This is a genomic window from Psychrobacter cryohalolentis K5, assembly GCF_000013905.1.
GTDB classification, from domain to species: domain Bacteria; phylum Pseudomonadota; class Gammaproteobacteria; order Pseudomonadales; family Moraxellaceae; genus Psychrobacter; species Psychrobacter cryohalolentis.
The window spans coordinates 2,537,539-2,595,209 of the sequence record NC_007969.1 but is presented as its reverse complement, the minus strand read 5'-3'; the positions used below and the strand labels follow the sequence as shown (position 1 = coordinate 2,595,209).

General features: G+C 41.9%; 51 protein-coding genes and 1 pseudogene (2 of these 52 only partly in view). 25 read left to right on the top strand and 27 right to left on the bottom strand.

Annotation, left to right across the window (positions count from 1 at the left end; all coding sequences use genetic code 11):
* On the bottom strand, positions 1–1,323 hold the 5' portion of the coding sequence (locus tag PCRYO_RS10835) for an acyl-CoA dehydrogenase (protein WP_011514435.1). The gene continues 1,617 nt to the left of window position 1, outside the view; 1,323 of the gene's 2,940 nt are visible here — the first part of the coding sequence; it begins with the start codon at positions 1,321–1,323; its stop codon lies beyond the left edge, outside the window.
* A gap of 320 nt (positions 1,324–1,643) precedes the next feature.
* Positions 1,644–2,327: a RadC family protein gene (gene radC, locus PCRYO_RS10830; RefSeq protein ID WP_011514434.1), complete on the bottom strand. Its 684-nt coding sequence runs from the start codon at positions 2,325–2,327 to the stop codon at positions 1,644–1,646.
* A gap of 118 nt (positions 2,328–2,445) precedes the next feature.
* Here radC and coaBC point away from each other — a divergent pair, with 118 nt between their 5' ends.
* Both coaBC and PCRYO_RS10820 read left to right on the top strand, forming a co-directional pair.
* Positions 2,446–3,837: a bifunctional phosphopantothenoylcysteine decarboxylase/phosphopantothenate--cysteine ligase CoaBC gene (coaBC, locus tag PCRYO_RS10825; RefSeq protein WP_011514433.1), complete on the top strand. Its 1,392-nt coding sequence runs from the start codon at positions 2,446–2,448 to the stop codon at positions 3,835–3,837.
* Between the two features lie 51 nt (positions 3,838–3,888).
* Positions 3,889–4,671 (top strand): sulfite exporter TauE/SafE family protein, encoded by a 783-nt coding sequence (locus PCRYO_RS10820; protein ID WP_011514432.1) that lies wholly within the window; start codon positions 3,889–3,891, stop codon positions 4,669–4,671.
* A 48-nt stretch (positions 4,672–4,719) separates the two neighbouring features.
* On the opposite strand, the gene PCRYO_RS10815 is transcribed toward PCRYO_RS10820, so the two are convergent.
* The 3 genes from PCRYO_RS10815 to PCRYO_RS10805 all read right to left on the bottom strand — a co-directional run bounded on the left by PCRYO_RS10815 (position 4,720) and on the right by PCRYO_RS10805 (position 7,735).
* On the bottom strand, positions 4,720–5,637 hold the full coding sequence (locus tag PCRYO_RS10815) for a histone deacetylase family protein (RefSeq protein ID WP_011514431.1): 918 nt from the start codon (positions 5,635–5,637) through the stop codon (positions 4,720–4,722).
* A gap of 95 nt (positions 5,638–5,732) precedes the next feature.
* Positions 5,733–6,623, bottom strand: coding sequence for a hypothetical protein (locus PCRYO_RS10810; RefSeq protein ID WP_011514430.1), 891 nt, complete (start codon positions 6,621–6,623; stop codon positions 5,733–5,735).
* 74 nt (positions 6,624–6,697) lie between these two features.
* A complete protein-coding gene (locus tag PCRYO_RS10805) occupies positions 6,698–7,735 on the bottom strand; it encodes a hypothetical protein (protein WP_226939363.1) in 1,038 nt (345 codons plus the stop codon).
* 130 nt (positions 7,736–7,865) lie between these two features.
* On the opposite strand from PCRYO_RS10805, the gene ccmA reads away from it, so the two are divergent.
* From ccmA to ccmE, 5 genes are all read left to right on the top strand, one after another.
* Positions 7,866–8,495, top strand: a complete 630-nt coding sequence (gene ccmA, locus PCRYO_RS10800) for a heme ABC exporter ATP-binding protein CcmA (protein WP_041753242.1) — start codon at positions 7,866–7,868, stop codon at positions 8,493–8,495.
* 115 nt (positions 8,496–8,610) lie between these two features.
* The gene (locus tag PCRYO_RS10795; protein ID WP_192941336.1) at positions 8,611–9,267 is read left to right on the top strand and encodes a heme exporter protein CcmB; all 657 of its coding nucleotides are present in this window, start codon (positions 8,611–8,613) and stop codon (positions 9,265–9,267) included.
* A gap of 206 nt (positions 9,268–9,473) precedes the next feature.
* Complete coding sequence (ccmC, locus tag PCRYO_RS10790; protein WP_011514426.1) at positions 9,474–10,262, top strand: heme ABC transporter permease CcmC; 789 nt, start codon at positions 9,474–9,476, stop codon at positions 10,260–10,262.
* 44 nt (positions 10,263–10,306) lie between these two features.
* On the top strand, positions 10,307–10,528 hold the full coding sequence (gene ccmD / locus PCRYO_RS10785) for a heme exporter protein CcmD (RefSeq protein ID WP_011514425.1): 222 nt from the start codon (positions 10,307–10,309) through the stop codon (positions 10,526–10,528).
* 251 nt (positions 10,529–10,779) lie between these two features.
* Positions 10,780–11,280, top strand: a complete 501-nt coding sequence (gene ccmE / locus PCRYO_RS10780) for a cytochrome c maturation protein CcmE (protein WP_011514424.1) — start codon at positions 10,780–10,782, stop codon at positions 11,278–11,280.
* A gap of 121 nt (positions 11,281–11,401) precedes the next feature.
* Here ccmE and PCRYO_RS10775 read toward each other — a convergent pair whose 3' ends face one another.
* The 7 genes from PCRYO_RS10775 to PCRYO_RS10745 form a co-directional block, all read right to left on the bottom strand.
* The gene (locus tag PCRYO_RS10775; RefSeq protein WP_011514423.1) at positions 11,402–12,250 is read right to left on the bottom strand and encodes an aldo/keto reductase; all 849 of its coding nucleotides are present in this window, start codon (positions 12,248–12,250) and stop codon (positions 11,402–11,404) included.
* 344 nt (positions 12,251–12,594) lie between these two features.
* Entirely contained in the window at positions 12,595–13,545 is a 951-nt protein-coding gene (locus PCRYO_RS10770; protein ID WP_011514422.1) for a MetQ/NlpA family ABC transporter substrate-binding protein, read from the bottom strand.
* 265 nt (positions 13,546–13,810) lie between these two features.
* Positions 13,811–14,497 carry a methionine ABC transporter permease gene (locus PCRYO_RS10765; RefSeq protein WP_011514421.1) on the bottom strand — a complete coding sequence of 229 codons (687 nt, stop codon included), beginning with the start codon at positions 14,495–14,497 and terminating at the stop codon, positions 13,811–13,813.
* A gap of 19 nt (positions 14,498–14,516) precedes the next feature.
* Positions 14,517–15,287 (bottom strand): methionine ABC transporter ATP-binding protein, encoded by a 771-nt coding sequence (locus tag PCRYO_RS10760; RefSeq protein ID WP_011514420.1) that lies wholly within the window; start codon positions 15,285–15,287, stop codon positions 14,517–14,519.
* Positions 15,288–15,609: 322 nt separating this feature from the next.
* Entirely contained in the window at positions 15,610–17,712 is a 2,103-nt protein-coding gene (locus tag PCRYO_RS10755; protein WP_011514419.1) for a sensor histidine kinase, read from the bottom strand.
* Between the two features lie 137 nt (positions 17,713–17,849).
* Complete coding sequence (locus PCRYO_RS10750; RefSeq protein ID WP_011514418.1) at positions 17,850–18,572, bottom strand: response regulator transcription factor; 723 nt, start codon at positions 18,570–18,572, stop codon at positions 17,850–17,852.
* 282 nt (positions 18,573–18,854) lie between these two features.
* Complete coding sequence (locus PCRYO_RS10745; RefSeq protein ID WP_011514417.1) at positions 18,855–20,066, bottom strand: efflux RND transporter periplasmic adaptor subunit; 1,212 nt, start codon at positions 20,064–20,066, stop codon at positions 18,855–18,857.
* A 659-nt stretch (positions 20,067–20,725) separates the two neighbouring features.
* Between PCRYO_RS10745 and pilG the strand changes: the two genes are divergently transcribed.
* From pilG to PCRYO_RS10700, 9 genes and pseudogenes are all read left to right on the top strand, one after another.
* Entirely contained in the window at positions 20,726–21,103 is a 378-nt protein-coding gene (pilG, locus tag PCRYO_RS10740; protein ID WP_011514416.1) for a twitching motility response regulator PilG, read from the top strand.
* 165 nt (positions 21,104–21,268) lie between these two features.
* Positions 21,269–21,631, top strand: coding sequence for a response regulator (locus tag PCRYO_RS10735; protein ID WP_011514415.1), 363 nt, complete (start codon positions 21,269–21,271; stop codon positions 21,629–21,631).
* Positions 21,632–21,634: 3 nt separating this feature from the next.
* Positions 21,635–22,165, top strand: coding sequence for a chemotaxis protein CheW (locus PCRYO_RS10730; RefSeq protein ID WP_011514414.1), 531 nt, complete (start codon positions 21,635–21,637; stop codon positions 22,163–22,165).
* Between the two features lie 526 nt (positions 22,166–22,691).
* Positions 22,692–23,696, top strand: a pseudogene (locus PCRYO_RS10725) (methyl-accepting chemotaxis protein); the annotation flags it as partial.
* Positions 23,697–23,885: 189 nt separating this feature from the next.
* On the top strand, positions 23,886–24,860 hold the full coding sequence (locus PCRYO_RS10720; protein ID WP_011514412.1) for a CheR family methyltransferase: 975 nt from the start codon (positions 23,886–23,888) through the stop codon (positions 24,858–24,860).
* A gap of 30 nt (positions 24,861–24,890) precedes the next feature.
* Positions 24,891–31,796 carry an Hpt domain-containing protein gene (locus PCRYO_RS10715; RefSeq protein ID WP_011514411.1) on the top strand — a complete coding sequence of 2,302 codons (6,906 nt, stop codon included), beginning with the start codon at positions 24,891–24,893 and terminating at the stop codon, positions 31,794–31,796.
* Complete coding sequence (locus PCRYO_RS10710) at positions 31,789–32,799, top strand: chemotaxis protein CheB (protein ID WP_011514410.1); 1,011 nt, start codon at positions 31,789–31,791, stop codon at positions 32,797–32,799. The genes PCRYO_RS10715 and PCRYO_RS10710 overlap by 8 nt, the downstream gene beginning before the upstream one ends.
* Positions 32,796–33,299, top strand: a complete 504-nt coding sequence (locus tag PCRYO_RS10705) for a hypothetical protein (protein ID WP_011514409.1) — start codon at positions 32,796–32,798, stop codon at positions 33,297–33,299. The genes PCRYO_RS10710 and PCRYO_RS10705 overlap by 4 nt, the downstream gene beginning before the upstream one ends.
* A gap of 85 nt (positions 33,300–33,384) precedes the next feature.
* On the top strand, positions 33,385–33,912 hold the full coding sequence (locus PCRYO_RS10700) for a cytochrome b (protein ID WP_011514408.1): 528 nt from the start codon (positions 33,385–33,387) through the stop codon (positions 33,910–33,912).
* Positions 33,913–34,086: 174 nt separating this feature from the next.
* On the opposite strand, the gene minE is transcribed toward PCRYO_RS10700, so the two are convergent.
* The 5 genes from minE to PCRYO_RS10675 all read right to left on the bottom strand — a co-directional run bounded on the left by minE (position 34,087) and on the right by PCRYO_RS10675 (position 38,772).
* Entirely contained in the window at positions 34,087–34,374 is a 288-nt protein-coding gene (gene minE / locus PCRYO_RS10695; protein WP_011514407.1) for a cell division topological specificity factor MinE, read from the bottom strand.
* Positions 34,375–34,376: 2 nt separating this feature from the next.
* The gene (minD, locus tag PCRYO_RS10690; protein ID WP_011514406.1) at positions 34,377–35,189 is read right to left on the bottom strand and encodes a septum site-determining protein MinD; all 813 of its coding nucleotides are present in this window, start codon (positions 35,187–35,189) and stop codon (positions 34,377–34,379) included.
* Between the two features lie 359 nt (positions 35,190–35,548).
* Positions 35,549–36,421, bottom strand: a complete 873-nt coding sequence (minC, locus tag PCRYO_RS10685; RefSeq protein WP_011514405.1) for a septum site-determining protein MinC — start codon at positions 36,419–36,421, stop codon at positions 35,549–35,551.
* An 86-nt stretch (positions 36,422–36,507) separates the two neighbouring features.
* Positions 36,508–37,623 (bottom strand): hypothetical protein, encoded by a 1,116-nt coding sequence (locus PCRYO_RS10680; protein ID WP_011514404.1) that lies wholly within the window; start codon positions 37,621–37,623, stop codon positions 36,508–36,510.
* A 180-nt stretch (positions 37,624–37,803) separates the two neighbouring features.
* Positions 37,804–38,772, bottom strand: coding sequence for an acyltransferase (locus PCRYO_RS10675; RefSeq protein ID WP_011514403.1), 969 nt, complete (start codon positions 38,770–38,772; stop codon positions 37,804–37,806).
* 606 nt (positions 38,773–39,378) lie between these two features.
* Here PCRYO_RS10675 and PCRYO_RS13455 point away from each other — a divergent pair.
* From PCRYO_RS13455 to PCRYO_RS10640, 7 genes are all read left to right on the top strand, one after another.
* A complete protein-coding gene (locus tag PCRYO_RS13455; protein ID WP_011514402.1) occupies positions 39,379–40,032 on the top strand; it encodes an OmpA family protein in 654 nt (217 codons plus the stop codon).
* Between the two features lie 313 nt (positions 40,033–40,345).
* Positions 40,346–41,794 (top strand): imelysin family protein, encoded by a 1,449-nt coding sequence (locus PCRYO_RS10665; protein ID WP_011514401.1) that lies wholly within the window; start codon positions 40,346–40,348, stop codon positions 41,792–41,794.
* A gap of 279 nt (positions 41,795–42,073) precedes the next feature.
* The gene (locus PCRYO_RS10660; RefSeq protein WP_011514400.1) at positions 42,074–43,756 is read left to right on the top strand and encodes a di-heme oxidoredictase family protein; all 1,683 of its coding nucleotides are present in this window, start codon (positions 42,074–42,076) and stop codon (positions 43,754–43,756) included.
* Positions 43,757–43,877: 121 nt separating this feature from the next.
* Entirely contained in the window at positions 43,878–45,041 is a 1,164-nt protein-coding gene (locus tag PCRYO_RS10655; RefSeq protein ID WP_011514399.1) for an imelysin family protein, read from the top strand.
* A gap of 3 nt (positions 45,042–45,044) precedes the next feature.
* On the top strand, positions 45,045–46,622 hold the full coding sequence (locus tag PCRYO_RS10650; RefSeq protein WP_011514398.1) for a DUF1513 domain-containing protein: 1,578 nt from the start codon (positions 45,045–45,047) through the stop codon (positions 46,620–46,622).
* A 1-nt stretch (position 46,623) separates the two neighbouring features.
* Entirely contained in the window at positions 46,624–47,292 is a 669-nt protein-coding gene (locus PCRYO_RS10645) for a M48 family metallopeptidase (RefSeq protein ID WP_011514397.1), read from the top strand.
* Between the two features lie 106 nt (positions 47,293–47,398).
* Positions 47,399–48,004, top strand: coding sequence for a methyltransferase domain-containing protein (locus PCRYO_RS10640; RefSeq protein ID WP_011514396.1), 606 nt, complete (start codon positions 47,399–47,401; stop codon positions 48,002–48,004).
* On the opposite strand, the gene PCRYO_RS10635 is transcribed toward PCRYO_RS10640, so the two are convergent.
* Together PCRYO_RS10635 and PCRYO_RS10630 are read right to left on the bottom strand one after the other, a co-directional pair.
* The gene (locus PCRYO_RS10635) at positions 47,979–48,653 is read right to left on the bottom strand and encodes an HD domain-containing protein (protein ID WP_011514395.1); all 675 of its coding nucleotides are present in this window, start codon (positions 48,651–48,653) and stop codon (positions 47,979–47,981) included. The two genes, PCRYO_RS10640 and PCRYO_RS10635, sit on opposite strands and share 26 nt — an antisense overlap.
* Before the next feature lie 45 nt (positions 48,654–48,698).
* Positions 48,699–49,607, bottom strand: a complete 909-nt coding sequence (locus PCRYO_RS10630; protein WP_011514394.1) for a hydrogen peroxide-inducible genes activator — start codon at positions 49,605–49,607, stop codon at positions 48,699–48,701.
* Positions 49,608–49,885: 278 nt separating this feature from the next.
* On the opposite strand from PCRYO_RS10630, the gene ahpC reads away from it, so the two are divergent.
* Positions 49,886–50,452 carry an alkyl hydroperoxide reductase subunit C gene (gene ahpC / locus PCRYO_RS10625; protein WP_011514393.1) on the top strand — a complete coding sequence of 189 codons (567 nt, stop codon included), beginning with the start codon at positions 49,886–49,888 and terminating at the stop codon, positions 50,450–50,452.
* A gap of 113 nt (positions 50,453–50,565) precedes the next feature.
* On the opposite strand, the gene PCRYO_RS10620 is transcribed toward ahpC, so the two are convergent.
* The 3 genes from PCRYO_RS10620 to PCRYO_RS10610 all read right to left on the bottom strand — a co-directional run bounded on the left by PCRYO_RS10620 (position 50,566) and on the right by PCRYO_RS10610 (position 52,283).
* Complete coding sequence (locus PCRYO_RS10620; RefSeq protein WP_083759463.1) at positions 50,566–51,405, bottom strand: IS3 family transposase; 840 nt, start codon at positions 51,403–51,405, stop codon at positions 50,566–50,568.
* The gene (locus tag PCRYO_RS10615) at positions 51,393–51,911 is read right to left on the bottom strand and encodes a helix-turn-helix domain-containing protein (protein WP_011513068.1); all 519 of its coding nucleotides are present in this window, start codon (positions 51,909–51,911) and stop codon (positions 51,393–51,395) included. The genes PCRYO_RS10620 and PCRYO_RS10615 overlap by 13 nt, the downstream gene beginning before the upstream one ends.
* 123 nt (positions 51,912–52,034) lie before the next feature.
* Entirely contained in the window at positions 52,035–52,283 is a 249-nt protein-coding gene (locus PCRYO_RS10610; RefSeq protein WP_011514392.1) for a YdcH family protein, read from the bottom strand.
* A 524-nt stretch (positions 52,284–52,807) separates the two neighbouring features.
* On the opposite strand from PCRYO_RS10610, the gene ahpF reads away from it, so the two are divergent.
* Entirely contained in the window at positions 52,808–54,385 is a 1,578-nt protein-coding gene (ahpF, locus tag PCRYO_RS10605) for an alkyl hydroperoxide reductase subunit F (protein ID WP_011514391.1), read from the top strand.
* Between the two features lie 86 nt (positions 54,386–54,471).
* Here ahpF and PCRYO_RS10600 read toward each other — a convergent pair whose 3' ends face one another.
* The 5 genes from PCRYO_RS10600 to PCRYO_RS10580 all read right to left on the bottom strand — a co-directional run.
* Entirely contained in the window at positions 54,472–55,212 is a 741-nt protein-coding gene (locus PCRYO_RS10600; RefSeq protein ID WP_041753237.1) for a glutathione S-transferase family protein, read from the bottom strand.
* Positions 55,213–55,358: 146 nt separating this feature from the next.
* On the bottom strand, positions 55,359–56,216 hold the full coding sequence (locus tag PCRYO_RS10595) for a bile acid:sodium symporter family protein (RefSeq protein WP_011514389.1): 858 nt from the start codon (positions 56,214–56,216) through the stop codon (positions 55,359–55,361).
* A gap of 169 nt (positions 56,217–56,385) precedes the next feature.
* Entirely contained in the window at positions 56,386–56,718 is a 333-nt protein-coding gene (locus tag PCRYO_RS10590) for a TIGR01244 family sulfur transferase (protein WP_011514388.1), read from the bottom strand.
* A gap of 123 nt (positions 56,719–56,841) precedes the next feature.
* Positions 56,842–57,168, bottom strand: coding sequence for a beta-lactamase hydrolase domain-containing protein (locus PCRYO_RS10585; protein ID WP_011514387.1), 327 nt, complete (start codon positions 57,166–57,168; stop codon positions 56,842–56,844).
* 179 nt (positions 57,169–57,347) lie between these two features.
* Positions 57,348–57,671, bottom strand: partial view of a SulP family inorganic anion transporter gene (locus tag PCRYO_RS10580; RefSeq protein ID WP_011514386.1) — the final stretch only. It continues 1,389 nt past the right edge of the window; 324 of the gene's 1,713 nt are visible here — the last part of the coding sequence; the start codon falls outside the window, past its right edge — the gene reads right to left on this strand; it ends in the stop codon at positions 57,348–57,350.

Below are 57,671 nucleotides of genomic sequence, written 5' to 3'. Positions count from 1 at the left end.
AGTCACCAGATGCCTAAAAGCTTCTAACATATAAGTATTACTGGCAATGCGGCTGGTGGCATCTTGCACGCCTTCAAATTTTCCGACGGAGATTTTAAATTGCTCACGAACCTTTGCAAAGGCACCAACCGACAAATAGCTCATTTCACTGGCAGAAGTCGATAAGGCAGGCAATGAGATCCCGCGACCGACGCCCAAGCATTCCATCAGCATACGCCAGCCACGTCCTGCATTTTCCACTCCACCAATAATATAATCTAGCGGTATAAAGACATCTTGACCATCGACTGTGCCATTCATAAATGGCGAACCGATTGGATTGTGGCGTGGACCGATAATGACCCCTTGGTGGCTGGCAGGCACCAGCGCACAAGTAATACCGTAATCGGTTTTTTCAAGATCACCAAGTAAACCTTCAGGGTCATGCATTTTAAATGCCAAACCTACTACTGTGGCGATAGGGGCTAAAGTAATCCAACGCTTAGAGAAATTCATGCGCAGGCCCAGCACTTGCTCGCCTTCATGCATGCCATAACAAACCACGCCAGTATCCGGAATCGCACCGGCATCAGAGCCCGCTTCTGGACCTGTCAAGCCAAAGCACGGAACCTCTTCACCTTTCGCTAGACCCGGTAGCCAGCGCTGCTTTTGCTCATCGGTACCGTAATGCATCAACAGCTCACCAGGACCGAGTGAATTTGGTACCATACAGGTCACTGCAGCAGTCGGCGAGCGTGAGGCAATCTTACTCATCACGCGACTTTGGGCATATGAGCTAAAGTCTAATCCACCATATTCTTTGGGAATAATTAAACCCAAAAAGCCATTGGCTTTGATAAATCGCCATGCCTCTGGTGACAGCTCTTTATCTTCATGATGAATTTGCCACTCATCAAGCATTGCACAGAGCACTTCTACTTCATTATCTATAAAGCTTTGCTCTTCTTCTGACAATTCTGGATAGGGGTATTTTGCAAACGTATCCCAATCAGGCGCGCCCATAAACAGCTCTTTTTCCCACCAGCTAGTACCTGCATCAAGTGCCTCACGCTCTGTGTCACTCATACTTGGCATGGCACCGCCCAAGGCTTTATAGACAGGCTTGGTAAGCAGGCTTTGACGAATAGGGGTAATAAGCAGCACTAGGCAAAGTAGCGCAATGGGTAGACCTAGGATAAGCGACCATGGACTGATGAAAGCAGTAACGAGGACAGTGATTAAAGCAACGATGCTGCCTGTGACACGCGATAATGACAACAAAAAGATGGCCAAGACCATGGCTAATTGAATGATGACTGCCAAAATAAATAAGCCAATGGCCATAACTGCCTCCTTTGCAACGCTTAATAAAAAAGCGTCAAAATATAAGTGAATAAGAAAGTTTGAAATAACTATGATTGTTGTTTTATATTCCAAGCTTCCTTTTTTATAGTGAAAAATAGTTTTAGTTTTTTGACATTAGTGATTTCAAATAGAGCTGATATAAAATAAAAACTTCGCATCGGGAATAAAGACTCTCCCAAAAATGAAGTTAACTACCAATATGAAACAGTTGTTTATAACTATCAAGAGCGAAAACGCTACGCTGTGTCGATAATATGTATCAAGATTTGTGTATATAACCAAATGCGAGTCATTAAACATTAGTTAAAAGGCGGTAAACTGTTTTCAGCATAAGATAAAGTCTCATTGCGCCCAACGATGACATGGTCAATCAAAGACAAATCTATAAGGTCACAAGCTTTTTTGAGCTCATAGGTTAACAAGTTATCCGCCGTTGATGGCTTAGCATCGGTATGCGGATGGTTGTGAGCAATAATGAGCTGGCTTGCTGCATGGCTTAACGCATGACGTAGCACATGCTTGATACAGACGGAGCAAGAAGAGATGCCGCCTGTAAACAATATCTCAAAATTGATTAGATTCAAGGCATTGTCCAAACATAGCACAGCGAACACTTCTCGCGGCTCACCGCGCAACTGAGTGCTGATATAGTCTTTGACCATTTGCGAGCGTCCAAGTCCTTGACCCGTTTTAAGCTGACTGTCCAAATAGCGTCTGCCCATTTCAAGTGAGGCGAGTATCTGCGCGTATTTGGCAGGACCGATGCCGTGACAAGCAAGGACAGTTTCTTGCGGCGCTGCTAACAGCTCTGCAAGGCTACCAAATTGCTCGATCAGATGGCGAGCCAGCTCAATGGCTGACTGCGACTGTGTGCCCGTGCGCAGAAATATCGCCAATATCTCAGCGTCGGATAAGTGCGCGGCGCCAAATTTTAATAGCTTCTCACGCGGTCTATCATCCTCATGCCAGTCTTTGATTGCCATGCTTATTCCTTAAGATGCACTTGCGATGAGATAAATTTAGAAAACTTTCCCTAACTTATCGCATAATTGCTACTATAAGCGCAATTTTATCTTTCAATTTTTTGCTGATGCCACGCTTATGTCAAATATCCTGCTTGCTATCACTGGCGGTATTGCCGCTTATAAATCTGCTGTATTTGCCCGTCTATTAATCAAGGCAGGCTTTGAGGTGCGCGTCGTTATGACGTCAGGTGCACAGGCTTTTATCACTCCACTAACCCTACAAGCTTTGACGGGTAATGAGGTGCATATCTCGTTACTCGATGAAAAAGCGGAAGCGGGCATGGGTCATATTGAGCTTGCAAAATGGGCAGACCTTATGGTCATCGCGCCGGCATCTGCCAATACGTTAGCGCGGCTGGCAATGGGTATGGCAGATGATTTACTGACCACGGTCTGTCTTGCAACGACAGCGCCAGTCATTATCGCGCCTGCGATGAATCAACAGATGTGGGCGCATCCTGCCGTTCACTTAAATGTGCAAACCCTGCGTGATATGAATTATCAAATCATTGCGCCTGCTAGTGGTGAGCAAGCTTGTGGTGATGTGGGTGCAGGACGCTTACCTGAGCCTGAACAGTTATTAGAAGAAATTTTACTGTTTCAAGCAATGCAGACGACGCCTCAGTTATTGGCAGGTAAAAGAGTCGTGATTACCGCAGGACCGACCGTTGAAGCCATTGACCCGGTGCGTTATTTGTCTAATCATTCTACGGGGAAAATGGGTTTTGCTTTGGCGCGTGCCTGTGTTGCTGCTGGTGCAGACGTTATCTTGATTGCGGGTGGCAAAGTGGCACTGCCGACACCGCTCAATGTCACGCGCATTGATGTGTTGTCGGCTAAAGAGATGCTGATAGCAGCCCAGCAGTGCGTGGATGGTACGCACAGTGCGCTACAGTATGTGCCTGAAGATGAGCACGACCATTCTCACGATCACGATCATAGCCATCAACATGAACATCATGGCGAGTGTGATTGCGGCGATGGTCATAACCACAGCCATGAGATTGATGATAAGGAGCATGCTCATAGCGAGAATCAAAATGTAATGGCGGATATCTTTATTGCCACTGCGGCGGTTGCTGATTATCGTACTGAAGAAGCGGCCCCGCAAAAAATCAAAAAAACCCAAGATGCCATGACGATAAGCTTGGTCAAAAATCCTGACATTTTAGCGACGATTTCGCTTGCTCATCCTGAGTTATTTGTCGTTGGCTTTGCAGCAGAAACTCAAGATGTTGAACGTTATGCTCGTGGTAAGCTGCTTTCTAAAGATTTAGATTTGATTGCTTGTAATGATGTCTCGCGCGCAGATATTGGTTTTGCCAGTGATGATAATGCGATGCAGGTGTTTTTCTCTGATCGTTATAAGAGTGAAGCTGTGACACTTGAGAAGGCGAGCAAGGATAAAATAGCTGAGCAATTAGTGAGCATCATTGGCCAGACTTTGGTGCAACGTTTGAATGGCTAATTGTATAGTCATAAGTAGCCAGCCGCGTATGATACCTTCGACAGGGAAAATATGATGGACATGGTGGGTAGCGATAGTACCCAGACGTTTTTACTGATTGCAATTTTTGCTCTGGCATCCTTACTACACGGTATTAGTGGCCTAGGTATCACCTTGGTGACTACTACCGCGCTTGCCAGTATGTATCCTTTACCACATGCTATTGTATTAGTCATTTTTCCATCGTTATTACTCAATGCGATGACTTGGCTGGCAGGTGGTGGTCGCACGATTTGGCAAAATTTCATCTATTATGGCAGGCGCTATTGGTTACTGGCATTGACCAGCTTACTCGGTAGTATTTTAGGCGCGAAGCTCTTACTATGGGTCGATAGCGCATATATTTTATTGTTATTGGCAGCCGTTATTGGTTTTTACGTCGTAAGCAGCTTGCTTGGTAAGCAACTTCGTCTACCTGCTACCAAGCCTGTGTTAATCATCGTTGGCTTTAGTGCAGGCGTGATTGGCGGCGCGACCAATGCTATGTCGACCATATTGATGATGTATTTATTGTCTGCAAGCAACGATAAGCATACTATCGCCAAAGTCGGCAACATGTGCTATTTCTTAGGCAAAATTGCCCAAATCATTGTATTGCGTGAGCCTATCATGGCACTAAGCAGTGGTGAATGGCAGCTGATTACTTTGCTCAGTGTTTTATCTATTGCCGCGCTTTTAGTTGGTATCCGCTTACGTCGTTATTTACCACAAGCTCGCTTTCGTCAGCTTATTTTATTGATACTTACAGTGCTTGGTATTCGTGTCGGCTGGCAGGGGATTGTAGCGTTTTTATAAACTAGTTCGCGAGGCAGCTGGCTGTTAAAATGCTATTTTATGCGCGTGTTATTCTGTTATTTCATCAAAAAATATCTGTTGCGCCAAACGAAACGTATTGCAGTGCGCTTCAACCACATCTTCAATATCTTCTGAATAGCCGCCACCCATCACGATAGCGATAGGAATTTTAGCGGCTTTTGCTTGGCGTAACACATATTCATCACGCGCCTTACAACCTTCTATCGTCAGCCCAAGTTTTCCCAACTTATCGGTCGCCAGTACATCGACAGCAGACTGATAAAAGATCATATCTGGTGCAACGTCGCTAATTAAGCGCGGTAGCGTGTCTTCTAATATCTGTAAATATTGCTCATCACCAGTATCGTTATCTAGCTCAATATCTAAGTCTGATACTTGTTTACGAAACGGATAGTTCTTTGCGCCATGCATACTAAAGATAAAAACGCGTGGCTCATTCGCCATGATACTGGCATTGCCGTTGCCTTGATGCACATCCAAATCGACCACCAAAATCTTTTGCGCCTGTCCACGATTTAATAATAAATTACTCGCAATACAGACATCATTAAACACGCAAAAGCCCTCGCCATGATCAGAAAACGCATGGTGCGTACCGCCGGCAACATTCATCGCCACGCCATATTGCTGAGCATAAAGCGCACATTCATAAGTCGCATGGGCAATATAGCGCCCACGCTCTACTAACTCAGGCGTCATCTCAAAGCCGATCGCTCGCGCTTCTTTTCTTGGTAGCGTTTGGGTCTTAAGCTGATACCAATAATCAGCAGTATGCGTCGTTAAGATTTCATCTTCGCTTAAGCGTGTGGGCGCAAAAAAGTTATTCGCACTAATAGTCTTTTCCGCTAATAAGCGCTCAGGAATCATAGTGTATTTTTGCATCGGAAAACGATGTTTTTCGGGTACTGAATAACGAAAAATATCAGAGTAGGCAATTTTTAACATAGTATTTCTAATATCGTATTAAAGGCTTTCTGAGTAGAGGGTTGTCTAACATAGTAAGTTTGAGCTGATGGTTTCACTGGAAAAACAATCCAGTCTCACTGTACAAATTGAGTGGGCAAAAAGAAGGTTCTTGAATCGGATTGTTGACGTAGCTGCAAAAGTAGATCGGATAATTCTTCAGCAGGGTATTGGTTATTGACCAAATCACTAAATATCTCATGAGCAACCGTCGTCATGGCAATGATACTTTGCAGTAAATGCTCAAGGATATCGTCGTCAAGACTGACCGCTTCAACATTAATGGCGTTTTTATAGCGTATTTCACCATCATTGATATCCATCTCTAAATTGCCAATCATCATGTCATAGTTGATTTGAGTAATGAGTAGCATAGCGGCGCTTTGATGACTCTCTGGTATCAAAAATGGCAAAATACCATAGATTGCCAGCAGTTTATTTTTTTCTTGTATCCGAAACAGATAACCACAATCAAGCTGCTTATTGCGCATTCTTAAAGACAAATAATGAGATTTTTGGCTGTCTTTTGCTTTGGGCTGATAATGATTATAATGCCATCCTTTATCGTCGAAGTATTGCTTTAGATAATCGACAATGGATAAGTCGCTCTCACTTTTTTGCTCCGCACTATTTTCGAAATCTTTGCCAATATCTGTATCAATATCGATAGGTTTATTCGTAGTATCGATGTTATCGGTGACATTTGCGTCTGTACTAGGGGCATTTTTATCGCTGACAGTGCTGTCAACATTGTTAGAGTCAGTTTCTTTATGATTAGTATCAACATTATCCGTACTAACATTGTCAGTAGCTACTTGTGAAGCACTCACCTGACTATCAACCTCATCAAAGTCAGCGCTTGTCAAATCCTTCGACGATTTAATATGATCAATAACAGAGCGCACAGTGGATGTGGTTAGCAACTGCTTCATTTTTTGCCATAAGCTGAGTTTATTACGTTGACTCATAAATAGTGTGCTAACCAACAAATGAAATATAAAGATTAAGAAAAAATACACATAAAAAAGCAGGCAAAAATAAATTACTGGTTGCTGAAACTCAAACTGTCTTTGATATTGGGCTGGCTATAAAACGCTTGTAGCATTTCACGCAGATGCGCGGTCAACCATTCGCTCTCAAACGCATCATTGATGATAGGCATTAGGGTAGTGGACAGCTGCATCATTGCTGCCTCATTAATATGTAAGCTTTCTGCCACCTGTGCTATGGTATCGGACTGATGGTTGCGATACCAAGTATCAACGCTCGCTGCTACAAGGCTATGTAAATAAGGGGAGATGCGTAAGCGGTTGTAACTCTGCTGAATACTGGCTTCAATATGATCGATGCTGCTATTATTAGGCTCATCACGTAAATAGGTTTGGAGATGGTTAATCGGCTGCTCTTTAATGCGCGCCCAACCAGTGACCAATAATCGCGACACCTCTTCATTGGATAAATGTTCTTGAGCATTGGCTTCTGCGCGATGCGCCAAATCTTTAATATTACGATGCAGATACGTCTGCAATTTTTCATCAAGATTTCTGTTGGTTGCCTTTTCAAATGAGCTACGCCCAAGCTTCATCAGTTTGCCAACACCGCCCGCTTTTTCTAGCGTATTTTCCATAAAGTCGTTGATGGCGTGGTATAGCGTTTGGGTCAACAAATCTGCAAATGTATCGTTGCCAACCAAGGTATGAATCAAGATATTACGCTGCTGCTCATGGCTGCCGACATAGTTCGCTAGCGTTTCAACTTGTGTATCATCGATAAGCTCTGATAACGGCACATTGTCATTGGCTGGATGATAAATAATGCTATGCAAGATATCACGGATATCGGCACGCATCACCTCGCTTAAAGGATGGTCTAGTAGCCAATCATTAAGTAGGCGCTGTAAATCATCGCTACTGATATATTTGTCCAATGGCTGCGCACCAAACCACTGCCAAGCTTCCATGCTCAGCGGTTCAGCTTGCTTACGTAACCATTGCTGCATAAACGTGACTTGTGCATCAATTAAGCTGTTTATCGTTAGCATAGGCGTATTTGGGGTTTGAATATCTTTTGAAGTCTGCATAGGTTTTGAGGTCATAGTAATCGACAATTTGTTATACTGTATGGTTATGGGGCATAAAGTATTATGCCACGAACATCGTCTTGGTTTGTGATGAATATTGACTGCGGGTCAATAAATAATGAGAGGTTGTATGACGGCTCTGAATACCGCCTTACTTGCGCTTGATGAGCTGACCGTTCAGCGTGGTGAAATCCCTCTATGTGAAGGGGTGTCACTCAAGTTGTCTGCAGGCAGCATTTGCCATCTAATTGGTGCCAATGGTACCGGCAAGACCACGTTACTTATGCAACTGGCTGGATTATTGCCAGTGCTAACAGGTGAGACTTATTATCAAGGGGCAGTTAGCTTACCGATTCAGCCTTTGTATGTATCGCATCAATTGGGCATTCATCCCAATCTCACTGTTGCTCAAAATCTCACCTTTTTGCTGAATTTATATGGTATCACACCAAGCGCTGCTGATATTGATGACGCCCTCACTTGGGTAGGATTACAAGGGTTTGAAACCATAAGCTCAAGTCATTTATCCGCGGGTCAAACTCGAAGAATTACCCTTGCGCGGTTATACTTACTGACGCCTGAAGTGACGCCATTATGGTTGCTTGATGAGCCATTCACCGCACTCGATGTTGATATGGTAGCCCGCATGGAAGACCGATTACGCGATTTTGCTCATGAAGGCGGGGCGATATTAATGACCAGTCACCAGGCAGTCGACGTTGCCAATCAAGTGCTCGATTTGTCCGATTACATGGTATGAATACTATCAATATCAGTGCGATAAGCATCAGTGGAAGAGTGTATAAATGATAGAAACAGACAGTTCATTATCAATCATAAATGCTCATACAGCTGATGTGCGCAGTATCAGTTTTATGCAGCTGTGGCGCCGTGAGTGGCAAGTAAAGCAGCAGGGAGCGGTACAGTGGTTATATCCTTTGGTGCTATTTTTAGTAATCATTACCTTGTTTCCGCTAGCGGTTGGAAGCGAGCCTGCACTATTACAGCGCCTTGGGGTGTCGGCGGTGTGGATTGCTGCTTTATTGTCATTAGTGATGGGCGTTGATGGTTTGTTTAAGCCCGCGCTTGATAATGGCACATTGGCGCAATTGGTTGTCGCCAAAGCGTCGCTGCCGTTATGGGTGCTTATCCGTTTGGTGATTCATTGGATTTTTAGTAGCGGCATTGTGGCGGTATTAAGTCTGCTTGCTGTGCCTTTATTTCAGCTGAGTTGGTTTGAGGCATGGATATTGATGGCATCAATTGTTACAGGTAGTCCGATGCTGTTAATGCTGTCAGCGGTTGCTAGTAGTTTGACGTTATCATTGAAGAATGGTGCTGTGCTAGTGCCTTTAATCGCTTTGCCGATGCAGTTGCCGGTATTGATTTTTGCCACCGGTGCGGTTGATTTATTTGCTACGGGTCTTAACGGTCTGCCTATTTTGGCGTTGTTGCTGGCAGGCAGTATTATCTCGGTGCTAGTGATGCCATGGGCGATTGCTATGACGTTAAAAATGTCGTGGTTGAATTAAAAGTTTACACTGGCATATTGTTCATTCTCTTATTAAAGCCTTTTATATTAACAACATGATGAAAACAGGCAACTTTGCTATAATAGTCTATTAAACACACTCACGTGTAGATTCTATCCAGCGTTTAACGCCAGCAGGTTAGCGGATAATTGTATGAATCATGCGTTTAACTTGATAATCACTAGCTGCGTAATAGGTTTATTTCCATGCCCAACCTAAATAATGTCTCATCTCCTAGCCTGTGGCAACGCATTTGGCAAGTTTTCCTGACCACGGTGGGTACCAAGGAATTCTTTCGCATCTTTTCGCCTTGGGTCAAGTGGCTGGCGATACTAGCAAGTCTTTGCCTGCTCATCGGCAGTATCTGGGGGCTGGCTTTTGCGCCGCCTGATTACTTACAAGGCAATAGCTATCGTATTATCTTTATCCACGTACCGGCAGCAAGCCTTGCTATTTCAATTTATTTTTCCTTAGCTGTACTTGGAGTGATTTACTTAGTCTGGAAAATCAAGACCGCCAGCCTTGTGGCGCAGGCACTTGCTCCTCTGGGGTTTTTATTGTGTGTGATTAGTTTGCTGACGGGTTCTATTTGGGCAAAACCTACGTGGGGAACCTACTGGGTTTGGGATGCGCGGCTGACATCGATGCTGATCTTGGCATTTTTATATGCCGGTGTGATGGCATTGTTTGCCGCCTTTGAACATACGGCGAATCGCGGTAAAGCTGCCGCTATTTTGTCTATCGTTGGCGCAGTGAATCTGCCGATTATCAAGTATTCAGTAGAGTGGTGGAACACTTTACACCAAGGCTCGACCTTTACCTTGACTGCGGCACCTAAGATGTCAGCAGATATGTGGCTGCCATTACTACTGATGATTATCGGTAGTTACCTATTGGTCGCAACCTTAGCGATTTACCGTACCAACACTTTAATCTTGCATCGTGATCAAGGTAAAGCGTGGGTGAAAGAATACATCCGTGGACAAGCCAAATGACTGTAATGACTGTCGACCAATTAAATAACGGCTAGGGACATATGATGCAGCCTTACTTTTATAGTTTTTCTGAGTTTATTGCAATGGGTAAGCATGGCGTTTTTGTTTGGTCATGCTGGGCGATTACCGTTGGCATGATGCTGGCTTTTGTATTTTATAGCCGTCGTCAAAGACAAGCCCTTATCAAGCAGCTGGCGATTCAACAAGCCCGTCAGGCACAGCGCACGACCAAAACGCCAACACCGGTGACTAAAAATACTCACTAGAAATCATTTTATCTCATACCCTTAATATCTAGATTTGATACATTTCGCTGATACATAAATGAGCAGATAAAGGATTTCTATAAAGGCGGGTAACCTTATTGAGTTATACATAAAATGCTACCATATAGTTATTAGAAGAGTACGATTAGAAAGACATTTTTAGGACGTTTTTCTAATGGTAGTTTCTTTAATATTTTCTGTTTTATAGATGGATAATGTCTAAAACAGCGACTCATCAATGAGGTAGTAGTATGAACGCAGTTCGTCGTAAAAAACTGATGTGGGTTATGTTTACGCTTGCAGGGGCAGCCATAGCCGTGGTATTGGTGATTTATGCCATTGGGCAACAGACCGACTACTACTTTGACGCGACTGCCATTGCGCAAGGTGAAGCGCCACAAGACAAACGTATTCGTGCTGGTGGTATGGTGGTTGCTGGTAGTGTACAGCGTGCGCCAAACGACCCATTGAGCGTTGAATTTGCCATCACAGACTTTCAATCGACCGTCCCCGTGACTTATCAAGGTATTTTGCCAGATTTGTTCGCTGAGAACTCAGGTGTTGTCGCGACGGGTAAAATGCAAGGTGATACCTTTGTCGCAGGTGAAGTGCTGGCAAAACATGATGAGAACTATATGCCGCCAGAAGTTGCTAAATCGATGAAAGAAAATAATCGCATTGGTGCAGTTCCTTCTTCTGAGCAATACAATCCTGCTGAAAAAGTTCATGAGACCAAGACTTTACAGCAGTAATTGCGCTGGCAACAATAAACGATAATTATCGTAAAAAGCATTAAACATAAAAAAATCCAGTGACCTTTATCACTGGATTTTTTTTGGCAAACCTCATACTTAAATAAGTATGAGTTATTTATTAATCATCCCATTCTGGCGAATAATCTGGATGCTTAATTTTACGCCCGTCACTACGCGCTAAGCTGCCGATTTTCTCAAGTTCATCCGCACTCAACTCTACTTTGATGGCATCTAAGTTGCCTTGTAAGTGCTCAGGATTAGACGTTTTTGGAATCGCAATACGGTGCTTATCGGATAGAATCCACGCCAGCGACACTTGTGCGGCGGTGATACCGTGTTTATCAGCGATGTCTTTAATGATTTTATTATCAAAAACATCTCCGCGGGCAAGCGGCGAATACGCTTCCAATAAAATATGGTGATTATTTAAAAAGGTCTGCAACGTTTTTTGCTTAATAAAAGGATGAAACTCGACTTGGTTCACTACAATCGGCACGTCAGCATATCGTTTGGCTTCAATGATATTGGCAATATTAAAGTTAGACACACCAATATTGCGAGTCAAACCTTGTTTTTGGAGCTCACAAAGCGCGGGGATGGTTTCAGATAAGGGCACGCGATCATCAGGCCAATGTAGCAGCAGTAAATCAACGTAATCGGTATCTAGATTTTCCAATGAGCGCTTAGCAGCGGCAACGAGTTTCTCTGGCTCAAACTTCATGTCATCAGGGAATATTTTGGTCGTTAAAAAGAACTTATCGCGAGCGACACCTGATTGCTTAATACCTTTACCAACCTCGACTTCATTGCCATATGCTTGAGCCGTATCAATGTGTTCATAGCCCATTCTTAGACCTTGGCTGACGACATCAATACAGTCTTGTCCCGTTGATTGCCACGTACCCAGTCCGAGTACCGGAATGTTCGCTTGTCCAGCGGTGCGAATGTTATAAGTTTTAGCACGCATATTATTATCCTTGTCTTTTTTGTGATCTACTAATAGCTTTTATAGTTATTAATAAAATATTCGATCAGAAATATAATGTTCTCAATCTCTATTAAGCCTTAATCTCTATTAAGCTTAGCTACTATAGAAAGAAATGGCGGTAAGTGAAAGAGTAGGTGACGCTTTCCTACAAACGACAAACAGGCTGTAACGTCATTTAAATTATTTTTTGCTTATCATTACTAAAATACAGATCAAAAAAAGCCCATTATTTATCAATAATGGGCTTTTTTTTATTACTTAAAACGGAATCATTTGAATAGATGAGTCGTATTAAATCTATTAACTATTCATGACTGTTTTCACTATTTAGCAGCTTCTACAGGTGCGGTACTTGTAGTGTCAGCACCCCAAATCTTTGGATATTTATAGCCAGGGAAGCTGTCGTGAGCATATTTTTTAAAGGCATCTGAGTTATAAGCGTTAGTGACGTCTTTTACCCATTTCTTGTCTTTATCCGCAGTTTTGATAGCAGACCAGTTTACATAAGCAAAGCTTGGCTCTTGGAATAGCGCTTCAGTCAGCTTGATACCTGAATCGGTCGCGTAGTTACCGTTAATAATGGCAAAGTCTACTTCGTCACGCGCACGAGGCAACTGCGCCGCTTCTAGCTCAACGATTTTTATGTCGTATTTGCTATTATCAGCGATATCAGTTTTTGAGGCAGTCAATGGATCGATATTGTCTTTTAGCGTAATCCAGCCAAGCTCATTCATCATGACTAATGCGCGAGCAAAGTTACTTGGGTCATTAGGCGCAGAAACGCTCATACCTTTATAAACGTCTTCGATTTTGGTTTTTTTACCAGCGTAAATACCTAATGGGGCAGTAGGAACTTGGAAGACTTCTACCAAATCAAGGTTATTTTCTTTTTTGAAGGTATCTAGATAAGGCTTATGTTGAAAGATGTTGATGTCTAAATCGCCATCTGCTAACGCAACGTTTGGACGGACATAATCAGTAAAGGTTACCAGTTCAACTTCATAGCCTTGTGCTTCTAATGAACCTTTTACTTGGTTACGAACCATATCTGCAAAGTCACCTTCGGTCGTACCGATGACGATTTTACTATGTTCAGGATCAATATCACTGGTCGCAGTGGTTTCTGTATTGGTAGTTTCGGTTGCGCCTTCAGTAACTGGCTCTTTGGTGGCTTCTGGTGCTGATGAATTATTGCAACCGACCAACACTAGACCTGATACGCCAACAGCAGCAAATGCAGTCGCTACTTGACGGCTGATATCTGTTAATTTCATGGAAATTCCTTAATAAGGGTAGGAGTCAAAGGATAAAATACTGAGATTAAAAATAGAATTAAAAAACCGCATTAAAAAAGCAACATTATGAATAGTAATGCTGCTAAGTTAACGAGTGTTAAGATAGTATCAAAATTAAAGGGAATCAGTTACAAAGTCAAGCATTTGCTTAGGATGAATCAGCATTAGACCCTGTAAACTATTCATATCAAGCATCACTCAGTCATCAATATCTAACTTCAATGAGCCAAGTGATCACAGTTTTTTAACGTTTATCTAATCGAGTCGCGACCCAATTTCCTAAGGCTTGGATGCCGATGACCATGATTGACAGCATAATGACGATGAATACCATTACCTCAGTCTGATAACGATAGTAACCATATCGAATTGCCAAATCACCTAAACCGCCGCCGCCAATCATACCAGCCGCTGCTGAAAAAGAGAGCAAGCTGATACAAAGGATGGTCACGGACAAGACCAAGCCAGAGCGTGCTTCATTAAGCAGTACTTTGATGATGGTAAAGGGACGGGCGCCCATCGATTCAGTTGCTTCAATAATACCGCGCGGCACTTCACGTAAGTTTTGCTCAACCAAGCGCGCAAAGTAAAATGAGCCAGCAATTGCAAGCACCAATGATGCTGCGATAGGACCAATACCAGTACCGACGATAGCTTTGGTAAAGGGACTCATGGCAATCATCAAAATGACGAATGGAAAAGCACGCATAAAGTTTGTAATGCCACCAAGTACAGCATAGAGCGTTTTATTTTGTAAAAACTGCCGATCACTGGATAAAAATAAGAAGACGCCAAACAGACCACCGATAAGAATGGCAACTGTCGTTGAGATACCAAGCATAATGAAAGTATCTAAAAATGCCTGCCAAATCTCTTTACGCAGGGCGAGTAGCTTGTCTATCGAGGCGGATAATTCTGCACCAGTTATCATGTTTATTTCTCCTGCCTCATTAGTCTTCGTGGACTAAGCCTTTGCCAATTGGGGTGGTGGCCTGAATGAGACCATCGCGGATGTCTGCTACTTCGAGCAATTGTCCTTGATGTAACAAGGCTGCACGGTCACATAGTCTGCGAATGACGCTCATCTCATGAGTCACAATGACGATAGTGACGCCAAGCTGCTCATTGATATCGCGTAAGCAAGTCAACAAACTGCGCGTAGTGGCAGGATCGAGCGCACTGGTTGGCTCATCAGCAAGGAGTACTTTTGGGCTTGGCGCAATCGCACGGGCGATACCAACACGCTGTTTTTGTCCGCCTGACAACTGCGCAGGATAGTGGCTAGCGCGGTCGGTTAAATCAACGATGTCTAAACAATCCATGACACGCTTATGAATATCAGCGCGAGGGTAGCCTGCAACCGTTAAGTTAAAAGCAACATTGTCAAAGACGGTGCGATTAGACATCAGATTAAATTGCTGAAAAATCATACCGATATTGTGACGGGCGATACGCAAGTCACTGGCAGACAAAGAAGTCAGGTCTGTACCATCGATAATTACTTGACCTGAATCAGGACGTTCAAGCAAATTAATCAGGCGTAAAAGCGTTGATTTACCCGCACCTGAATAGCCCATCAAGCCAAAAATCTCACCTTGCTGGACGGTTAGTGACGTCGGCTCGACAGCAGTAAACCAATGCGGCTTGCCGTTTTTATCTTTTATAGACCGGTCACTCAAAAAACTCTTGGTCACATCGTTTAAGACAATCATGTCACTCATGGAAGGCTCAAAATTCAATAAATGTTTTAGTGGTTATAAAGTGGTCGTCGTCTCTCTGACTGCTGAGCAGTTGAGTTAAAACCACATTCGATAACCCCATAATAAGGGGCGCTAATATAGCATATTATGCAAGGTTTTTGATACAGGCATCGATGATTGACTTTGAACTTAGCTTAGTCAATATCAAGATATATAGAATGAAATAGGTAGGATGTCATTATGGTATGTTTTTCTGACTTATTGATCGCTATACATGCTAAAGGCTTGTAGTTCTTATCCTATAGCACTTTTGAGAGTTTGTTTATGATATGAACGAATAAAATCAGTCACGATTGTCATGATGGTGGTAATGCGGATCGAGCTTAACAGGTAATACCACCAAAAATCGCGTGTGACCATTGATAGTGTCAGTAGTGATTCTTCCTTGATGGGCGGTGACAATTTGTGATACTAAGGACAAGCCAAGACCTGAGCCTTTATTTTTTTGCTGCAAGCGCACAAAGGGGCTAAAAACTTCTTCACGTTTATTTTCAGGGATGCCATCACCCTCATCAATCACTGCCAATACCACATACTTCGGAAGCGGACGTGTTGGCTCCGGTTTAGATTTTTTGAGATGTTTGCTAAATAGGCTTTCTTTACGGGTGGTATTTGACGTTTCAGGACTTTCTTTATCGATTGCTTTATCACTTTCTTTTATCGCAACATCACTATTTTTATTCACTTTATTGGCATCTTCTTTATCGCTATTGATAGCATTTTTACCAGAGATGTCATCAATAGCATGGTCATGATCTTCAGAAGACCATTGCTTCTCAGGCACAGCACGCCACATCACTTTCTTTAGCTTATCGGTCAAATCTGATGTAAAACTATGATAATTATCAAACAATGAAGAATTACCAACCTTTTCAAGTGTCTCGCTCGTATTAGTAGGCTCTACTTGCTCTAAATTGGCGCTATCACTCTCTTGATTCACAATATTATCAGATTCATTGTCAGTACTAGTATTAGCATCATTCACCAAATTTTCACCATTTTGATAAATAGCTGGTGCTGGTAATATCACTACAGACTCACTATTTGCTACTTTTGGCTTTGGAAGCGCTGCGCTAATAGAATTATTCGGCTCTGATACGGTATCTTGCTGATGATCAAGCGGATTTGTACTATAAGATGACTCATCAGAATAAAAGTCTGAGCTGTTATAGTCTATAAAACTACTGCACAATACTGTCTGCAATAAAAAATCAGGGATATCTTCAGCTTCTTCAAGGGTTTGCACGCCATACAGCAGCACAGTGACTGGTGGTTTTCCATGCAGCATGGCATTGGTTAATAGATTGCGAATTAGATGGGTGAGCATTGATGATTGACCGTCAATCACGATGTGCTCACCAATTAACGTTGCTTCAGGATAGTGTTGGCGTTCTTGATTCACCAAATCATATAAATCTAAATTTTCAACTTGCTGTAAGGCATGACCGGCATCCAAACGGCTCACTAATAGAATACTTTCAACCAAATCATTGAGACCTGAGAGGTCGCGATTAATAGCTTGAGCGCGCTTATCAAACTTGGCTTTGTTGTCACTTGGCAATGGACCTGTCAGCATGTCCATCATCTCAATCTGTAGACGAATACGTGTTATGGGTGTACGCAGCTCATGAGAGGCATGTGCAAGTAATAAATTATTGGCATCAATAAGGTGTTCAATCTTTTGTGCTGCTTGATTAAATCCACGTGCCAGTGAGGCGATTTCATCATTGCCGCGTGCATTTACCCGTACGGTAAAGTCACCATCGCCAAGCTGAGCCATCTGTAGACTCATCTGATTAATACGCCAAGTAATGGTCCGGGCAATCCACCAAAGGACGCCTGCCATAATGAGTAGCAATAAGAGCGTGCCAGTAAATAAGTTAAGCGCAGCAGAGAGAACCGGCTTTTTGGGTGGCAAGCGTGACTCATATAATAGCGTATAGCCAGTACTACTATAAACTTGAGCTTGCTTGGTTGGTGACGTTTCTGCAAAAGAGGGGAAAACGCGTGAGAACAAAGACGGCGTAGCAGGAAGCTCTAGCGGCAAATCGCTATTATCTGTTTGCATCAGTAGATGACCTTCGCTGTCATATAAGCCCATTTTTGCCTGCAATGACTCATCAAAGATATCGAAGCTTTTTTTGACTACGGCTAGCATAAAACGCGATTGTAGGCGATTTTCCTTACTAACTGCGATATTTAGCTCATGCAAAAAAGGATCGATCTGTCCTAAAATTTGCGTGGCCAATACCTCTGAGCGAATGCCCGCATCTTTATCATGTACCAGCTGTGTTAATAATACCATCGCAACAGCAAACAAGATAAGCGCCAGCATGACACTGGCAAATAGCTTGGCAAATACGGAACGAAAACCCAATTGCTGCATTAAATAATCTCTATTATCAAAAACTTATGCCACTTTGTATGATCAAACATAAAAGGGGTTATCATACATATGATACCCCTTTTAATGAACTATTTTAAAGCTGTTTGACTGTTTATTTACCAACAGTTTACTACTGACTACACTTGGTCAGTGGCAAACTGATAACCGACGCCGCGCACTGTAATAATACGCTTTGGTTGACGGGGATTGTCTTCAATCAACGCACGAAGACGCGAGATATGTACGTCAATGGCGCGATCAATATTGTCTGAGCTGTCATCATTTGGCATAGCTTGCCATAATTGCTCGCGGTTTAGTACTTTGCCTGAATGAGTGGCAAAATAATGCAGCAATTGAAACTGATGCGTTGTCAAGCGTACAGGTAAATCATCGATAGTCACTTCATGACTGTCAGGGAACACGCTCAAACGACCAAAAGTTAAGCTATCTGACTGACTGTCCGCTTGGTTTGGCTGCTCATGGCGGCGAATAACCGCACGAATACGAGCTAACAGTTCACGCGGCTCAAACGGTTTGGCAATATAGTCATCAGCGCCCATCTCAAGACCCAATACGCGGTCTGTGGTATCACCTTTTGCTGTCAACATAATGATCGGCACTTTATTGGTCATATTGTTTTTATTGCCACGGATTTTTTGGCAAACTTGCATACCATCCATGTCGGGTAGCATGAGGTCAAGTACTACCAAGTCAATATCACGCTCTTTGGTGTCTAATAAATCCAGACCTTCTTGACCAAGACCTGCATGATGCACATCATAATAATTCATGGTCAGATAATCACTGATTAATTCTGCTAAATCTGGATCATCTTCAATTAACAAAATCTGCTTACTCATAATGTTTCCTCTAGTTGTTGTTATAATTTGTCTTAATGCACTTTTACAATTTATAAAAGTGGCGTCTGCCCTTAGTTTTCAATTATCCCAAATGCTCATATGATAAATATGTAAATCAAAAGTAGCTATCCATACAAGAGATACAAGCCATGCTTTAATGCTATGCAATAAAAGTATGTAATCCGTACTATCCATAATACGCTATATTGCCTAAACAGGATGTTATTAAACAAGGCGTGCTTTGTTAATGTTTCTACACAATGTAACTGCATGGCTCTGTACTTATGACACCACTACTTTTTTGCCTTTAGATTCAATGGGTAAGTTGGCCAAACAAATCAAACTGTCACTACTGATGCCTGCGATTAAATATTGTTTGGTCAGTGGATCGTACTCAATTACTTCAATAGGCTGGCGGGTTAAGCGTTGGTCTTGTCCTATAATCCAGATATTGGCAGTCAAAGAACGCAGCGGTTTGTAAGGCGGCACCTGTATTTGTGTCAAGTCAACATTATGTAGGGCAATTTTAGGCACAATAGTACCCACTTCTATCTGCCCGTAGTCAACTCTGCCAGTGACTTGCATATCAGGCGCTAGCTGATTGCGACTGACTTCATTGTTGATCACATTTACATAGACCAAAAGCTGTATCGGTTGTTTTACCGCCTGCACTTTACTGACCTGACCGGTAAATTTATCTACTCTATCTTCGGCAGTAAAGTTGACGGTTTGACCGACAGAAATTTGCGATTCAGCTTCAATCGGCAACGTTGAGATAAAATGCAATTCCGTTTCGTCACTGAGCTTCAATAACACTGTTTGAGCCTCTATCTTTTGTCCAGCTTGCACCGACAGATTCTCTACGCGTCCTGAAAAGCGGGCACGTAATGTGATTAAATCAGAGGACTGCTTTGCCGTTGTTCTGTCTTTGCTATTACTAGCAAGCTCGGCTCTATTATTATCATTAATAACATTAGTTTTTTTATTTAAAACAGAGGGCTGGCTAGTATTATCAGAAGTGCTAGCTCCATCAGCATTACTAGCAGTTGTATTTAATTCTGCTTCTATATTGGTTTCAGTATCATCAAAGCCTATCGCTTTGTTTAAAATTTCCTGACGTCGAACTGTGAGTAGAGGCGTACCTTTTTTCACCCATTGGTTGTCACTGACTAATACTTGCTCTACCGTCAGCGGCTGCGCTGCCATAAGGTTGATTTGCTTGATAGGTTCGATACGACCTTGTAAGCCAAGGCTGGGCTGATAACGGGTAGGTTTGATACTTAAAATATGATCAGGTGTGATGGTGACACTATCGGCACTAATGAGTGGTATATCAACTGGCTCATTATTGTCGCTACTTAACACTTCAGTAGGAGATGTTGGCTGGCAGGCGATAAGAAATAGGGCGCTCAATATATAGACGCTCTTTTTTAACGGCGCAGTCTGTAAGCATATAAAACGCATGTAATGCAGCGAGCGCATAAAAAATGTCATACCAATCACCATCATAAACGACTTTTTATTATATAGGGAATTACAAGTATGGGAAATGGTTCTATCAGATTGTATTTAACTGGTTTTTTTAAGCACTAGATGAGACGCTGTAGAATGCCGTTTTTATATAGAGAATAGTCGTTAAGTGGCTAAATTTAGAACATAATTTCACTAATTACTGGATAATGGCTGGTAACTGTGCTAAAACGAACATATCAAAATATATTGATACATTTTTATCACAAAGGTAAATTATTCAGTAAGATGAGTGCTGGTTCTATATAATGGCTACGATTGGAAAGACGACATTTAACAACGAAGCTATTCACTTGCAACTTGGTTGATTGTTTCGGTTTTCAATATAGTAGATTTTTGATAAGACTAGATATTCAACTGTTTTTATAACAAGCAATATTGAATAAGAGATACTCGTTCATTGACAGAGGATTCGATTACATTATTCATTAAATTTGCCTGTGATAATTAATGGTTGCAGAGTATGAGTAATCATTGAATTTATGGCTATAATAACGCTGTACGAAATTTAGCATAACGCCCAACATACTAAGATAATTCATTGTGAGTAAACAGTACTACGCGTGAGTAGTACTGTGAACATATCGCATAATGAATAAACAGTCGTTAATAGGACAATAAGAATGGAAAATAATTTTGATGGTTTAAAAGTAATGGTTATTGATGACTCAAAAACCATTCGCCGTACCGCAGAAACCTTGCTGCAAAAAGCGGGCTGTGAAGTTGTCACTGCCATTGATGGATTTGATGCTTTGGCTAAGATTGTCGACCACAATCCAGATATTATTTTTGTGGATATCATGATGCCACGTTTGGACGGTTATCAAACTTGTGCCTTGATTAAAAATAACCCTGACTATGCCAGTAAACCTGTGATTATGTTGTCATCTAAAGATGGTTTATTTGATAAAGCCCGTGGACGTATTGTAGGTTCTGATGAATATCTGACCAAACCGTTTAGTAAGGATGAGCTTTTTGAGGCAATTAATCAGTATCGTTAATCTGTAATATGATCATAAAAAGTGGTCAAGGCTTTTTCATATAACGATAAAATATTGTTGTCATAATCAGTAATATGCATTCAGTTCAGCATGAAATATTACTTCAATCGGTTTGTTTTAACACTATATATCTAACAGATATCATCGAAAATAAAGGAAATAACTATGACTACTGTATTAGTCATTGACGATTCACCATCTGAGATGGCGAAATTTCGCGACATGCTTTCTAAAAATAACTATCAAGTATTGGAAGCGACCAATGGTGAACAAGGCTGCCAGATGGCCATTGCTCATCTACCAGACGTCATTTTGATGGATGTGGTCATGCCTGAAATGAATGGTTTTCAGGCAACTCGTAAAATCACTCGTGACAAGGCAACAGCACATATTCCTATCATCATGATCAGTACCAAAAATCAAGAAACCGATCGTGTATGGGGCAAGCGTCAAGGCGCAAAAGAGTATCTTACCAAGCCTATTGATGAAAGCGGTCTGGTCCAGATCATTCGTAAAGTAATGGAGTAGCTTGTGGCATCGAGAGGATTTATTGAGCTTCTGCGTATAGCAGATATGGCACGTTCGCGTAAAAGCGGACGCCGCGGCGGACAAGAATTTGACTGGCAAGGGGTAGTATTTGAGATTGGCGGACAACGCTTGGTTGCGCCAATGGGTCAAGTAGCAGAAGTATTATCCATGCCAGAATATACCAGCGTGCCCTTAGTAAAGCCTTGGATGCTTGGTATTGCTAATATTCGTGGGCGTTTACTGCCATTGACCGATTTGTCTCGATTTTTACAAGTCCCCAGTCGGTTAGCGCAAATGAGTCAGCGTAAGGTGATGGTCATTGACCATGAAAATGTGTTTTCAGGGTTACTTGTTGACCAAGTGATCGGTATCGAACAGTTTACTCAAGACCAATATCGTCCAGAAGCCATTGAACCGAATTCGCCATTTGCACCTTATAACCATGGCAAATTTTTCAAAGATGAACAAGATTGGTATGTGTTTATGCCAAGCTTACTGACACAGGATCTACAGTATACCGATGCTGCAATATAACTGTCTTTAATGACCCGTCAAGTTTGATTATTAGGTGTTCATTAAAACGATGGCAGAAGAATCATAGCTGACATGATCCGGTGGTGTGTCAGCATTCATACAGGCTTTGTTCATCACGGTTGTTTTGATAACACTATGATTTCAGAGTCAGTCACAATAAGACTTTGATGATTGTTTGAAAGGAATAAGTGCGATGAGTGATGTTATAAATAACCCTGTAAGCGGTGTAAATAAAGCTGCGACAAATGCAAACAGTCAATGGAAACTATTACTAGGCGGTTGTGCTCTAGTGGCTATGGGTGCTCTATTGGCGCTGATCAATGCCATATCCTCGGTCAGTGAGTATTTAACCGATTTCAATCAAGCTGTCATAATACCGGTAGTTGTCTTTGTGCTCAGTGTACTGGGTATCTTTTTCGCTTTTTATAAGTTGCTACAGCAGCGCGGTGGCTCAGAACGTCTCCTTATTGAAAAAGAGACCTTACGTCGTCGTCAAGAAGCGGAAGCTGAGTCTGAACGTGCGCGCCAAATCCAAGAAGAAAACGAGCGTAACCAGATTGCTATTTTGCGCCTACTTGATGAGTTGGGTGATTTGGCAGACGGAGATTTGACGGTCAATGCAACAGTATCAGAAGACTTCACTGGTGCAATTGCCGACTCTGTCAACTTTGCTATCGACCAACTACGCCAATTGGTACTGGTTATTAACAGTACCGCAGATCGCGTTTCGCAGTCATCAGAGCAAACACAGATGAATGCAGTCGAGCTTGCGGCAGCCTCTGAGCATCAAGCACAAGAAATCGCTGGTGTATCTGCGGCTATTAATGAGATGACGGTGTCTATTGACCAAGTTTCAAATAACGCTGCAGAATCTGCAACGGTTGCTCAGCGTTCGGTTGCCATCTCTTACAATGGAGCAGAAGTAGTACAGCGCTCTATTGAAGGTATGAACGTTATCCGTGATCAGATTCAAGAAACCTCGAAACGTATTAAACGTCTTGGTGAGTCTTCGCAGGAAATTGGTGATATCGTTGGTTTGATTAACGATATTGCAGACCAAACTAACGTTTTGGCATTAAACGCAGCGATTCAGGCATCGATGGCAGGTGAAGCAGGACGAGGATTTGCGGTTGTTGCTGATGAGGTTCAGCGTCTTGCTGAGCGTTCGGCAAATGCAACCAAACAGATTGAGACGTTGGTAAAAACCATTCAAGCAGATACCAGTGAAGCGGTCATGTCGATGGAATCAACGACGTCTGAAGTCGTACGTGGTGCGCGGTTGGCAAAAGATGCGGGTGAAGCACTAGAAGAGGTGCAAACCGTTTCTAATACTTTGGCGGATCTTATTCAGAATATTTCAAATGCTGCTCTGCAACAGGCGGAGTCGGCAGGTCATATTTCTCATACTATGAACATTATTCAAGATATTACCTCTCAAACGTCTTCTGGTACGATGGCGACTGCACGTTCTATTGGTGAGCTAAGCGAAATGGCTGCAGCACTACAAGAATCAGTCACCGGCTTTAAAATATCAAATGATGATGAGCAGTTGAATCATGAAAGCATGGATCATGAATATCTCGATATGGATGAGAGAGTCTCAGCCAGTATGTAATAACTGTCGATAATAGCTATAATTTTTCCTATGGAAATGTTAACCAAATTGCTGCTCTAAATAGACATTATAAAATTTGGAGCAGCAACATTAATAGCAGGTCACATGAATCATCATATTAAAAAAGGCAGTAATAGCATTCATATAATTGAAGCTATATCAGTAGACAGCCTCATGCAAGATAATGTGAAAATGATACGGCATGACGATTATTTTGGTACTAGACAGTGGCAACGCTATATAGAGTGTGAGATTGGTTTTATTTTACCTAATATTCAATGTAACTGGTTGGAAAATGCGGTGATTCACACGGCATTGTTTTATGGATTGACTACCGTCCAGTTGTGGCAGCAGTTGCCGTTTAACAATGAGCTACGCCAGCATTTGCTTGATAAAGTATTGATCCATGAAAGCCGATTTTTCCGTCATCTGCCTTCTATCAATTTTGTCACAGAATGTGCAGAGCAGCATCAGCTTCGCAAGCGGATAGCTACTGATACTAGTGAGATGTTTCACATATGGAGTGTGGGCTGCGCGAGCGGACAAGAGACTTGGTCTCTGGCAATGAGTTTGGCTGCAAAGCAATTGAGCAATTACACGATCTTGGGTACAGATGTCAGTCAACAAGTACTAGCAAAGGCGCGATTGGGTCAATATGACGCTAAACAGCAATCATTAATCCCGCCATATTGTCAGCAGTTTGTGCAACCATTATCACCAGCAATCATGGCTGACGAAGCGAGTATTGGTAACACTTATCTAAATAGAACCACGGCAAGTAGTAGCTATGGCTACTGGCAGGTCACAGCAACGTTAAAATCGCAGGTCCGTTTTGCTTTACACAATATTATGGATGAAAAACCGCCTACCGCGCATCTACAACAGGTGATTGTTTGTCAAAATATGCTGCTATATTTTCGCAAGTTTGATCAGCGTGATATTTTAGCTCGATTATCAAAACAATGCGCCTTAGGTGGTTATATTATATTGGCTCCAGGTGAGGCGCTATTTTGGCGTCCTTCAAATATGCGCCGTATTGCGCACCCACATCTCAATGCGTGGCAAAAAATCAGTACCTAAATTAGCGCCTAAAAGAGTCAGGATGAATCTATGAAAAACCAGCCCAATGACATGGTAACGCTTGAGTGGTTATTGCCACTGTTTAATCAGCAATTAACACAGGTAGCTGATGGCTGGCAATTAGAGACAGCAGGCACTAATAATGAGCAAATGGCACAGTACTATCATGAAATTGCTGGTGCCCTGATCATGATTAATTTGCCTGCTCTAGCAAGTTTAGCGAATAAGCTTAGCCTATTAGCAGAAGCCACTGTTTTTGATGGTTTGGATAATGGCAGCTTAGATATAAATTTGGCTGCTGAGAAACTCAGAATAGGGCAGATTGCTCATAAAGTGTTACAGCGTGAGCTGGAACATTATGTGTGCACAGGTAGATATCATAGTGTTTTAATGAATAAAACGCTGATTGATCTAGCACAAGTCTTATCGCAGTTTGATATAGTCATAGAGCCGCTTGCAGATACCTTATCTTTGACGACAGACAGTCATTTGGCTAGCTTATCGGATTATGATGATATTGACATAACTCTACCTGTGAGTAGATCAGTGTCAGATTTAGATAGTCAACAGCATCGGCAATTGCTATTAGTGTGGCGCCAACAGACACAAAAATTGCTCGCTGCCAATATGAATAAGCCTGCTATTCTGACTGTGCTACAAAAGGTCAGCCATTATTTATGGCAAACGGCGCAAGAAGCTGATTTGCAGCGCTTGTGGTATCTGGCTGAGCTGTGGCTACAGGATCTTGGGCAAAATGAAATACCACTACCTAAGCAGTATGCAGGAATATTAAGTCAGCTGGATCAATTGATAGACAGTCATCAAGATCAGATTGAGCCACCTATAAGCGAGATTCAAAGTCTCGTTAGTCATATTTATAGCGAATTAAGTAGCCTTATTCATAACAGTGATAATGCTGAATCTTTATTGAATGGCAGTGTACAGATAGACGCTGAAGTACGTCTCTTACCTCGTATATTGAGTGAGATTGAGACGATTATTTTTGCACTTGATAAGCCTCATACTTTGCTAAAACCTTTAGCGAAAATAAATAACCAGCTTAAAAGTCGTGGCTGGACATTATTTGCCTCACAAATCGATGCTATTGCGACTAATGTAGAGCGTAGCCTCTTATCAGAGCAGGATTTTACGCAAGAACAATGGCAGATTGAACGTCAGCTACAAGAGTTGTATAGCGCTGTCTATAATACAGAACAAATGATTTCTATCAAAATGGATGATGTAGCTGCATTCACTATTTCTGCTCGCACTGATAATGACTTGCAACCAGCCAACAGTTTAGATGTTGGTTCTGTTAATGTGGATTTACGTGAGTTACGTATTGCGGCTGAAGAAGTTAAGCAAGATTTTCATAACTATATACAACGCCAACAGTTAGAATTATTGCCAGAGCAGGCAATTTTTATGAGCATGAGCCAGACTTTTAACAGTATGGGGCTGCCAGCGATTGGTGAAGTAGTCGACAAGATAGCCGATATATTTGTACAGATACGTACTCATAATATTGCCGTATTGAGCTGGGACGTTATCGAAGCGTTGGCAGAGAGTTTGAGTGCTATTGAGCTATTATTGGATTATCTTGCGCAACAGTTTGTTGATCAAACACTACTAGAAAAAGCAAATGCTTATATTGATACGGCAGCCAAGCTACTTAATGCATATATCGATGCGCCTGAAGCAGTCAACGATACTTTCCTCACCCAAAAACCAGCCGCCAATGATGTATTGCGCTATGACGACAGCGGTGAGATTGCGCCTGTCACTGTGCCGTCTTTTAATGCTGAGACTTTGACTGGCTTACTGTTAGACAATAAACAGTCTATAGAGACAGGGGCAAGCGAAGCTTTATTGAAAATGCGCCAACAGCTAAATCCTGATACCTTCGATATCGATGAAGACATTCGAGAAATATTCATTGAAGAAGTTGAAGAAGTGATTGGTGATCTAGAAGACTTTTTACCAATATGGCAGGAAGATGCGCAAGATTTGACACCATTAACGGAACTACGTCGTGGTTTCCACACCTTAAAGGGCTCGGGACGTATGGTTGGTGCTGTTAGCATCAGTGAGATGGCATGGTCTATCGAAAATCTACTCAACCGTTTATTGGATAAAACCTTATCCGTAACGGACGATGTGGTAACGTTGATAACAGAAACCACTAAACGCCTACCCGTTATGTTATTTGACTTTGCAGCACAACAGCCACCAAGCTTTGACCCTGCTATTACTCTTTTGCAAAGTCATAACTTGATGACTCAGCAACCACTAAATGCAGGTTTACCAGTAGCTGCACTTACGTTATTAACAGCTGATATTGAAGAATCGGACTTTGCATCAGATTATCATATACTTGACCATAATTTACACGCGCAAGCCATAAGCTCAGTCTCTGAGCCAGCTAACACTTTGAATGCATTGTCAGATTTAGAGCTCCCTTTGGTATTGCAGCCATTTATTTTGGAAGCACAGTCGCTAGTGACAGATGCAAACGATGCTGATCCTGATATTAAAGAGATATTTATAGAAGAGGCTAATGAAGTCTTAGATGAAATCATCCCTTTATATGGACATTGGCAGCTTTCACCTACTGATTTGACTGAACTGAAAGACATACGCCGTGGCTTTCACACTCTGAAGGGCTCTGGTCGGATGGTCGGTGCTCATTACAGTGCTGAATTAGCATGGTCTATAGAAAACATGCTAAACCGCATTTTAGATAAGAGCATAACTGCCTCAGCGGATATACAGCAGCTGATTGGTGATGTATTGGCCGTATATCCTGAGTTATTAAGCACTTTCGAGCGTGAAAGCCAAGATTATCCTACTATGATGCCATTGTGGGTGGCCTGTGCTAATGCTTATAGCAAACAATTAGGTGATGAATTCAGTTACCGTGCATTATACAATCAATGGTTACAGCCTGCTAAGCATACGCCAAGTCACATTGATTTAAACAGTCATATTCAAGATTTGGAGAATGATGAAGCAATTGATCGCACCTTGCAGACGATTTATTCGGTCAATGAAAAAATGGCAGAAGCACCAGTTATTGTGATGCCTCAAAGTGAAGAAGAACAGGCGTTCTTTGACATCTTTATTGAAGAGGCAGAAGAGTTGTTAGAAGGCGTTAATGACTTTGTACGTCATCATAAAAATGAGCCATATGTCGAGGTAAGTGACGAGATTGTGCGCGCATTCCATACTTTGAGAGCAGCTTCTGGCTCTAGTGCATTGACTGCCATTAGCGACGTGAGTGCGACGATAGAGCAAAGCTTAGAGCTTCTACAGCAGCAGGATATACCGATGAATGCAAGCCATTTAACTGCACTGGCCCAATCTGTCACGCTTATTGATGGTTATCTCCATAACTATAAACAACATGCAAACCAGCAAGATATGTCGGCAGAGCATATGCAAAGCGAGCAAGATATCGCCTCGTTACAGGCGATGCTTGAGGAGCAAGATGACGATAGTGAGGCAAGCACTGAGGATAAACCAACGATTAATGACTTGTTAGATGGCAATATTGATGAGTTATTAGATGCCGAGTGGCAATTAGATGAAGCGCTTAACAGTGCTGATATCGAGAAAATCCAAGCCTATATCGCTGAGCAAATTTTACAAATTAAATATTTAACTGACAAAGCACAAGCCTTTCCAAAATTCGTCTCTATTCTTGATGCCTTACAAGATGCTTATCATTATTTGAGCCAATATCCAAAAGAAGCGGCAGATATTGATATCCAAGAAATCCTACTTGCAGGTCATGCGCAGTTAGTTGGTTTATTTGATGCTTTAGCAGGCAGTACGTCATTAAAAATTGATGAGCAAGTACTAGAGCAGCTAGAGAGTATCAAGCAATACAACACCGTGCAAGTTAGTATCGTGCAAGAGAATATCGTGCAAGATAAGAATGAAAGTGATGAAAATATAGCCGATGAAGAACAGGCTACTGTACAAAGTATTGCCGCACCTGAGCTAGAGCTTGAAACTATCGATACGGATATTGAGCTACTAGAAATCTTCTTAGAAGAGGCGCAAGAGCTTGATGATGCGCTGGTCGATAGTTTCAGTAAGTGGCGTGCAGACATCACCCATATTAATACCTTAAAGGTACTCCAACGCCATCTGCATACCATCAAAGGTGGTGCGCGTATGGCGGGTATCCGCAGTATTGGCGACTTGACTCATGAAGCAGAAAGCGTTTATGAGGCGTTTGTAGAATCTAAACGCGAGCCAACCGCACAGTGGCTTGAGATTATGCAAGTGGTACAAGATACCTTATCGCTGCAGGTAGCACACATTGTACGTTATCAAAAGTCTTTTTTTGCGCCTGAGCTCATGGCTCAATTACAGCAGTTTTTAAAAGCACAAGCATTGCCAGAAACGGTACAGCTTATTATTCCTATGCCAAATAACCATGTGGCAGCTGAGCCTCAAATCTTTGCCAATCAAGATACCCAACAGGTAGCAAATGAGGCAGATGCGTTAAGTTTAGATAAAATCATTCAGCAATCGTGGGCGCATGGTTTACCTGATGCTGATATTTTAGAAGTTTTCTTAGAAGAGGCAACAGCGCTCACCAATCGTAATGAATATCTACAGTTATTCTTAAATGACGCAGGTGACATGGTTGCGCTGCAAGCACTACAGCGCGACTTGCATACCTTAAAAGGTGGCGCACGTATGGTTACTGCTACTGGTATTGCTGATTTAGCTCATGAAATGGAATCAGTTTATCAAGACTTTGTTGCTCAGCGCCGCCCTGCAACCACGAAAGTGCTGGAGTTGCTGGCTGCTTGTTATGACTGGCTAGCAGATGCTGTTTTTATCCTATCACAGCAAGTGAATCCGCCAACACCTAGTTTACTAATTGAGGCATTACAGCAATTTAGTAAAAACCCTAATAGTTTAAAGCAGGTACCAGCAGAAACCCTGCAAGCTCAGCGTGAAACGATTTTAATTGCCAAAGAAAACCAAGAAATAACCTATATCCAAGAAGATATCAGCGCCATGCCGCTGATGGTTAACGATGCGACTGAACAAGAGCAAAATGCCAATAATAGTGAGATGATTCGTATCTCAGGCAGTCTGATTGAGCATATGATTAACCTGTCAGGTGAATCTGCGATTAACCGTGCTCGTATCGATATGGGCATCAGTAGCTTGACCAACAGTATTGAAGAGATGGGTACTACCGTACAGCGTCTAGCGGATCAGTTGCGCCGTATGGAAATTGAGCTTGAGGCACAGATTTTATCGCAGATTGATGAAGAGCTGGTCAATCATGAAGGTTTTGACCCGCTAGAGATGGATCAATACTCTTCTTTGAATCAGCTGTCAAAATCTTTGTCAGAGTCGGCATCGGATTTGGTCGAAATTAACCATACTTTATTAGAAAAAACGCGTGATAGTGAAAGTCTATTGCTCCAATTATCTCGGACGCAGACTGAATTACAAGATGGTTTGATGAACTCACGTATGGTCCCTTTTACGCGATTAACACCAAGGCTTGAGCGTATTGTCCGCCAAACGGCTAATGAGCTGAATAAGTCGGTTGAGCTAAAAATTATCAATGCTGATGATGAGATGGATAGAACCATTCTAGAGCGCATCACCTCACCACTTGAGCATATGTTACGTAACGCAGTCGATCATGGCATCGAAAATGTGGCAGCAAGGCTGGCAGCAGGTAAAGAGCGCAGTGGTCAAATCACGCTAGAAGTACTACGTGAAGGAAGTGAAATTGTCATTTTGCTCAATGACGACGGGCAAGGGATTGATGTAGAAGCAGTACGTGAAAAAGCCATTTCTCAGGGTTTGATCGACGCCAAAGATAGGAATCTTAGCGACCTTGATATTATGCAATATATATTTAATGCCGGTCTTAGTACCAGCAAACAGGTCACGCAGATATCAGGGCGTGGCGTCGGTATGGACGTTGTTATTAGTGAAATTCGTCAGCTAGGTGGTGCTGTATCTGTGGTATCAGAGCTTGGCAAAGGATCAAGCTTTACCATCCGTGTACCATTAACGGTAGCTGTGTCTGATGCTTTGGTGGTTCGAGCAGCGGATCGTTACTATGCCATACCTTTGGTGCAGATTGAACGCGTTGTACGTATCAATCCAGAAAAAGTTTATGACTATTATCAATCGGGCGAGGCGACTCTCAATTTTGAAGACACTGACTATCGTGTACGCTATTTAAATGAGATTTTATCTGGTAATAAGCTCAATGAGCTGGTCGTTAATACCAATACCAGCGTACCGCTTATTATCATCAAAAACCGCAGTGGTCAGAATATGGCCCTACAAGTCGATCAAATAGCAGGCTCACGTATTGAAGTAGTGGTAAAACCTTTGGGGCAACAGTTCTCAAATGTATCTGGTATCTCAGCGGCCACCATTATGGGCGATGGCTCAGTAATGCTCATTCTAGACTTGATAGCCTTGATGCGTAACGCGGCTTTAGTCAAAGATGTCACGCATTCTAAAGCTACTGAACAAAGAAATATGGATTCCAATACCACGATTCTGGTCGTTGATGATTCAGTCACAGTCAGAAAAGTAACATCACGATTCTTAGAGCGTCAAGGGTTCAATGTGGTACTTGCCAAAGATGGTATCGATGCGCTTGAGATACTACAAGAGATGACGCCTGACTTAATGCTGCTTGATATTGAAATGCCGCGCATGGACGGTTTTGAAGTTGCTACCCAAGTCAGACATAATGGACGCTTGCAGCATCTGCCTATTATCATGATTACCTCACGAACCGGTGAGAAGCATCGTGAACGTGCCCTTGAGATTGGGGTAAATGACTATATGGGCAAACCTTTCCAAGAAAACCAGCTGCTTGATAAAATCCAAAGTTTATTGGATGAAAAGGTCCACCTAACTCATCATGGGTAACATACGTGCCTTGGCGTTAAAAGATAAAAATGAGATTAAAGTACTGGTGGTGGCAGAAGACCATCAGCAGCGGATGGCGTTCTCTGATACAGTGCGGAGCTGTGGCTTTCATCTGGTGGATTGCGTTACACCATCGCAGTTGAAGGATAAGTTTGATGGTTATGAAAGCGCTATTGATATCTGGTTGATAGACAGTGATTACGATGAGCATCTAGCGACCATGACAGCTGCTTCCAATCCTGTAGCGATGTTGGTCGGGTTTAGTCAAGCACCTTATCTTAATGAGGCGCAGCAGTACGCTAAATGGCAACGTAAATTCAAACGTAAGCTTGCGCAACTGCTGGATTTGCCAAATCTTATCGATAATTCTGTCTATAAGGATGATATTAGTGATTGGCGTTATGTGGTGTTCTTAGGGGCATCTATGGGTGGTCCTAGTGCGGTTAAAGAGTTCTTAGATCACCTATCGCCAACACTGCCGATAAGTATTTTACTAGCGCATCATTTTAATCAAACCATGATTAGTACCTTGCCACGTATATTAAATCGCCATAATGACTGGCACTGCCAGATGATTACTTCCTCGCAGCGCATGCGTACAGGTCAATGTCTGATCGTACCTATCGATCAACAGATTGTCTGTGACTCAACTGGTCGCATTATCTTATTAGATCAGGCTTGGGTAGGGGATTATAAACCTGCTATTGGTCAGATTCTCAAAAACACCAGCGATGTTTATGGTAGCGAGCTGATAAACATTATCTTTTCAGGTATGGGCAATGATGGCACGCAGTATTTAGATTTGATACAAGATAATGACAGTCAATTATGGGCACAAGACCCAATTTTGAGTACTTGTCCCAGTCAGCCACAGGCTATCATTGACTCAGGATATTGTACCTTTATCGGCAGTCCTCAAGCATTGGCAGAAAAGCTGACCAACTATATTGCTAATAAAGCGACAAACGACACTCCACATTCATTTATTGTGAGCGACTTATGAGACAGATGTTAAAACATTCATTTGAGGCAGTAAGCTTACTGACCACCACTAATGGTATGCTCGATGTGACGATCATTCCAGCGCTTGATCAGCCGGATTGGCTTGTTCCTAGTGGTTTGATTTTGAGTATAGATGAGTACAGCGAATATACACAATTTTATGAGTGGCAACAGCAACAAATCGCTGTGTTCCATATGTTACCGAGCCATCAAACGCCAGATAAGATGGTTATATTGGAAGGAAATACATCAGCGCATCGTATTGCTTTGCAAACTTCAGGTGAGGTGCGCCAACTACAGGCGCGTATCTCTGATGTGAAAGATGTTGAGCTGCCTGAGCATTTTATCAAGTCAAATAGCAATATCGATACGGTTCATGAACGTGTAAAAGAAGAGGTTGTGCTATCCTATCTTTTTCAGACGGTCATGATTGATAATATGCTGTATTTGGTGCCAGATTTAGATAAAATTGCGCATCAGCTAGTAGATTTAGACGGCTAGTTTGCTCATTAGATAGTCACTGTCTATATCTATGCCTAAGCGCTTATTAAGCAATCAGTAGCGACAGAGGTAACACAGTAAATTTATGAATACTACTCATTCTAACCTAACAAAATGGTCCTTTGCCAGTCGATTTTTTCACTGGATTAGCGCGATTTTATTGCTGATTACATGGACCATGATTTTTTTATATGACAACCTAGATAGCAATCTCTATATTGGGCTACATAAAGCCTTTGGGGTTAGCCTGTTATTTTGGATGATAGCACGAGTCATTAATCGCATCTTTACCAAAGCGCCACCAGCAGTATTGATGCCGAAATGGCAAATGCTGCTTTCCCGATTGTCGCATTTTGTACTTTATGCTCTGTTGATTGCGATGCCAATAGCAGGGTTAATGATGTCTTTGTATGGTGGCCGTCCGGTTGATATATTTGGTATATTTCAAATACCTGTACTAGTAACCCCAGATAGAGGGTTGGCTCGACTCTTTAATGACTGGCATGTAGATATCATTTGGCCAATGATTATCGCCTTTACTGTGCTTCATATCGGGGCGGCTTTGTATCATCAGTTTGTGAAAAAAGACAACCTCATAGCACGTATCAAGTAATAGACTTTTAATATCGTTACGACATATCAAAAATGCTGCTTATAACACTTTTGTATTAAGAAATGGCATCTATTTCTTAATTTCCACAGTGTAAAATATACCCGTAAAAAAGCCCTGCGTATCATACACAGGGCTTTTTTTAGTGATCAAAATAAATATGAGCTAACTATAAATTTACTTTTTATGCTCAGGTAAATTAATATTCATCTCAAGCACGTCCAAGCTATCTTCAGAACGATGATTGATATTGACATCATCAATCTGTACGCCATTGACATATTTATTGACCACTTCTAATATCTCACGTTTCATTTTTTCGATACGGTCTGCGGTCAAGCGATTGTTTAAGCGATTTTCACTTGCGACAATAACCTTTAAGCGCTCAGTTGCCATATTGGCACTGCCTGCATTGCTGTCGTCAGTGCCAAATAAGCTACTCCAAAATCCTTTTTTCTTACTCATTATTAACCCCCAAACCAGCGCTGTAATAGACTCTTTTTCTTCACATCAATATGACGTAACGGACGTTCTTCCCCTAGGAAGCGAGCGACAATATCATCATAACATTGACCAGCAATAGAGTCGGTATAATGAATCACGGGCTCACCGTGGTTAGAAGCTTCCAGCACGGAATGGCTCTCAGGAACAACGCCCAGTAATGGAACTTTTAAGATGTCATTTGAGATGGTTTCAATATCCATCATCTCATTGGCTGCTGCGCGCTCTGCATTATAGCGTGTGATAATCAGATGCTCACGTACAGAACCTTGGTTTTCAGCCACTTTTTTGGTCTGGCTTTGCAAGATACCAATGATGCGATCTGAGTCACGTACTGATGAGATCTCAGGGTTGGTAACGATGATGGCTTCATCCGCATGATACATGGCGAGCTGCGCGCCGCGTTCGATACCTGCAGGTGAGTCGCAAATAATGTAATCGAATTGCTTAGAAAGCTCTTCCATAATCTCTGCCACACCGTCATCTGTTAATGCATCTTTATCGCGCGTTTGACTGGCAGGTAGAATGTAAAGATTTTCCAATTGCTTATCTTTGACAAGCGCTTGTGATAGGCGTGCATTGCCATTGATTACATCGACAAAGTCATAAACAATTCGATTTTCGCAGCCCATAATCAAGTCTAGATTACGCAAGCCTACATCAAAATCGATAACAACTGTCTTATAGCCACGTAATGCTAAACCGGCGGCAAAAGAAGCACTGGTCGTGGTTTTACCCACACCGCCTTTACCCGAAGTGATTACAACAATCTTCGCCACAATGGCACACTCCTATAAATTGATGAATTGATGAGATATTTATTATATAAAACAGCATATATATTATATATAAAGCATTATGCTTTCTGGTCGTCCATACGCTGTATATATACTCTCTGCGAGCGTAAGCCTAGCATAAATCTAGCAGAACTTATAGCAAGTCTCTATTAAAGCATACAAACGGCTAAGATATAAAATTAAGCGATTACCTAACTGATATATAAGGACGTAAGTGTGGTAAATAGTGGCAGAGCTAAAAATTCATCATAGCGCAGTTTTGTTAAATAAACTTACTACAATATGAATTAAAAAGGTTTTTGACATATTTACTTTTTAAATTTAACAATATATATAAACAACTAGGGTTTGACGCCTTTATTAATCTGAGATTCATCAATGATCGTAAATACCAAACCTTGACCTTCTAAAAACCGCACTTCGACCGATTTATCAATCACATGCTCAGGCAGATTGTCACGTAAGCAATAAGTACCGGCGACTGACACCAGAGAGGGGTTAAAAACTTGGCAAAAAATGCGTGCGTCTTTATCGCCCGTAGCACCTGCGACCAAGCGACCTTGAGCACGACCATAAACGTGCAAGTTGTTATCAGTAATAGCTTCAGCACCACTATTGACACTGTTGGTCAAAATCAAATCGCCACCGACATGATTGAGACTTTGTCCTGAGCGCAGCATTTGATCATAGATAAGACTGGTAATATGCTCAGTACTGATAAGGGTTTCTGCTGTTTCTACAGATAAATCAGCTTGCATTTCCACGCTTGTTTGTAGCGCTTGCTGAGCACTCACGTTATCCGTCTTAGACTCACTATTATCAGTAGCAGCCGTTGTAGGAGCAGCAACTTGGCTTAGTTGCGTTATTGCTTTTTTATTGGGTAAAATGCGTTCAATACGCTTACCATCTGCTGGAAATATTGCCAAGCGTAGCTCACGTGCTTGCGCGTCAAGTAGCCCCGTCACGACGCCGATAGGCTGTAAACCCCAAGACCATAGCAACTCGACCAGTGCTGATAGATCTTGCTCAACCTCGCTATCAATCAACACAGGAATATGACTGCTCTTATTGCTCAACGTGCTTTGTAATTGAGCAGCAATCGCCACAAAGTCATCGGTACTAAACTGTACCCGTGAAAAGGTCAGCATTTTGCCATAAAAGGCTAAAGCAGGCGTGGCTGACGAAGTGTCGGTATAGTTGTCGGCAATGGTCATAATCTACATCCTCAAAAGGTAATCGTAATGCTATATTCGTGGTGATATTTTTCTTATCAAATCATTATTTTAAAGCTTTAAAGATTCTATAATTTAAGCAAGTCTTGATGCTTCCACTGTTGAACTTTTATTTGCGCTTCAAATTCTGTCAGACCATCATCGATAATGCTAGCAATGAGATGGTCTAATGCCGGATTGTCTGTATCGATTTGAGCGATACCACTAGCGATAGCGACCATCAATGCGTCAAGGCGTTCGGCGTCAAGCAGACGCTCGTTGAGCGCATAAACCACATTTTCACCAATATTTTGCCCCACATGCTGTAGCTGTGATTCAATCAAGCTACCCGCAATAGGTATCATACGCAGATAGCGGCGCAATTCTGGCGTATTGGCAAGCCCATCTTGGATCGCATTGCCCACTTCACTAGCGATAATAGCGCCGCCACCTGCTGACTCAGTTAGAGCTTGTAGTTTTGGTGTCATCTCTTTACGCAGTAGTGACAATATAGCGGCTTCAATCTCATCACGATTGCGCGAGATGGTAGAGTCGATAAACGATTTTTGCCTCTTCGGATCAGTAAGCTCTTGCCGAAAGGTCTGAATGGTCGTTAAAATAACGCGGTCAGACAACTCCTCTAATACTACATCGATATAGAAGTTGATTCTATTGATCCATGGCTGAGGCAATACTTGATAGCCTAGTTGATATAGGCGTTGTCCGATAATAACAACGCGAAATAATCGCAGCGCACGCAATTGCGGAAAACAGCCTAATACCTCGTACCAATGCACAAAAGGAAAAAAGAACCAGCGGTAATAGATTTTTTCTTTGATGGCAATCGCCCAGCGTAATAGCAGCTCTGCAATCAAAAACAAGGTAAAAAAGCCGCCCACGGTACGTAATGAGTCATGGATATTACTTTGATACCAGATTAATTGATTGGAAATTCCAAGCCAGTTTGCCGCGTCACTACTAAAACTACTCATCAAAATAGCATCAGTACTGATAACCAATAAATCAATACTGATGGCGATAATCATCACGATATCATAAGTAAGCTTTAAACGATTTGGTTTAGGACGATTTGGTCTTGAAGGCGGAGTCTCTGGTGACCCTGTTGGTGGCTCTGACCCTGCTAAGGACTGATTGAGCGTGGACGTTGACTCTATGGGCGGGCGAGTAGTGGAAGAGGCGGGCACAGTCAGTCCTTATAAGTAATAAATGGCAGCAGTCATGAGAAGTATTACACCAATCACAACAAAATCAACACAGCGTTCTAACGGTCATTCACATTATCAATGAATAACGCCAAAAAACAAGCCATCAACCATTATAATTTGGTATTTTGCCATTTATATTCTTTCAAAGAATCCTGTCATTTAATTGCTCGAATTGTCAACCTTAGGATTGGTTTCAAACTCAGCCAACATAGTGGTGATACGCTGATCTTTTTGTTGCCAAACATGCTCTACCCAATCAAACATTTGTGCTTTTATATCCTCATCGTTTTCATAGCCACCTTCTTTGATTCCAGAAAATAAATCATCAGGTATTTCAAGATAGCGCACATCAACGCCTAAGCGCTTGATATTGCCTTTCCACAAATCCCCGTAAGTTGGTACCCCATCAGGATAGACAATGGTCATATCTAAGATACCATCGATGTGTTCACCTAAAGCACTAATCGCCAGCGATAAACCGCCAGCTCTTGGTTTTAGCAGATGGGTATAAGGCGAGTTTTGCTTATTATGCTTTTCTTTGGTAAAGCGTGTGCCTTCTAAATAGTTCAGCAAGGTAAAGGGTTTGTCTTGTAATAACGCGCAAGCACGCTTTGCCTCTTCGATATCTTTACCTTTTAAAGCAGGGTTTTTGGCAACCGCTTCTTTAGAGTGACGACGCATCATCGGAAAATCTAAGAAGTAAAAAGCCTGACCAACAATCGGGATATAAATCAGCTCAAATTTCGTAAAAAATCGCGTGAGGGGTAAGCGTTTTTCGCTAATGTACTGCACAATACTGGTATCAACCCAAGACTGATGGTTGCTGACGAGCAAATATTTGCCATGCACATGTACATCATCAGGTAGCGTGATACGCCAATCTTTTCTTGGTAAGAGGTTTTTTATTAAGGCATTGTTACTACTAATCCAGTGATTGGTAATTTTAATCACTGTTTGATCTGCAATAGGGGCGCCAGTGATAATCTTGCCCATACCCATCAACCACAAGGGAATACTACCACCAAAGCTATTGGCAGCAATGACACCCGTTGCCGTTGCTAGCGAAACCGCTTTGCCCAATTTAGGGGCACGCTGATGGAGTTTTTGCATGGTGGCGTTTAAGCGCATGACCCATTCCTCTCTGTTAGTTTTACAAATATATCAATAGTATGTTTTAAGTATTTCTAACACTACATAGCCTCAAAGACTTAGCTTGCAGGCAATAGGACAACACATAATAAGTCTTATTTTTACGCATTTTGACTTTGCTAGACTCTTGATAGTATAGTCATATTCACTTAGCCTACAAATACTGCTAACATTAATAGTTAACGGCAGCCTTTTATAGATAAAGCTTTGATAAGTAAAGATTATTCTATGTAGAGTGATTTCATATTTAGATTTTCGCACTGGCTGTTAATAAAAGAGCGTTTAAGTGATAAGAACCTTACTTTTATTCTTGTAATGTTGCTGAGTGATTTTAGCAGAAAAAAATAGAGTGTACGGCTGTAAACGTGACTTACGATAGCAAATTATGCATTTAATAAAATCGTATTTATCAACACTTATGCACTTCTCATACATAGATGTGACAAAATATTACACAGAATTAGAATGAGATTGCCATAATACTTTTAGTGTCGATAAACACCCAAACAATATAGTTAATGGCTAATTTGTCGTTAGCGTCTTTTATAAAAGTACGATTATTTTTTCAACTTAAGAGGACATATTATGCGTAATACATTAATGGTTGCAGCAATCGCTTCAGGTTTGGCTCTTACCGGTTGTGTCACTGATCCTAACACTGGACAACAACGTCTTAACAAGTCTGCTATCGGCGCTCTAGCTGGTGCTGCAGGTGGTGCGACTATCTCAAAAGCTACTGGTGGTGATAAAACTGGTCGTGATGCTGCTATTGGTGCTGCATTAGGTGCTGGCGTTGGTTACTATATGGAGCGTCAAGCTCGTCAGCTTGAGCAACAAATGGCTGGTACTGGCGTAACGGTTAAGCCAAACGCTAACGGCAACATTGATCTGGTTATGCCGGGTAGCATCACTTTCTCGTTTGATGATGCGACTTTGAACAACTCATTTAAGCCAACGCTTGATAAACTTGCTGCGACAATGAATGAGTATAACCAAAACACCATTACTATTGCTGGTCATACAGACAGTAAAGGTACTGATGCTTATAACATGAAGTTATCACGTGACCGTGCTTATGCAGTAGCGAACTACTTAAGTGCGCGTGGCGTAGCATCTAACCGTATCAATGTTGTTGCTTATGGCGAGTCACGTCCTGTTGCTGATAACAATAGCGAATTTGGTCGTCAACAGAACCGCCGTGTTGAGCTGACAGTTAACGCACCACAAAGCGTTCGTTAATTTTAAATGATTAGCTAATATTTAATATCGAAAAAAGGTCAGCATAAAGCTGGCCTTTTTTTTGGCTTGAATTTTGTCTCTCATTAAGAAATTATATTTGATAATAGTTATCAATAACATTATAATTCCCATGCATTTATTTTGCGGATAGCTATTTTTTCAGTTTTTAATAGCAAACTGATAATTGCTATTATCTATAATCAAGCTGTTTCAATGCCCGATACAGTGCTGGTTTCGCCTATTTTCATTACTAGTATCGATGTGAAAGATTTATCTTATCTCTTCTTTATTTTGCAGCCCATCAAGGAAATCTATGAATATCACGACAGTGACAAGCCGTAAAATCTTACCGACTACTTTAGCTGCTGCACTGACAGGTATATTGATGGTATCAGGTTGTAGCAAACAGTCTGATGAAAAAGCGACCACAGATGTACCAGTTGAAACCGCAGAGAAAACAGCTAGCAAAACTTCATCAGCTGCTGATAAAGCTCATATGGATCGCTTGCTTATCAGTTATGCGGATATGGCACATGCTGCATACAAAGATTCGTTAGAGATGGCAAAGCTTTTACAGAGCGCCGTCAATACTTATGTAGAAACACCAACGCAAGCAAACTTGGATGCTGCAAAAGCCGCTTATAAAGCCGCGCGCCAGCCATACTCACAGACTGAAGTATTTAGATTCGATGAAGGTTTTGTGACTGCCAACGACAATCGTAATATTGGTAGTACGGACAGCTGGGAGGGGCAGGTGAATGCTTGGCCTTTAGATGAAGCATTGATTGACTACGTAAGCGCTGACTATGAAGGCGAGTACAATAGTAAAGACAACATCATTAATAGCGATAGCATTAGCGTTGGTAGCCTCAAGCAAGATACCAGTACCATCACGCCTGAGCTGCTCGCAGAGATGAATGAGATTGGTGGTAGTGAATCCAATGTGACCACAGGCTACCATGCTATTGAGTTTATGCTATGGGGTCAAGATACCAATGGCGTCGCTGAAGGTGCTGGCAACCGCCCGTTCAGTGATTATCTAATGACTGACGGTCAATGCACTAGCGGCGAGAGTGTCAATCCTGAGGCTAGTATCTGTGAGCGCCGCGGACAGTATCTAAAAGCAGCAACTCAACTACTGGTTGATGATTTGACCGCGATGGAAGCGCAGTGGCAACCTGACAGTGAAAACACCTTGCGTAGCGACATGATGGCACGTAGGGATAGCAATAGTTTGCGCCAAATTATGTATCAAATGGGCAGCTTAGCACTTGGGGAGCTTGCCTCTCAGCGCATCCAAGTAGCGTTCGTCACTGGATCTACTGAAGATGAGCATGAGTGTTTTAGTGACTTGACACACTTAAGCTATGCCAATAACGCTCGCGGTATCCAGAATGTCTTTAATGGTAGTTACAAAACAGTCGCGGGCAAAACCGTAGGTGGTTATGGACTGAAAAACTATCTTATCGATACAGGAAATACTGAAGCTGCTGATAAATTGGCTGCTGATTTTGCAAAAGTAGAAGCCGCCTTTAATGTCATTGTTGAAAAAGGTGAAAAAGAAAATATCAAGATTGATCAGATGATTGCCACTGTAGGACAGGCGAGTAAACATGGTGTTTCTGCTGAAGAGCAAAACAAGCGTCGCGGTTGGATTGAAACTAGTATCACAAGTTTGCAAGAGCTGACAGCTGGTATTGAAAATGCCGCAAAAGCCGTCGGTATTGACAATTTAGATGCAGATGCAGGTTCGCAGTTTTAATTGCTCACTAATCTACTGTCTTAACAGCAAGCATAGCAGTGATTGACATAGCATTGATCGATAATGCCTAATGAGTCGCTAACAGTGAATGAGACTTATTTTCATAAAAAAATAAGTTATGTATAATAAACACGTTGTCAATTTTGGTTGGCAACGTGTTTTTTCATAGCGTATTAAAATAGCCAGATAAATCAGCGTGCTGCTGCCACTTATCGACTAGCAATAAAAAATTTTATAGCATGCGATTTTAATGGTTCTATACCAGAACTAAGGTACTCTATGCACGTCAAGAAAGGTTTTATCAGCAAACCACGCCCCATACTCCATTCTTCTCTTATATCCCAGTTTAAAACTGCCTCTGTCGGCATGTCTGCGCCATTTACATTATCACTGGTATTAGTGGGTGTCTTGTCACTCAGTGCTTGTCAGCCTGTCAAAGATGATAACGCAGCCAACAAAGACCAACCAAATTCGGAAGGCGTTGAATTTGAATTGCTGGACTCTGAGCGTACTCAGACGATTGAGGCGCTGGCTGGCGTACCTATGCAGCAGCTTGCAAGCTTTGATCCGCAAGAAATCAAGCAAGGCGGTGATACTGGAATTAGTGTTACTAGTAGTGAGAGCTACTCTAAACCTTCATCGAACATTACCGCATCTCGCAAAGGCTCGTTCTTTATTGGTAATGCGTTTTTCCGCCAGCCGTGGGTGATTGCGCCTGCCAGTACGGATAGCCGTGATGGTCTTGGTGCGTTATTTAACGTCGCTGCCTGCCAGTCATGCCATGTCAAAGACGGTCGTGGTCATGCTCCTATGACTGCTGAGGACGATGCCGATAGTTTTCTGATTCGTTTGGCGATGCCAGCGACCACGGATGAACAGCGTCAGCAGTTAAAAGATTCACTTATTGAGAAAATTGCTCATCCTATGTATGGTGGTCAATTGCAAGATCGCGGTATTCAAGGCGTGCCAGCAGAAGCAAGAATTGCCGTGCAGTGGACAGATAAACCAGTTACATTTGCCGATGGACATATCGAAACCTTGCGCGCACCAACTTTTAACTTGACCAATCCAGGGTATGGTGCGTTGGATGATGAGATGATGATATCGCCACGTGTTGCTTTACCTATGATTGGGCTTGGGCTACTCGAACAAATACCCGATGCGGATATTAAAAAACAAGCGGCTAGCAATCATAAAAACAGCAATGATATTAAGGGTAAATTTAACTGGGTCATGGATCCACAAACGGGTAAAGTTGCCTTAGGTCGCTTTGGCTGGAAAGCAGGGCAAACCAAGCTGATTACTCAAAATCAAAGCGCCTTTAATGAAGACATGGGTTTAACTTCAAATATCCGTCCACATGAATCCTGCATGCCAGCGCAAACCGCTTGTAAGAATGCGATAACGGGCGCAGATGAGCAAGGCAATGGTAAGCCTGCGGTTGAAGTCAACGATGAAGTGGCAAAATTTGTAGAATTTTATACGCGCAATTTGGCAGTACCGCACCGCCGTAATGCAGAGGATAAATTGGTATTAGCAGGCAAAAAACGCTTTTATGATATGGGTTGTCAAAGCTGCCATACGCCAAGATATCAGCTACCAAAAACCGCTGATGATCATCTTGAGCAGCATGGACAAGTGATTTATCCTTATACAGATCTGCTGTTACATGACATGGGTGATGAGCTTGCGGATCGCACTATCGCTGGCAAACTGCCGCCAAAAAATTGGCAAGTTGAGTTTTTAGCCAATTCTTATGAGTGGCGTACGCCGGCTTTATGGGGAATTGGACTTGCCCAAACCGTTGATCCGCAAGCGACGTTTTTACATGATGGACGTGCCCGCACGCTGATGGAAGCGGTATTATGGCATGGCGGCGAAGCAAAAAAACAGCAGCAAAAAGTGCTGATGCTTGATAAACAAGGACGTACTGAATTGAGTGCGTTTTTACAGTCATTATAAGCGTCTGACTGTGTATTTTTTAATCTTTCAATGACAGATAGATAAGGTTATCCGCCTGACGGCTCTATCACTGTGATACTGATACTCGACGATAACGATTGATAATATTACTGAGAAATCTATGAAAATAAACCATGCGCTAGCAATGGCGCTCTCGGCATTAAGTGCTGGCATACTTATTAGTTGCGTCAAACCTGCTGATGACAATAAAGCGGCTGAAGTAGATCGCCAAGTTGCACAAGACAGTGCTGAGCCGAAAGCTGGCGAAAATTCTGCGGTTGATGGCAATACAGATAAGAATGTTGAAAAAATAGTCGCTGTCGATATCAGTGCTGAGACTGAAAAGACCTATTTGACCCATGTAGCCAATGAGATTGTCATACCTGCTTACGCTGACGCGGCGAAACAAAGTGATTTGTTGCATGATTTGGCACAAAAACATTGTCAACAAGCGCCAGTCAACGGTGATGAATTGCAAGCGCTACGTGACCAGTGGCTAGTATTGGCACAAGCATGGGCAAGTGCTGAAATGGTCAACTTCGGTCCTGCGACCGCCAGTATGAGTAATCTTTATATCAATTATTACCCTGACGAGCGCGGCTTGGTACATAGCGGAGTGGCGGATCTTATCGCTGCCAATCCAAAACTGACCGCTGAACAACTTGCTAATGAAAGTGCCGTTGTCCAAGGTGTGCCCGGTTTAGAAGAGGTGCTTTATGCCAATGACAGCTTGGACGCTGGTCAGTGTGCGTATGTTATAAGCGCGAGTAGTGCGCTGAGCACACGCTTAAAAGCTATTGAGAAAAACTGGCAACAAAATGCGACTAAGCTATTAGCAATTGATAAAACTGTTGAGAGCGACCAAGGATTGAACGAATGGATTAATTCCCTACTGTCGTTGGTTGAGACGATGAAATCTAACGCCATTGATCAGCCATTAGGCTTGAGCGGTAAAGCCAAAGGTCATCTACCTGCTGCGACCGCAGAGCAAAGCCGCGCGATTATCAATGCAAAATTAGCGACTTTAAATAAAGCCATGACCGATCCGGTACTGACTGCTATCTTGGGCAGCAACAGTGAAAATAACGTGGCTGACAATCTATCGACTGCGCTCGCTGATACCACTACGTTATTGGCACAAATGCCAGAAGATTTAGCCACTGCCGATAAAGCCAAGCAGCAAGAATTATATGATCATCTTACTAACGTTACGCGCTTAATTAAGCGTCAATTGATTCCGGCACTTGGTCTCCGTGTCGGCTTTAACAGTAACGACGGTGATTAAATAATGGCTATTATCAAAGCGAGTCAAAAGGTCTTAGTGAGTAAAAATTATAGGGAGTCGGATGCGCTAAAAGCAAAACCGTTTAGCCGTGAACTGCTGATAACCTCATTATTGACAGCGCTTGGTACGGCAACATTCGTCGGTATTCATCATCGTTATCGTAAGCAACGCCTAGCTGACGCTCGCCTGCAAGATTATGTGAGCGGTATTTATGCTCAATTGAATGCTGTGCAATCAGCTGCTACTGGTTCCAAGTCAATGCTTAGACGTTTGCGCTACGCCTGCAAGCAGGCAGCGTCAACGTGGCAACAAGCGTATCGTCTACCAATGAATGATAACCAGCCTAGTAGCCGTGATTTGTCTGCGAATGATTTTAGGTCAATGCATACCACTACTATGCTGACTCGCCCTGTATACTGGGTCAGTGGCGTGGCTTCTATGCCAAAAGACATCTCACTGCTAAGTGAGAGTGATGAAAATGATTTTGGTGTAGTCGGTATTGATGCCGATAGACAAATCGTTTGGCAAACGACCATGCCTGAACGTGTCCATGATATTGTCGTCCAACCTGCCTTTGATTCTCAAAACACCTTTGTTAATCACAATCAAAATCGTGATGTAGTGGTCATGGGTCGTCGTCCTAGTGAAAAATTCTGGGTGCTTGATACTGCGACAGGACAAGTAAAATTTGTGCTCAACGCTGCAAACAACCGTCATTTTTATGGTCATGCTTGCTATAGCTCAGATGGCTCAAAGTTATACGTGACTGAAAATGACACGCTAATTTTAGACGGTAAAATCGGTGTTTATGATGTTAAAAATGGTTATCAAAAAATAGCAGAATTTGAATCGTACGGTATAGGTCCACATGAGCTCATTATGCATCCAGACGGTAAAACGTTGGTAATTGCTAATGGCGGTATCAAGACCGAGAGAGCATCGCGTGAAGAGCTTAATCTCGATACTATGCACCCATCATTGGTGTACTTAAACCGCCATAATGGCGATTTACTTGAACAAATTATGCCTGAGCATAATCAAATGAGTGTGCGTCACCTAGCCATGCACGATGATGGCACAGTGATGATAGGCATTCAGTTCCAAGGTGAAAAGCATATCAATGTGCCATTAGTATTGACGCACAAGCGCGGTGATGCTGATTTTAAACCCCTTATGATGCCAAATAACCAATGGCAACGCTTCCACCAATATATCGCTAGCGTTGCGGTTGATAGTAAACGCAATTTACTATGTGTAACCACGCCAATGGGTGGGTGTGCAGCAATATTTGATTTAACGACTCGAGCTCTAATCAACTCTATCAGTTTGCCAGATTGTGCAGGTGCTTCCGTTTATAGCCGTAATATATGCAGTGGTAACGATGTTGTTAAGACTAATATAGAGCAACAATCCGGTTTTATCGTTAGTGATGGGCAAGGTCAATTAACCAGATTAACTGTCAATGATTTAACAATATTAGACTCAGAACTAAAAACAGACGCTATCGCCAAAAATTACAATATCGGCACAGATAGCAGACGCCATACAATGTCTTTTGATAATCATTTGCAAGCACTATGATATGAATGTGACACCTGAGTACCATAGTCCTTTGTTGCAAAACACTATTCAATGTTTGTCAGAGGCAGGCATTGAATTACAAATAAGCAAAAAGCGGGTTAAAAATATTAATTTTCGCTTAAAGCCACATAAGCTAATGGTGTCTGTGCCATCGTTTATTAGCTCAACACAAGTCGCACAGGCTGTAGCAAGGCGCGTGCCATGGGCGATAGAAAACCACCCACAAGTCTTAGAACAATATAAGCGCCAACAATTTCCTTCAAAGGAATCTCCAACGGCTGACAGCACCTTGCTATTGTGGGGGATAAAGCAACCATTCACCTTAAACCACGATAAAAAAATTGCCTATTATCGGCAACATCTTTCTGAAGCAATGCCTGCATTATTTGCAAAGTGGCAACCGATTGTCGGTGCGACAGCCAATGAGATACGCCTAAAAAAAATGCATACGCGCTGGGGCAGTTGTAACACGCGTGCGAGCCGAATTTGGTTATCTGTGTATCTGCCTGCTTATCCTATTGAATGCACCGAATACGTCATCGTCCATGAGCTGTGTCATTTACATCATGCCAATCATAGCCGCGCGTTCTGGCAAATCGTAGCGACTGCGATGCCTGACTATCAGCATTGGCACGATATGCTGGCAGGTAAAGGTGGTCAGCTCGATTAGAAATAATACTTGGGTGGTTTCAGTCATGTCGATAAGCCTGATATGATAAGACATAACGGTACGAATCGTGTCGTTTAAATAATAGATTTATCTACAGGGATGTCATATGGAAAACGTCAATCAAGCGCAGTTTTGGCAGCAGCGTTATGAGCAAGACAGTATCGGTTGGGATATGGGACAGGTGTCGCCGCCACTAAAAGCTTATATTGACCAGTTACCTGAAGCCGCTAAAAATCAGGCTGTTTTAGTGCCGGGTGCAGGTAATGCTTACGAGGTGGGTTATCTACATGAGCAAGGGTTTACCAATGTCACCTTGGTTGATTTTGCCCCTGCGCCGATTGCAGCGTTTGCTGAGCGTTATCCTAATTTTCCAGCTAAGCATCTAATCTGTGCCGACTTTTTTGAGTTATCGCCTGAGCAATATCAGTTTGATTGGGTGCTTGAGCAGACGTTTTTTTGTGCGATAAATCCATCACGCCGTGACGAGTACGTGCAGCAGATGGCATCATTAGTGAAGCCGAATGGTAAACTGATTGGGTTGCTATTTGACAAAGATTTTGGGCGAGATGAGCCACCGTTTGGCGGTACAAAAGATGAATATCAGCAGCGTTTTGCGACTCATTTTGACATTGATATTATGGAGCCGAGTTACAATTCACACCCAGCACGGCAAGGCAGTGAGCTTTTTATTGAGATGCATGTAAAAGACTGATTTCACGCTTGATATTGTCTCGAGCTTGTACTTCGAAGTAGTTATGATAATACGCTGTCAAATAAAGTACTGGGTGTGAGAGTAATTTCTGCAAGACTGTAATACGCCCAGTACGATAATCCTCGTTTGCTATATGGCGGTACTCTTGACGCACCGCTTGTGCGTAGACCTCATATTCAGACCAAGGCGTACCCAAAATACTTAAATCCATATCTAAGAGATAAGCGGCGTCACTGACAGTATCTTTATCTAGACATTCATGCAGCTCATGAGTGGCTGTCATCATAATCAGTGCGTAGATATGTTGGCATTGCTCAGCACTCAGATAGCATCTTAATGCCTCTACCATATACTCTGCACTTTTTAGTTCATTATCTGAGCGCCTTGGATCATAAATGACATCGTGATAATAGAGCGCCAAAGCGATGATATGCAGCTCATTCAAATGATGCTTAATCTGTTCAAACTGCAAAAATAATTGCTGAATATGCTGCAAGCTATGATAAGCACGCTGGGTTTCATTATAGCGCACGGCGATATCTTGCCAAAGCGCTTTAACTTTCGCGAGCTTGATAGTATTGTTAATAGCTATTAAATGCCACTCAAAAACCTTACCAAGCTCAGTCTCTATTTGTGACAATCCGTCCATATTCAACCTTCGTTTGATGATTGTCTATCATTTAGAAATTGTTATTTACTTCTTATTGGCAGCGTCTTCAAATGCCTGCTTAAACACTTTACCAAGCAAATTGACATCATCGACACGGGCATAATTTAGACGTGTGACAAAGGCAATATGACGATGAGGGCCTTGCTCAGCCAGTGGCACAGCGACCGCATTTTGGTTCTGTAGATGCAGCTGGTCTAACGCCATTTCTGGCACTAACGTCGTACCCATATTAGCAAGTGCCATTTGAATAAGTGTGTTTAAGCTGGCATCTGAAAAGCTGGATTTCATCTGCGCACGGTCAAAATGGCAGACAGATAGCGTTTGGTCAGTCAAGCAATGCCCTTCGCCAAGTAACATGAGATTTGCCGTTGCCAGCTCATCAGCGTTGATCGTTTTGAGCTTGGCATGTACATCATTTTTTGGAAAGACGGCAAAGAAGTCTTCGCTCCAAAACTCAAAACTATGTAAACCATCTACCGCATAAGGTAGTGCAATAATAGCGGTATCAATATGTCCATAACGCACTTGCTCAAGCAAGCGTTCGGTTTGTTGCTCGACGATAGTCATACGAAATTCTGGATAGTGCTCACGCAGCGCAGGCAACACTTTTGGTAGCAGATAAGGTGCAATCGTTGGAATAATACCAACGGTCATAGGGTAGGCAAGGGGCGATTGATGGCTATGCGCACGGGTGGTCAAGTCGTTGACTTCAGAAAACACCCGCTGCGCCCGCACCAAGATATCTTCACCGATAGGGGTGATCAAGACTTGTTTATTATTTCGCTCAAAAATTTGTGTATCAAGCTGTTTTTCCAACTCAGCGATACCCAAGCTCAGCGCTGATTGCGAGATATTACAATCTTCTGCTGCACGTTTAAAATGACGGTGTTTGGCGACGGCTAAGGCGAACTCAAGTTGACGTAAAGTAATCATAAAACCTCTCTAATAATGAGTTTTTCATGCAATTTGTTTTACTTATTTATCTTGTGTACACTATCAATGTTCATTGATGTATAAATATAAAAAGTAGAGAGAATAGTTTAACAAGTTTAATAAAACAAAACATCACATTAAAAACTTTTAACTGGATTAACCATAGAATTCGCGTATAGTTTGTCAGGTAGCCCCGATAGTGTAAGGGTTAATAGATGCAAATCTATAAATAAATTTCAATTAACGAAACTTTAATCAATCAAAAAAAGGAGCCACTCATGGCGTCTATTATCAATCAAGAAATCCCAGAATTTTCAGCAGATGCGTTTGTAAATGGTGAATTTAAAACCATTACTTCAGAAGACGTAAAAGGCAGCTGGGCAATTTTCCTATTTTACCCAGCCGATTTTACCTTTGTTTGCCCAACTGAACTTGAAGACATGGCAGGTCATTACGACGAGTTAAAAGGTTTAGGCGTAGAAGTGTACTCAGTATCAACGGATACACATTTCACCCATAAAGCATGGCATGATTCTTCAGAAGCAATCGGTAAAGTAACTTACCCAATGATTGGTGATCCTACTGGCCGTATCACTCGTGGCTTTAATGTCATGATTGAAGAAGCTGGTCTAGCTGAGCGCGGTACATTCTTAGTAGATCCAGACGGCTTAATTCAAGTTGCTGAAATCCATGCTGGCGGTATTGGCCGTAGTGCAAAAGATATGCTACGTAAAGTAAAAGCGGCACAATATGTTCGTGAAAACGACGGCGAAGTTTGCCCAGCCGCTTGGGAAGCTGGTCAAGAGACTTTAAAACCAAGTCTTGATCTGGTTGGTAAAATCTAAGTAACTATTGCTTGGATAGTGTGACAGAAGGCAGTATCTGCTTATTCATCATACTAAATAAAGTATAAAAAACCCCATTAATGAACTGACCCCCAAATGTTGGACGGTTTAGTTTATATCAAGGACTGAGTTCTGTACTTAACAGGACTCAGTCCTTTTAGTTTGAGTTGAATTCTTTCATGATTATAGTAGTGAATATACTCATGAATCTGTTTCTCTAAACCTTCAATCGAATTAGGCTTTTCAATATAAATCGTCTCACACTTTAGGGTACCAAAGAACCCCTCCATGAGCGCATTATCCAAACAGTTGCCTTTTCTGCTCATACTTTGCTTAATACCATGCTGTTTCAGCACCTGTCCAAACAGTCTCATTTGATAATGCCATCCTTGATCAGAGTGCAGCATTAACTTGTTATCACGGCACGCTTTCGTCTTTGCCAAAGCATCCTCTAGCATCTTGCCAACTAAGTCATAAGTGGGTCTCTTTGAGAGTGTATAACTGACAATCTCATTGTTATAACAATCAAGTATGGGTGACAAATACAGCTTATCATCACCCACCTTAAACTCAGTAATATCGGTCAGCCAGCGCTTATTTGGTTTATCTGCATGAAACTGGCGTTTTAAATAGTTCTTCGCAATCTTACCTTGTTGTCCTTTATAGGAGCGATACTTCTGACGTCTTATCTTTGCGCTAAGCTTCATGTCATGCATAAGCTTAGCGATGAGCTTATGGTTATGATGACAATCTAGCTGCTTTAATGCAGCCGTGACTCTACGATAACCATACCTGCCTTTATGCTGATGGTAAAGCTCAGTAATACGCTGTTTTAAGTCTCCATATTTGTCTTTAACGTCAAACTGACACCTATGGTAGTAAAAGACACTTTTAGCCATCTTAGCGATGTTTAGCAAAGCAGATAAAGGGTGCTCTTGTCTTAGTGCTTCGATGAGCCTTGCTTTTTGCCTGCTTGTTCCTCCGCTTTGAGCAAGGCATCGAGCTTTTTTAGGTACGCAACCTCTGCACGTAGGTATTCATTCTCACGCTTAAGCTCTGCTAAGGTTTTCTCATCATCTGGTTTGCTTGTGATAAATGGCTTGGTCATGGCGGCTCTACCTTTAGGCTTGGTTATTAGTCCAGACATGCCTTGTTGTCGATATGCTTTGTGCCAGTGGCTAATTAAAGCAGGTGAGCTGATATTAAATGTTAAAGCGACCTCGGATTGACTTAATCCTTGCGTCAGCATGGTCGTAATCACTTTGTATTTAAACCCACTGCTGTATTTAGCCTTACTTGTCTTTGGCTTGATCGCGTCTATACCACCGCTTTGATATTGCTTAACCCATTTTTGTACAAGTTTCGAATCTACTTTAAACTTCTCACTTGTGGCAAGTCCGGTATGTCCTTGCAGATAGTATGCGATGACTTGCATCTTAAAGTCTAGATCGTAACGCATAAAAATACCCCCATAAGTTGTGTCCAACTTATGGGGGTCGGTTCATAACTTATGCTAATGGGGTTTTTTCTTATCTAAATTTTATCATTTTTCATGATAGCTAATGGTCTAAATAGCTGTTAGTTAGGCATGAGATCCTAATTTATTTTTATCGATTATTTTATAAATCTCATCTTTTAGATGCAGCTTGCGACGCTTCATCTGCTCGATTTCTTCTTCACGGCTAGCGTGCGTGACCATATCTTTATCAAGCTGATTGATTTGCTGGTCTAGCTGGGTATGCTCATCAAAGATAGTCGCAAAGTGACTGTCTTTTTGCTTAAGCTCAGCAATAATATCTTTGTTATCTTGCCATGTATCTGTCTTTCTCATCTTGTCATCCTTGTTATGAAGCGCAAGCTTGTATAAGCATCCGCGCATGGTCTTAAGATTGTTTTGATGAATTACTATAATTATGAGACTTAGATTTTATGGAACCGAACCGTTATTTAACTGAATAACGATGAGGCTTAATGCCAGCGAATCTACTTTTAAAAAGTATGTTTGATAAACAGATTTATCGAATACTTATAAAAGTAAATCTGCCATAACACGCATAGAATTCTTCTATCCGCTTCACTCGATTGTAGCGAAAAAAATACTTAGATACTATAGTTAGTATTGATTATCATTTAGAAGTAATTTTGAAATTAAATAAAAATATTGATTTATGATAGGTTTTATAAAACATAAGGTTTGAGTTTATCCGCTTGCTCAAAACTCTCAAACCTTTGATAATAGACGTATCAAAGGTTATATGCCGCATATAAATAGCAGTATTGGCATATGACTCTTACTCATTTAAACGCGCAGCACTGATGCTGACGTTACATATTCGATAATAACAAGGAACAATTATGATAGACCAAAGCTTATTAGATGCCGTAAAGAGCTATAGCGTAAATATGACCCGCCCAATCAGCTTTGTCTTAGGTAGTGGCGAGCATAGCAAGCGTGCTGAGTTGATTGATTTTTTGAGCAAAATCGCTGGTACGACAGATAAGATTAATTTTGACGCACAAGCTAACGATGACAGTTTGCCAAGCCCAATCAGTTTTAAAGTAATCAGTCACATTGATGGTGCTTTGACGGATACAGGTATTGTCTTTAGTGGTATTCCTGGTGGTCATGAATTTACTTCATTGATATTGGCGATTTTGCAAGCGGGTGGTCATACGTTAAAACTCGATGAAGGCATTCAAAAGCTGATTAAACGCTTTAATAAGCCACTACAGTTTCAAACTTACGTGTCGCTTTCTTGCCACAGCTGCCCAGAAGTTGTGCAAGCGCTAAACCAATTCGCGCTGCTAAACGATGACATCAGTAATGAGATGATCGATGGGGCACTATTCCAAGAGCAAGTAGAAGCGAATAATATCCAAGGCGTACCAGCAGTATTCTTAAACGGCAAGCCGTTTGCTAATGGTCTGATTGACACGGCTAAATTGATTGAGAAGTTACAAGAGCAATTTCCTGATTTGTTAGCAGAAGCTGAAGATGATGCTGAACAGTTAGAGCAACAAGATGTGACGATTATTGGTGCGGGTCCAGCTGGGGTTGCTGCTGCGATTTATACCGCGCGTAAAGGCTTAAAAGTTACCATGGTGGCTGACCGTATCGGTGGGCAAGTAAAAGATACGCAAGATATTGAAAACTTAATCTCAGTACCTTTAACCACAGGTGGCGAGCTCTCGGTGAACTTTGAAAAGCATTTGCGCGAATATAATATTACGCTTAAAGAGCACGTCAGCGTCAAAGAGATTAGTGAGACAGCTGATGAAAATTATCGCATTCATCTGAATACCGGTGAGACCTTTGAGACGCGTAGTATTATCTTGGCAACTGGTGCTCAATGGCGTAAGCTTGGGGTCGCTGGCGAAGAAGAAAACATCGGTAAAGGCGTGGCTTTCTGTGCGCACTGTGATGGTCCATTCTTCAAAGGTAAAGATATTGCCGTCGTCGGTGGTGGTAACTCTGGTATCGAAGCGGCATTAGACCTTGCTGGTATCGTGAAGCATGTGACCGTGCTTGAGTTTGCTGATGATTTGAAAGCGGATCAGGTATTGATTAATAAAGCCAAAGAAAAGGCAAATATCGATATCATTACCAGTGCAGCGACCCAAGAAATTAAAGCGACTGAGGGTAAAGTATCGTCTATTATCTATCAAGATCGCAATAGCAGCGAGAATAAAGAGCTTGATGTTGCAGGGGTGTTTGTACAGATTGGCTTGATACCAAATACTGGGTTCGTTAAAGGCTTCGTCGATTTAAACCGCTTTGGCGAGATTGAAATTGATGAGCGCTGCCGTACAGATCGCAAAGGTATCTTTGCTTGTGGTGATGTTACGACTGTACCCTTTAAGCAGATTAATATTGCGATGGGTGAAGGTTCAAAAGCGGCATTATCAGCGTTTGAATATTTGGTTATGCAGTAAGCCAGTCTTTAATATCTTCTAAAATAAAAAGCTCCGATATCCTAATAGGTATCGGAGCTTTGTTACTTATAGACGTTAAGTAAATGCTATTTAGCCAATATCCCTTCTACAGATAGTATCTCACCTGCTTCATCTTCTTCAATGATGCGAGTTTCTTTAAGTGCTGACTTTTGCCATGCTTGGACATGGGGATTGTCTAGAAGAGTCTGGCAATATTGTTCAGTAAGCGGTGTTAATATGATTCCTGAAGCCTTGGCGTAGGTTTGTAGCCGTAAAACAACAGGAGCAAAAAATGCATCAGCGGCCGTAAAATCACCAAATAAATAGCTATCTGGTGATCTGTTTGTTAAACAATCTGCAAAGATATACTCAATACGGGCAATATTGGCTAAGCAAGCGGCGCTCGGACGTATTTTAGCAGTCGCTCGAATGTTCATCGGCATCTCACCACGGATACCTATTAGCCCTGAATGGATCTCAGCAATGATACTTTGGCAATAAGCACTATTTATTCTGTTGCTAGTATTGCTCTCAGTATGAGACTTACTCAATCCTGTCCAAATATCTAAGTCTGTCAGATAATCATTGGCATGAATGGCAATCGCTAAAGTATCCCATATCGTAACTTTTTCATCACCTTGACCATAGATCAAAACCGGCACTTTTCCTGTTGGCGCATGTTCATTGAGAATGGGTGTCGCTGATGGATGAAACAGCTCAATAAGTTGCTCATCAAAGTCAATATTGAATGCTTTGAGTAGTAGCCAAGCTCGCAGTGACCATGATGAATAGTTTTTATTACCGATAATGAGTAGCGGTTTTTTCATAATCATACTCTATAGTTTTTTGAAAAGTAGCACTTATATGCTACTTGAATTAAACGATCTCGTTATTTAGGTATTTCATTGTGCAAATGCCCATCCGAAATTTGGACGGGCATAGCTTATAGTCTCATTAAGGCTTACTTATTCAATCAGTTTTTATTCCTAATCAGAAAAATAATCGGCAGTGCAATCACATACATTAGTACGCCATACAAGGCAGCAGGTAAGGCAATAACTGGCAATGTACTCACGCCCATAATAATAGGGGCTAAGGTAATCGCGGTCGTACTGTTTTGAATACTGGTTTCTATAGCGATGGTTTTGGTATCAAACCAGCTTAGCTGTAACGCCTTTGCCGTCAAAATACTGATGATAAATAAGGTGACAATAATCAGCACAAGCTCAAGTCCAATAGAAGCCAATTGCTCCTGTAATAGCTGCCAGTTGGTAGCAATAGCAGCAAGGACGATTAAGACAAAAAAGACACTGGCTAAGCCATTTAAGATGCCGCTTCTACGCACCATAAAATCAGTGAATTTATAACGGGCGAGCATACCTATCGTCACTGGCAAGGTGGTCAATAAAAACATGACAACGCCGATTTTTACTGCACTGATAGAGCCTGCTTGGTCTTTCATAAAGTGATTGAAAGCCAAGGTGATTAAGATAGGCAGGGTCACCACCGATAATAGACTGACTACGCCCGTGAGCGCGACCGACAGTGCTACGTTACCCTTGGCATAGTAGGTGAGCATATTACTGGTCACGCCGCCGGGACAAAAGCTAATCAGCATAATACCAAAGGCGATGGCAGGTGGTGGCGACATCAGTAAGACGACCGCTAAAGCCACGAGTGGTACAAAGACAACTTGGTTAATCAACCCTATAAAGAATGCTTTGGGGTGACTTGCAATAACCTTAAAGTCACTGGGCTTAAGCCCTGTTCCTAAGGTAAACATAATATAAGCAAGGGCTAATGGCAGCAGAGCTAATGCGGTATTACTCATGGAACATTCCTTGTAAAGTTAACGGTTATACTTGCATTATATTTATAACGCCCATTCCTTGTGGCGATATATTGCTTTACAGCATCTAAAATATAGTCTTAAATATTATAAAAGCCCATATGTTTATATGGGCTTCTTGGTTTATTGCTTTAAATTATTGATTATGATATCAGTCGTCTAGCAAGTCCATACGCTTAGCCGCTTCATAGATACCAGTTGAGCGATTGCCCGTACGGCAGAATATCAACATTGGTTGCTCAGCTTGATTAAAAAAGTCAGCAAACTCTTCAACATGGTTCTGATTGAGCTCACTACCAGCAAAGGACACTTCTTTATAAGCAAGTCCTGCTTTTTCGGCGGCAGCAGCAATCTCAGCACTGGTTGGCTGGTTCGGTTCTTCACCATCCGGACGATTGTTAATAATGGTTTTAAAACCATTTTCTGCAATCATCGGTACTTGGTCAGGGGTGATTTGTCCGGTAATACTCACTTGATGGCTCATAAGAGCTCCTTTTATTTTTTATATTAAAATTAAATGGATAGTACAAGAATACAAAGCCTAAGCGCAATGGATAATTTTCTAAAGATAAAGTATGTAAGCTTTATTGCCTTTTTATATCAACGCTTATATCAGCCCTTGCATCAATGCGCTTTGGTACAACAGTTTGGCACGTGCGCCCGTACCACAAAACATCAATATGGGTTTTGGCATCGTACGATAAAAAGCAGCAAACTGCTCCACAGTCGCCATACTTAAGCGCTCATCATCAAAGGGTAAATGCTGATAATTCAAATTGGCTTTCGCCGTTGCACTGCTAAAATCACAGCTATTAGGCTGCGAATCAACCTCAGCGTCAGGACGAATATTAAGCACAGAGCGGTAGCCAAGCTCTGCAATTTTGATACATTGGCTTGGGTAAATTTGCTTATAAATAGTTAAGTCATCGGTCATAAGTAATATCAATAAAGGTTATAAAAAAAGTAGAGGATATAATGAGTTCAAAAAAAGCGCTACAGGCTAGTAGTTTTTTTTAGTTGTCCTAATAATTTAGCATAACACAGCTTTTATCATATCTATATGTTATAGATAGCCATTAATTATTCTTAGCCTAATAAACAGTACAAATGACATTAATGAGTGTCTTTTAAACCATTAACTGCATCCATAGTGCTTAAATAAACGTGTCCCGATAAATCAGTAATCACCGGTGTGTGCTCAATGATGTCCATTACAGGGCCTTTAATAAAGCTAAAGCTCAAATGCTTATTTTGATTTAATAGCTCTTGGTTTAAGCTGATAAGCATCTCTTGTCCGGTCAAATCGATATGATTAACGGCCGACATAATAAGAATAATCTCGCTTGCCTCTGGATATTGACGCGTGGCTTGTACCACGTGACGATGCACTGATTCGCTATTACCAAAAAACAAGCTCTCATCAATACGCAGCATCAA

What these genes read in the sequence shown, in the direction of transcription:
- radC (WP_011514434.1), bottom strand. Translation starts at nt 2,327, where the DNA reads ATGGCAATCAAAGACTGGCATGAGGATGATAGACCGCGTGAGAAGCTA.
- coaBC (WP_011514433.1), top strand. Translation starts at nt 2,446, where the DNA reads ATGTCAAATATCCTGCTTGCTATCACTGGCGGTATTGCCGCTTATAAA.
- PCRYO_RS10820 (WP_011514432.1), top strand. Translation starts at nt 3,889, where the DNA reads ATGATGGACATGGTGGGTAGCGATAGTACCCAGACGTTTTTACTGATT.
- PCRYO_RS10815 (WP_011514431.1), bottom strand. Translation starts at nt 5,637, where the DNA reads ATGTTAAAAATTGCCTACTCTGATATTTTTCGTTATTCAGTACCCGAA.
- PCRYO_RS10810 (WP_011514430.1), bottom strand. Translation starts at nt 6,623, where the DNA reads ATGAGTCAACGTAATAAACTCAGCTTATGGCAAAAAATGAAGCAGTTG.
- PCRYO_RS10805 (WP_226939363.1), bottom strand. Translation starts at nt 7,735, where the DNA reads ATGCAGACTTCAAAAGATATTCAAACCCCAAATACGCCTATGCTAACG.
- ccmA (WP_041753242.1), top strand. Translation starts at nt 7,866, where the DNA reads ATGACGGCTCTGAATACCGCCTTACTTGCGCTTGATGAGCTGACCGTT.
- PCRYO_RS10795 (WP_192941336.1), top strand. Translation starts at nt 8,611, where the DNA reads ATGCAGCTGTGGCGCCGTGAGTGGCAAGTAAAGCAGCAGGGAGCGGTA.
- ccmC (WP_011514426.1), top strand. Translation starts at nt 9,474, where the DNA reads ATGCCCAACCTAAATAATGTCTCATCTCCTAGCCTGTGGCAACGCATT.
- ccmD (WP_011514425.1), top strand. Translation starts at nt 10,307, where the DNA reads ATGCAGCCTTACTTTTATAGTTTTTCTGAGTTTATTGCAATGGGTAAG.
- ccmE (WP_011514424.1), top strand. Translation starts at nt 10,780, where the DNA reads ATGAACGCAGTTCGTCGTAAAAAACTGATGTGGGTTATGTTTACGCTT.
- PCRYO_RS10775 (WP_011514423.1), bottom strand. Translation starts at nt 12,250, where the DNA reads ATGCGTGCTAAAACTTATAACATTCGCACCGCTGGACAAGCGAACATT.
- PCRYO_RS10770 (WP_011514422.1), bottom strand. Translation starts at nt 13,545, where the DNA reads ATGAAATTAACAGATATCAGCCGTCAAGTAGCGACTGCATTTGCTGCT.
- PCRYO_RS10765 (WP_011514421.1), bottom strand. Translation starts at nt 14,497, where the DNA reads ATGATAACTGGTGCAGAATTATCCGCCTCGATAGACAAGCTACTCGCC.
- PCRYO_RS10760 (WP_011514420.1), bottom strand. Translation starts at nt 15,287, where the DNA reads ATGAGTGACATGATTGTCTTAAACGATGTGACCAAGAGTTTTTTGAGT.
- PCRYO_RS10755 (WP_011514419.1), bottom strand. Translation starts at nt 17,712, where the DNA reads ATGCAGCAATTGGGTTTTCGTTCCGTATTTGCCAAGCTATTTGCCAGT.
- PCRYO_RS10750 (WP_011514418.1), bottom strand. Translation starts at nt 18,572, where the DNA reads ATGAGTAAGCAGATTTTGTTAATTGAAGATGATCCAGATTTAGCAGAA.
- PCRYO_RS10745 (WP_011514417.1), bottom strand. Translation starts at nt 20,066, where the DNA reads ATGACATTTTTTATGCGCTCGCTGCATTACATGCGTTTTATATGCTTA.
- pilG (WP_011514416.1), top strand. Translation starts at nt 20,726, where the DNA reads ATGGAAAATAATTTTGATGGTTTAAAAGTAATGGTTATTGATGACTCA.
- PCRYO_RS10735 (WP_011514415.1), top strand. Translation starts at nt 21,269, where the DNA reads ATGACTACTGTATTAGTCATTGACGATTCACCATCTGAGATGGCGAAA.
- PCRYO_RS10720 (WP_011514412.1), top strand. Translation starts at nt 23,886, where the DNA reads ATGAATCATCATATTAAAAAAGGCAGTAATAGCATTCATATAATTGAA.
- PCRYO_RS10715 (WP_011514411.1), top strand. Translation starts at nt 24,891, where the DNA reads ATGAAAAACCAGCCCAATGACATGGTAACGCTTGAGTGGTTATTGCCA.
- PCRYO_RS10710 (WP_011514410.1), top strand. Translation starts at nt 31,789, where the DNA reads ATGGGTAACATACGTGCCTTGGCGTTAAAAGATAAAAATGAGATTAAA.
- PCRYO_RS10705 (WP_011514409.1), top strand. Translation starts at nt 32,796, where the DNA reads ATGAGACAGATGTTAAAACATTCATTTGAGGCAGTAAGCTTACTGACC.
- PCRYO_RS10700 (WP_011514408.1), top strand. Translation starts at nt 33,385, where the DNA reads ATGAATACTACTCATTCTAACCTAACAAAATGGTCCTTTGCCAGTCGA.
- minE (WP_011514407.1), bottom strand. Translation starts at nt 34,374, where the DNA reads ATGAGTAAGAAAAAAGGATTTTGGAGTAGCTTATTTGGCACTGACGAC.
- minC (WP_011514405.1), bottom strand. Translation starts at nt 36,421, where the DNA reads ATGACCATTGCCGACAACTATACCGACACTTCGTCAGCCACGCCTGCT.
- PCRYO_RS10675 (WP_011514403.1), bottom strand. Translation starts at nt 38,772, where the DNA reads ATGCGCTTAAACGCCACCATGCAAAAACTCCATCAGCGTGCCCCTAAA.
- PCRYO_RS13455 (WP_011514402.1), top strand. Translation starts at nt 39,379, where the DNA reads ATGCGTAATACATTAATGGTTGCAGCAATCGCTTCAGGTTTGGCTCTT.
- PCRYO_RS10665 (WP_011514401.1), top strand. Translation starts at nt 40,346, where the DNA reads ATGAATATCACGACAGTGACAAGCCGTAAAATCTTACCGACTACTTTA.
- PCRYO_RS10660 (WP_011514400.1), top strand. Translation starts at nt 42,074, where the DNA reads ATGCACGTCAAGAAAGGTTTTATCAGCAAACCACGCCCCATACTCCAT.
- PCRYO_RS10655 (WP_011514399.1), top strand. Translation starts at nt 43,878, where the DNA reads ATGAAAATAAACCATGCGCTAGCAATGGCGCTCTCGGCATTAAGTGCT.
- PCRYO_RS10650 (WP_011514398.1), top strand. Translation starts at nt 45,045, where the DNA reads ATGGCTATTATCAAAGCGAGTCAAAAGGTCTTAGTGAGTAAAAATTAT.
- PCRYO_RS10645 (WP_011514397.1), top strand. Translation starts at nt 46,624, where the DNA reads ATGAATGTGACACCTGAGTACCATAGTCCTTTGTTGCAAAACACTATT.
- PCRYO_RS10640 (WP_011514396.1), top strand. Translation starts at nt 47,399, where the DNA reads ATGGAAAACGTCAATCAAGCGCAGTTTTGGCAGCAGCGTTATGAGCAA.
- PCRYO_RS10635 (WP_011514395.1), bottom strand. Translation starts at nt 48,653, where the DNA reads ATGGACGGATTGTCACAAATAGAGACTGAGCTTGGTAAGGTTTTTGAG.
- PCRYO_RS10630 (WP_011514394.1), bottom strand. Translation starts at nt 49,607, where the DNA reads ATGATTACTTTACGTCAACTTGAGTTCGCCTTAGCCGTCGCCAAACAC.
- ahpC (WP_011514393.1), top strand. Translation starts at nt 49,886, where the DNA reads ATGGCGTCTATTATCAATCAAGAAATCCCAGAATTTTCAGCAGATGCG.
- PCRYO_RS10615 (WP_011513068.1), bottom strand. Translation starts at nt 51,911, where the DNA reads ATGCGTTACGATCTAGACTTTAAGATGCAAGTCATCGCATACTATCTG.
- PCRYO_RS10610 (WP_011514392.1), bottom strand. Translation starts at nt 52,283, where the DNA reads ATGAGAAAGACAGATACATGGCAAGATAACAAAGATATTATTGCTGAG.
- ahpF (WP_011514391.1), top strand. Translation starts at nt 52,808, where the DNA reads ATGATAGACCAAAGCTTATTAGATGCCGTAAAGAGCTATAGCGTAAAT.
- PCRYO_RS10600 (WP_041753237.1), bottom strand. Translation starts at nt 55,212, where the DNA reads ATGAAAAAACCGCTACTCATTATCGGTAATAAAAACTATTCATCATGG.
- PCRYO_RS10595 (WP_011514389.1), bottom strand. Translation starts at nt 56,216, where the DNA reads ATGAGTAATACCGCATTAGCTCTGCTGCCATTAGCCCTTGCTTATATT.
- PCRYO_RS10590 (WP_011514388.1), bottom strand. Translation starts at nt 56,718, where the DNA reads ATGAGCCATCAAGTGAGTATTACCGGACAAATCACCCCTGACCAAGTA.
- PCRYO_RS10585 (WP_011514387.1), bottom strand. Translation starts at nt 57,168, where the DNA reads ATGACCGATGACTTAACTATTTATAAGCAAATTTACCCAAGCCAATGT.